Source organism: Microbulbifer sp. Q7 (genome assembly GCF_001639145.1).
Classification (GTDB): domain Bacteria; phylum Pseudomonadota; class Gammaproteobacteria; order Pseudomonadales; family Cellvibrionaceae; genus Microbulbifer.
This window is the reverse complement of record NZ_LROY01000002.1, coordinates 230,687-288,357: the sequence shown is the minus strand read 5'-3', so window position 1 is coordinate 288,357 and position 57,671 is coordinate 230,687. Positions and strand designations below refer to the sequence as shown.

At 56.6% G+C, this 57,671-nt stretch carries 54 protein-coding genes (2 of these 54 running past the window's edge); 19 read left to right on the top strand and 35 right to left on the bottom strand.

Features of this window, described 5'->3' with window-relative positions; translation table 11 throughout:
* Positions 1 to 725: the 5' portion of a tRNA 2-thiocytidine(32) synthetase TtcA gene (gene ttcA / locus AU182_RS06940; RefSeq protein ID WP_066962861.1), read on the bottom strand. It extends 205 nt beyond the left edge of the window; 725 of the gene's 930 nt are visible here — the first part of the coding sequence; its start codon is at positions 723 to 725; the stop codon falls past the left edge of the window.
* A gap of 296 nt (positions 726 to 1,021) precedes the next feature.
* Positions 1,022 to 1,708: an arylesterase gene (locus AU182_RS06935; protein WP_066962859.1), complete on the bottom strand. Its 687-nt coding sequence runs from the start codon at positions 1,706 to 1,708 to the stop codon at positions 1,022 to 1,024.
* 57 nt (positions 1,709 to 1,765) lie between these two features.
* On the opposite strand from AU182_RS06935, the gene AU182_RS06930 reads away from it, so the two are divergent.
* The 3 genes from AU182_RS06930 to bioA all read left to right on the top strand — a co-directional run bounded on the left by AU182_RS06930 (position 1,766) and on the right by bioA (position 6,471).
* A complete protein-coding gene (locus AU182_RS06930) occupies positions 1,766 to 2,527 on the top strand; it encodes an ABC transporter ATP-binding protein (protein ID WP_066962856.1) in 762 nt (253 codons plus the stop codon).
* A complete protein-coding gene (locus tag AU182_RS06925; protein WP_066962853.1) occupies positions 2,527 to 4,980 on the top strand; it encodes an ABC transporter permease in 2,454 nt (817 codons plus the stop codon). The genes AU182_RS06930 and AU182_RS06925 overlap by 1 nt, the downstream gene beginning before the upstream one ends.
* A gap of 219 nt (positions 4,981 to 5,199) precedes the next feature.
* The gene (gene bioA / locus AU182_RS06920; RefSeq protein ID WP_066962849.1) at positions 5,200 to 6,471 is read left to right on the top strand and encodes an adenosylmethionine--8-amino-7-oxononanoate transaminase; all 1,272 of its coding nucleotides are present in this window, start codon (positions 5,200 to 5,202) and stop codon (positions 6,469 to 6,471) included.
* Positions 6,472 to 6,537: 66 nt separating this feature from the next.
* Here bioA and AU182_RS06915 read toward each other — a convergent pair whose 3' ends face one another.
* Together AU182_RS06915 and AU182_RS06910 are read right to left on the bottom strand one after the other, a co-directional pair.
* Positions 6,538 to 7,170, bottom strand: a complete 633-nt coding sequence (locus tag AU182_RS06915; RefSeq protein ID WP_227718157.1) for a thioredoxin family protein — start codon at positions 7,168 to 7,170, stop codon at positions 6,538 to 6,540.
* 44 nt (positions 7,171 to 7,214) lie between these two features.
* Positions 7,215 to 9,212 carry a protein-disulfide reductase DsbD gene (locus AU182_RS06910; protein ID WP_227718156.1) on the bottom strand — a complete coding sequence of 666 codons (1,998 nt, stop codon included), beginning with the start codon at positions 9,210 to 9,212 and terminating at the stop codon, positions 7,215 to 7,217.
* A 338-nt stretch (positions 9,213 to 9,550) separates the two neighbouring features.
* On the opposite strand from AU182_RS06910, the gene selD reads away from it, so the two are divergent.
* The 6 genes from selD (at position 9,551) to phnE (ending at position 15,171) form a co-directional block, all read left to right on the top strand.
* Positions 9,551 to 10,648 (top strand): selenide, water dikinase SelD, encoded by a 1,098-nt coding sequence (gene selD, locus AU182_RS06905; RefSeq protein WP_066962840.1) that lies wholly within the window; start codon positions 9,551 to 9,553, stop codon positions 10,646 to 10,648.
* Positions 10,645 to 11,754, top strand: coding sequence for a tRNA 2-selenouridine(34) synthase MnmH (mnmH, locus tag AU182_RS06900; protein WP_066962837.1), 1,110 nt, complete (start codon positions 10,645 to 10,647; stop codon positions 11,752 to 11,754). The genes selD and mnmH overlap by 4 nt, the downstream gene beginning before the upstream one ends.
* Positions 11,755 to 11,826: 72 nt before the next feature.
* Positions 11,827 to 12,726, top strand: a complete 900-nt coding sequence (locus tag AU182_RS06895; RefSeq protein WP_082859274.1) for a putative selenate ABC transporter substrate-binding protein — start codon at positions 11,827 to 11,829, stop codon at positions 12,724 to 12,726.
* Positions 12,723 to 13,550: a phosphonate ABC transporter ATP-binding protein gene (locus AU182_RS06890; RefSeq protein ID WP_082859273.1), complete on the top strand. Its 828-nt coding sequence runs from the start codon at positions 12,723 to 12,725 to the stop codon at positions 13,548 to 13,550. Before AU182_RS06895 ends, AU182_RS06890 begins: the two co-directional genes overlap by 4 nt.
* The gene (locus tag AU182_RS06885; RefSeq protein ID WP_066962834.1) at positions 13,544 to 14,389 is read left to right on the top strand and encodes an ABC transporter permease; all 846 of its coding nucleotides are present in this window, start codon (positions 13,544 to 13,546) and stop codon (positions 14,387 to 14,389) included. Before AU182_RS06890 ends, AU182_RS06885 begins: the two co-directional genes overlap by 7 nt.
* Positions 14,390 to 14,394: 5 nt before the next feature.
* A complete protein-coding gene (gene phnE, locus AU182_RS06880; RefSeq protein ID WP_227718155.1) occupies positions 14,395 to 15,171 on the top strand; it encodes a phosphonate ABC transporter, permease protein PhnE in 777 nt (258 codons plus the stop codon).
* Positions 15,172 to 15,272: 101 nt separating this feature from the next.
* Here the strand turns inward: phnE and AU182_RS06875 are convergent, their stop codons facing one another.
* On the bottom strand, positions 15,273 to 16,214 hold the full coding sequence (locus tag AU182_RS06875) for a ChaN family lipoprotein (protein ID WP_193754304.1): 942 nt from the start codon (positions 16,212 to 16,214) through the stop codon (positions 15,273 to 15,275).
* A 239-nt stretch (positions 16,215 to 16,453) separates the two neighbouring features.
* Complete coding sequence (locus AU182_RS06870) at positions 16,454 to 17,806, bottom strand: sodium:proton antiporter (RefSeq protein ID WP_082859271.1); 1,353 nt, start codon at positions 17,804 to 17,806, stop codon at positions 16,454 to 16,456.
* A 399-nt stretch (positions 17,807 to 18,205) separates the two neighbouring features.
* Between AU182_RS06870 and AU182_RS06865 the strand changes: the two genes are divergently transcribed.
* The 3 genes from AU182_RS06865 (at position 18,206) to AU182_RS06850 (ending at position 20,679) form a co-directional block, all read left to right on the top strand.
* Complete coding sequence (locus tag AU182_RS06865) at positions 18,206 to 18,592, top strand: thiol-disulfide oxidoreductase DCC family protein (RefSeq protein ID WP_066962828.1); 387 nt, start codon at positions 18,206 to 18,208, stop codon at positions 18,590 to 18,592.
* Positions 18,593 to 18,600: 8 nt separating this feature from the next.
* Positions 18,601 to 19,281 carry a flavin reductase family protein gene (locus AU182_RS06860; protein WP_066962825.1) on the top strand — a complete coding sequence of 227 codons (681 nt, stop codon included), beginning with the start codon at positions 18,601 to 18,603 and terminating at the stop codon, positions 19,279 to 19,281.
* Positions 19,282 to 19,501: 220 nt separating this feature from the next.
* Positions 19,502 to 20,679, top strand: a protein-coding gene (locus tag AU182_RS06850) for an IS3 family transposase (protein WP_369802062.1) whose coding sequence is annotated in 2 segments (ribosomal slippage) — positions 19,502 to 19,769 and positions 19,769 to 20,679 — 1,179 coding nt in all. Because the reading frame shifts where the segments join, the coding sequence is not laid out codon by codon here.
* A gap of 63 nt (positions 20,680 to 20,742) precedes the next feature.
* Here AU182_RS06850 and AU182_RS06845 read toward each other — a convergent pair.
* The 8 genes from AU182_RS06845 to AU182_RS06810 all read right to left on the bottom strand — a co-directional run bounded on the left by AU182_RS06845 (position 20,743) and on the right by AU182_RS06810 (position 24,287).
* Positions 20,743 to 20,991: a hypothetical protein gene (locus AU182_RS06845; protein WP_066962818.1), complete on the bottom strand. Its 249-nt coding sequence runs from the start codon at positions 20,989 to 20,991 to the stop codon at positions 20,743 to 20,745.
* Complete coding sequence (locus AU182_RS16435) at positions 20,988 to 21,353, bottom strand: hypothetical protein (RefSeq protein ID WP_153039156.1); 366 nt, start codon at positions 21,351 to 21,353, stop codon at positions 20,988 to 20,990. Before AU182_RS16435 ends, AU182_RS06845 begins: the two co-directional genes overlap by 4 nt.
* A gap of 140 nt (positions 21,354 to 21,493) precedes the next feature.
* A complete protein-coding gene (locus AU182_RS06835) occupies positions 21,494 to 21,928 on the bottom strand; it encodes a hypothetical protein (RefSeq protein ID WP_066962812.1) in 435 nt (144 codons plus the stop codon).
* A gap of 131 nt (positions 21,929 to 22,059) precedes the next feature.
* On the bottom strand, positions 22,060 to 22,464 hold the full coding sequence (locus AU182_RS06830) for a hypothetical protein (RefSeq protein ID WP_066962809.1): 405 nt from the start codon (positions 22,462 to 22,464) through the stop codon (positions 22,060 to 22,062).
* Positions 22,465 to 22,598: 134 nt separating this feature from the next.
* On the bottom strand, positions 22,599 to 23,030 hold the full coding sequence (locus AU182_RS06825; RefSeq protein ID WP_153039155.1) for a hypothetical protein: 432 nt from the start codon (positions 23,028 to 23,030) through the stop codon (positions 22,599 to 22,601).
* 73 nt (positions 23,031 to 23,103) lie between these two features.
* Positions 23,104 to 23,427, bottom strand: coding sequence for a hypothetical protein (locus AU182_RS06820; RefSeq protein ID WP_066962803.1), 324 nt, complete (start codon positions 23,425 to 23,427; stop codon positions 23,104 to 23,106).
* Positions 23,428 to 23,509: 82 nt separating this feature from the next.
* A complete protein-coding gene (locus AU182_RS06815) occupies positions 23,510 to 23,818 on the bottom strand; it encodes a hypothetical protein (protein ID WP_153039154.1) in 309 nt (102 codons plus the stop codon).
* A 49-nt stretch (positions 23,819 to 23,867) separates the two neighbouring features.
* On the bottom strand, positions 23,868 to 24,287 hold the full coding sequence (locus AU182_RS06810; protein ID WP_066962797.1) for a hypothetical protein: 420 nt from the start codon (positions 24,285 to 24,287) through the stop codon (positions 23,868 to 23,870).
* Positions 24,288 to 24,584: 297 nt separating this feature from the next.
* Between AU182_RS06810 and AU182_RS06805 the strand changes: the two genes are divergently transcribed.
* On the top strand, positions 24,585 to 25,535 hold the full coding sequence (locus tag AU182_RS06805) for an IS110 family transposase (RefSeq protein WP_066962794.1): 951 nt from the start codon (positions 24,585 to 24,587) through the stop codon (positions 25,533 to 25,535).
* 48 nt (positions 25,536 to 25,583) lie between these two features.
* Here the strand turns inward: AU182_RS06805 and AU182_RS16430 are convergent, their stop codons facing one another.
* The 15 genes from AU182_RS16430 to sdhC all read right to left on the bottom strand — a co-directional run bounded on the left by AU182_RS16430 (position 25,584) and on the right by sdhC (position 41,872).
* On the bottom strand, positions 25,584 to 25,958 hold the full coding sequence (locus tag AU182_RS16430) for a hypothetical protein (RefSeq protein ID WP_153039153.1): 375 nt from the start codon (positions 25,956 to 25,958) through the stop codon (positions 25,584 to 25,586).
* Between the two features lie 1,001 nt (positions 25,959 to 26,959).
* Entirely contained in the window at positions 26,960 to 27,334 is a 375-nt protein-coding gene (locus tag AU182_RS16425; RefSeq protein ID WP_153039152.1) for a hypothetical protein, read from the bottom strand.
* A 153-nt stretch (positions 27,335 to 27,487) separates the two neighbouring features.
* The gene (locus tag AU182_RS06800) at positions 27,488 to 28,072 is read right to left on the bottom strand and encodes a DUF6680 family protein (RefSeq protein ID WP_066962791.1); all 585 of its coding nucleotides are present in this window, start codon (positions 28,070 to 28,072) and stop codon (positions 27,488 to 27,490) included.
* Positions 28,073 to 28,204: 132 nt separating this feature from the next.
* Entirely contained in the window at positions 28,205 to 28,633 is a 429-nt protein-coding gene (locus AU182_RS16420) for a hypothetical protein (RefSeq protein ID WP_153039151.1), read from the bottom strand.
* Positions 28,634 to 28,760: 127 nt separating this feature from the next.
* Positions 28,761 to 29,189 carry a hypothetical protein gene (locus AU182_RS16415; RefSeq protein WP_153039150.1) on the bottom strand — a complete coding sequence of 143 codons (429 nt, stop codon included), beginning with the start codon at positions 29,187 to 29,189 and terminating at the stop codon, positions 28,761 to 28,763.
* A gap of 516 nt (positions 29,190 to 29,705) precedes the next feature.
* Complete coding sequence (locus AU182_RS16195) at positions 29,706 to 30,122, bottom strand: DUF4279 domain-containing protein (RefSeq protein ID WP_082859269.1); 417 nt, start codon at positions 30,120 to 30,122, stop codon at positions 29,706 to 29,708.
* 413 nt (positions 30,123 to 30,535) lie between these two features.
* The gene (sucD, locus tag AU182_RS06790) at positions 30,536 to 31,408 is read right to left on the bottom strand and encodes a succinate--CoA ligase subunit alpha (protein ID WP_010131883.1); all 873 of its coding nucleotides are present in this window, start codon (positions 31,406 to 31,408) and stop codon (positions 30,536 to 30,538) included.
* Between the two features lie 2 nt (positions 31,409 to 31,410).
* Positions 31,411 to 32,577 carry an ADP-forming succinate--CoA ligase subunit beta gene (gene sucC, locus AU182_RS06785; protein ID WP_066962785.1) on the bottom strand — a complete coding sequence of 389 codons (1,167 nt, stop codon included), beginning with the start codon at positions 32,575 to 32,577 and terminating at the stop codon, positions 31,411 to 31,413.
* 156 nt (positions 32,578 to 32,733) lie between these two features.
* Positions 32,734 to 34,176, bottom strand: a complete 1,443-nt coding sequence (lpdA, locus tag AU182_RS06780; protein ID WP_066967624.1) for a dihydrolipoyl dehydrogenase — start codon at positions 34,174 to 34,176, stop codon at positions 32,734 to 32,736.
* Between the two features lie 177 nt (positions 34,177 to 34,353).
* Positions 34,354 to 35,550, bottom strand: a complete 1,197-nt coding sequence (gene odhB / locus AU182_RS06775) for a 2-oxoglutarate dehydrogenase complex dihydrolipoyllysine-residue succinyltransferase (protein WP_066962782.1) — start codon at positions 35,548 to 35,550, stop codon at positions 34,354 to 34,356.
* Between the two features lie 70 nt (positions 35,551 to 35,620).
* Positions 35,621 to 38,446 (bottom strand): 2-oxoglutarate dehydrogenase E1 component, encoded by a 2,826-nt coding sequence (locus tag AU182_RS06770; RefSeq protein ID WP_066962779.1) that lies wholly within the window; start codon positions 38,444 to 38,446, stop codon positions 35,621 to 35,623.
* Between the two features lie 190 nt (positions 38,447 to 38,636).
* Positions 38,637 to 39,341 carry a succinate dehydrogenase iron-sulfur subunit gene (locus AU182_RS06765; RefSeq protein WP_066962776.1) on the bottom strand — a complete coding sequence of 235 codons (705 nt, stop codon included), beginning with the start codon at positions 39,339 to 39,341 and terminating at the stop codon, positions 38,637 to 38,639.
* An 18-nt stretch (positions 39,342 to 39,359) separates the two neighbouring features.
* A complete protein-coding gene (sdhA, locus tag AU182_RS06760) occupies positions 39,360 to 41,132 on the bottom strand; it encodes a succinate dehydrogenase flavoprotein subunit (RefSeq protein ID WP_066962773.1) in 1,773 nt (590 codons plus the stop codon).
* A 3-nt stretch (positions 41,133 to 41,135) separates the two neighbouring features.
* A complete protein-coding gene (gene sdhD, locus AU182_RS06755) occupies positions 41,136 to 41,504 on the bottom strand; it encodes a succinate dehydrogenase, hydrophobic membrane anchor protein (protein WP_066962770.1) in 369 nt (122 codons plus the stop codon).
* Positions 41,498 to 41,872 (bottom strand): succinate dehydrogenase, cytochrome b556 subunit, encoded by a 375-nt coding sequence (gene sdhC / locus AU182_RS06750; RefSeq protein ID WP_066962767.1) that lies wholly within the window; start codon positions 41,870 to 41,872, stop codon positions 41,498 to 41,500. The genes sdhD and sdhC overlap by 7 nt, the downstream gene beginning before the upstream one ends.
* Positions 41,873 to 42,529: 657 nt before the next feature.
* Between sdhC and gltA the strand changes: the two genes are divergently transcribed.
* On the top strand, positions 42,530 to 43,819 hold the full coding sequence (gltA, locus tag AU182_RS06745; RefSeq protein WP_066962764.1) for a citrate synthase: 1,290 nt from the start codon (positions 42,530 to 42,532) through the stop codon (positions 43,817 to 43,819).
* A gap of 89 nt (positions 43,820 to 43,908) precedes the next feature.
* On the opposite strand, the gene AU182_RS06740 is transcribed toward gltA, so the two are convergent.
* A complete protein-coding gene (locus tag AU182_RS06740; RefSeq protein ID WP_066962761.1) occupies positions 43,909 to 45,498 on the bottom strand; it encodes a glycosyl hydrolase family 18 protein in 1,590 nt (529 codons plus the stop codon).
* A gap of 90 nt (positions 45,499 to 45,588) precedes the next feature.
* Positions 45,589 to 48,459, bottom strand: a complete 2,871-nt coding sequence (locus AU182_RS06735; RefSeq protein ID WP_227718154.1) for a glycosyl hydrolase family 18 protein — start codon at positions 48,457 to 48,459, stop codon at positions 45,589 to 45,591.
* Between the two features lie 799 nt (positions 48,460 to 49,258).
* Here AU182_RS06735 and AU182_RS06730 point away from each other — a divergent pair.
* Positions 49,259 to 49,525, top strand: a complete 267-nt coding sequence (locus AU182_RS06730) for a YMGG-like glycine zipper-containing protein (protein WP_066962758.1) — start codon at positions 49,259 to 49,261, stop codon at positions 49,523 to 49,525.
* Between the two features lie 69 nt (positions 49,526 to 49,594).
* Here the strand turns inward: AU182_RS06730 and AU182_RS06725 are convergent, their stop codons facing one another.
* A complete protein-coding gene (locus AU182_RS06725; RefSeq protein WP_066962755.1) occupies positions 49,595 to 49,810 on the bottom strand; it encodes a putative quorum-sensing-regulated virulence factor in 216 nt (71 codons plus the stop codon).
* 228 nt (positions 49,811 to 50,038) lie between these two features.
* Between AU182_RS06725 and AU182_RS06720 the strand changes: the two genes are divergently transcribed.
* On the top strand, positions 50,039 to 52,336 hold the full coding sequence (locus AU182_RS06720) for a S46 family peptidase (RefSeq protein ID WP_369802060.1): 2,298 nt from the start codon (positions 50,039 to 50,041) through the stop codon (positions 52,334 to 52,336).
* A gap of 61 nt (positions 52,337 to 52,397) precedes the next feature.
* On the opposite strand, the gene AU182_RS06715 is transcribed toward AU182_RS06720, so the two are convergent.
* From AU182_RS06715 to dcd, 3 genes are read right to left on the bottom strand one after another with little or no spacing between them, the layout of a single operon-like run.
* Positions 52,398 to 52,583: a hypothetical protein gene (locus AU182_RS06715; RefSeq protein ID WP_066962752.1), complete on the bottom strand. Its 186-nt coding sequence runs from the start codon at positions 52,581 to 52,583 to the stop codon at positions 52,398 to 52,400.
* 3 nt (positions 52,584 to 52,586) lie between these two features.
* Positions 52,587 to 53,792: an NAD(P)/FAD-dependent oxidoreductase gene (locus AU182_RS06710; RefSeq protein ID WP_066962749.1), complete on the bottom strand. Its 1,206-nt coding sequence runs from the start codon at positions 53,790 to 53,792 to the stop codon at positions 52,587 to 52,589.
* 11 nt (positions 53,793 to 53,803) lie between these two features.
* On the bottom strand, positions 53,804 to 54,373 hold the full coding sequence (gene dcd, locus AU182_RS06705; RefSeq protein WP_066962746.1) for a dCTP deaminase: 570 nt from the start codon (positions 54,371 to 54,373) through the stop codon (positions 53,804 to 53,806).
* Positions 54,374 to 54,594: 221 nt separating this feature from the next.
* Between dcd and imuA the strand changes: the two genes are divergently transcribed.
* From imuA to AU182_RS06690, 3 genes are all read left to right on the top strand, one after another.
* The gene (imuA, locus tag AU182_RS06700) at positions 54,595 to 55,335 is read left to right on the top strand and encodes a translesion DNA synthesis-associated protein ImuA (protein ID WP_066962743.1); all 741 of its coding nucleotides are present in this window, start codon (positions 54,595 to 54,597) and stop codon (positions 55,333 to 55,335) included.
* Positions 55,336 to 55,464: 129 nt separating this feature from the next.
* Positions 55,465 to 56,970 (top strand): DNA polymerase Y family protein, encoded by a 1,506-nt coding sequence (locus AU182_RS06695; RefSeq protein WP_066962740.1) that lies wholly within the window; start codon positions 55,465 to 55,467, stop codon positions 56,968 to 56,970.
* A 38-nt stretch (positions 56,971 to 57,008) separates the two neighbouring features.
* Positions 57,009 to 57,671 carry the beginning of an error-prone DNA polymerase gene (locus tag AU182_RS06690; RefSeq protein ID WP_066962737.1) on the top strand. It continues 2,436 nt past the right edge of the window, so the window shows 663 of its 3,099 coding nt (coding positions 1–663); it begins with the start codon at positions 57,009 to 57,011; its stop codon lies off the right edge, out of view.

Here is a 57,671-nt window from a genome sequence, read left to right as displayed (position 1 = left end):
GCGAAAATATTATCGCTGCGCCCCGGGAACTTGCGCTCCCACTCCGCCAGCATTCCCTTGATCGCCTGCCGCTGCAAATTCTCCTGACTACCGCACAGGTTGCACGGAATAATCGGAAAATTTTTGTACTCGGCAAAATCAATCAGGTCGGACTCGCGGCAATAAGCCAGCGGACGAATCACAATATTGCGCCCGTCATCCGCACGCAGTTTCGGCGGCATGGCCTTCAGCCGGCCACCGTAAAACATATTCAAAAACAGCGTCTCGACGATGTCATCCTTGTGATGCCCCAGCGCCACCTTGGTTGCGCCAATCTCTTCGGCAAAACCGTACAGCGTACCCCGCCGCAGCCTCGAACAGAGGCCACAAGTTGTCTTGCCCTCCGGCACCACCTCTTTCACCACACTGTACGTGTCCTTGTTCACGATGTGGTAAGGCACCCCGATCGACTGCAGGTATTCCGGCAGGATGTGCTCGGGGAATCCCGGCTGTTTCTGATCCATATTCACCGCCACCAGCTCAAAGTGCACCGGCGCCGTCTTCTGCAGGTTCATCAGGATTTCCAGCATCGCGTAGGAATCCTTACCACCGGACAGGCACACCATCACCTTGTCGCCCTCTTCAATCATATTGAAGTCAGCGATGGCCTTGCCCACATTGCGACGCAGGCGCTTTTGCAGCTTGTTGAATTCCAGCCGCTCGCGGCGGTTTTCCAGATCAGACATGGGGTAAATCTCAAACTCTATCCCGCTCGCACACCTGAAGAGCGCGAGAATGGGCTACGAAGAAAATATTTCGATGCGAAGGCGCTGATGCCGGGCAAGCCTGTGCGGGACCGTCTGTGGCCATGGACGGCCACAGCCGAGCGTTCATGGATGAACTCGTAGCGTGTCCCGCACAGGCTTGCCCGGCAGCAGCGCCGCCACCGCCCTAACCCTGGCTAGCCTATCTACGCAGTCATACCCACTACGCCGTCGCACCGGGGCCAGCAAAAATCAGGGCGCGATTGTACGCTTTCCGATCAAGAAGTGCACAGGCTATCGGACCGCACGTCCTCATTGCCTTTCAATATGATTTCCAGGCAAGGCCACACATGCTCCAGCAGCGCCGGCTGTGCCTTCGCCGTCGGGTGAATACCATCGGTCTGCATCGCACCCTCCTCCAGCGCCACCGTCTCCAGGAAGAACGGCACCAGCGGCACCTGCTCCGCCTCCGCCACCTTCGGAAACACCGCCGCAAACGCCCGGGTGTACGCCTTGCCATAATTGGGCGGCATCTGCATCCCCAGCAACAGCACCTCCGTACCCTGCGCCCGCGCCAGCTGCACCATCTGCACCAGATTCTGCTGCAGCGCCCGCGGCGGGTAACCCCGCAGCCCATCATTGCCGCCCAGCTCCACCACCAGCCACGCCGGCGAATGCTCGCTCAGCAGCCGCGGCAAACGCGCCAGCCCACCGGCCGTGGTCTCTCCACTGATACTCGCATTCACCACCTTTACCGGCATCCCCTGCTCCGCCAGGCGGTCGCGCAACAACTGCACCCACCCCTCGCGCTCATCGATCCCGTAGGCCGCGCTAATACTGTCTCCCAGCACCAGCAGCGTGTCCCGTTCATCCGCTTTGGCCCCCGCGACGTAAAACAACGCGATCAACAGCAGGCCACGCGAGATAAAACCGGAGCCAAGATACCGGAAAAAAATCGCCGCCATGTCATACTCTCCACAACTAATCTAAAGCGCATTTTGCAGAAATTTCAGGGACTTGCCATGTCAGTGATGCTCAAAGCCGAAAATCTCCACCACCGCGTCAGCACCAGCGAAGGCCCGCTGACCCTGCTGAACGACATCTCCCTGCAGCTCCCCGCCGGCCAGAGTCTCGCCATCACCGGCGCGTCAGGCTCCGGTAAATCCACCCTGCTGGGCCTGCTGGCAGGGCTCGACCGCCCCACAGAAGGCAAAATCTGGCTCGCTGGCGAAGAAATCACCGCCATGGACGAAGAGCAGCGCGCCGCCCTGCGCGCACGCTGCGTGGGCTTCGTATTCCAGACCTTCCAGTTACTGCCGGGCCTCACCGCGCGGGAAAACGTCATGCTGCCCAGTGAGTTGCGCGGTGAGCGCAACGCCGGCAAACGCGCCGAGGAGTTCCTCGAGCGGGTGGGCCTGGGCCACCGCCTGCACCACTATCCGCGACAGTTGTCGGGCGGCGAGCAGCAGCGGGTGGCCATTGCCCGCGCCTTCTGCAGCATTGCCGCCGGCGAACGCGACACCGCGGGTACCACTTCGACCGCGAACAACGGCATTCTGTTCGCCGACGAACCCACCGGCAGCCTCGACGCCCACAACGGCGAAAAAGTCATCGATCTGCTATTCGACCTCAATGCCGAAAACGGCACCACCCTGGTGCTGGTCACCCACGAGCAGCGCCTCGCCGAACGCTGTGGCGCCCACCTGCGGATGACCGCCGGTGAAATCACCACCGCCGACATTCCCGACTCGTACCTGGGCGACCAGGCGGAGGTGTCTGCCTGATGCTGCCACTTCGACTACTCAGCCGTGACTGGCGCGGGGGTGAACTGGCACTGATCGCCAGCGCGCTGATCCTCGCCGTCAGCTGCGTCACCGCCATCGCACACTTCTCCGACCGCCTGACCCGCGCCATGCACATCCAGTCGCAGAGCTTCCTCGCCGCGGAGCGGGTGCTGAGAAGCAGCAAGGAAGTCCCCCAGGCATGGCTCGACAAGGCCGATGAACTCGGGCTGGAAAGAGCCAAAACCGTCACCTTTGCCTCCATGCTGTCTGCGGGCGATGAATTCCAGTTCGCCTCGGTAAAGGCAGTGAGTGACGGCTACCCACTGGTAGGCCATCTGGAAATGCGCGCACAGGCTGAGGGCCAATCAAACGTCGTGCAGCAGGGGCCGCGCCCCGGCAACGTGTGGTTGGAAGCGCGCCTGCTCCCCCTGATGCAATTAGAAATCGGCGACCAGCTACAGCTCGGCGATGGCAGTTTCACCATCGATGGCATCATCGACCACGAACCGGATCGCGGCGCCAACCTGTTCTCGATGGGGGCGCGGGTGATGATGCACACCAGTGACCTCGCCGCCACTAACATCCTGCAGCCCGGCAGCCGCGTGAATTACCGCTACCTGCTGGCCGGCGACGACGCCGCGCTGGAAAACTACCTGAAATGGCTGCGGCCAAAACTGACCCTGCACGAACACATCACCGACCTCAAGGAAGGTCAGCCGCGGGTTGCCAAGACGCTTGATCGCGCCGAGAGCTTCCTCTACCTGGCTGCCAGCCTCGCGGTGCTGCTCGCCAGTGTCGCCGTCGGCCTCGCCGCGCGCCGCTATAGCCTGCGCCACGCCAACTACGTGGCGGTCATGAAAAGCCTCGGTGCCGGCAAGCACAAAATTCTCGGTATCTATCTCGGCCAGATGAGCGCGCTCGCCGTCATCGCCACCGCACTCGGCCTCGCCATTGGCTCCTTCGTGCAATCCCAGGCGGTCAACCTGCTCGCCGGCTTCTTCCCCGTCACCCCGCCACCCAGCAGCTGGCAACCGCTGCTGGTGGGCATCGCCACCGGCCTCGCCTGCGTCATCGGCTTCGCCCTGCCGCCGCTGTTCCGCCTGGCGCAGACCGATCCCATGCAGACCCTGCGCCAGGACTGGAGCAACCCGGACAAACGCGAGTGGTTCGGCCTGATTCCCGGCCCACTGTCCATGCTGCTACTGATCTGGTGGCTCTCCGGCAGCCTCGCCACCACCCTCGCCCTGCTCGCCGGTCTCGGCCTGCTGGTGGGTGGCAGCGCCGTGGTCAACCGTTTGCTGGTACGCGGCAGACTCGCCGCCCTCGGCGGCAGCTGGCGTATTGCGCTGGGCAGCCTGCAACGCCGCGCCGGCTTCAACACCCTGCTGATTGCCGCCTTCGGCACCGGCCTGCTCGCCATGCTCGCCATGTTCTACGCGCGCACCGCGCTAATCGACGAGTGGAAAATGCAGCTGCCGGAAAACGCGCCCAACCACTTCCTGGTCAACATTGCGCCCTACGAGCTGGACGGTGTGAAGCAGCGCGTCGCTGACAAAAACCTGGAGGGCACCGAGTTCTACCCCATGGTGCGCGGCCGCCTCATCGCCGTAAACGGCACCCCGGTGACCGAGCGTGACAACAAAGACGGCGCTATCCGCCGCGAACTCAACCTCAGCTGGACCAACACCCTCCCCGCCGACAACGAGATCGTCGCCGGCGAATGGTGGAGCGACGACCTCACCGAGGGTGTCTCGGTAGAAGTCGAAGTCGCCGCACGCCTCGGCCTCAGCCTCGGCGACGTGCTGCGATTCTCCATTGGCGGGCTGGAAACCGAATCCACCATCACCAGCCTGCGCACCCTCGACTGGAACAGCATGCGCCCCAACTTCTTCATGCTGTTCGCCCCCGGCAGCCTGGAAAACTTCCCGGCCACCTACATCCAGAGTTTCTACCTGCCGCCGGAAGACAAACTGTTCGTCAACGAGCTGGTGAAAAACTTCCCCAGTGTCAGCATCATCGAACTGGACAAAATCCTCGACAACATCCGTGAAACCATCGGCCAGGTTGCCATCGCCATCGAGTCCGTACTCGCCCTCATGCTCATTGCCGGGGTTCTGGTACTGATCGCCGGCGTCCGCGCCAGTATCGCCGAACGCTTGCAGGAGGCCGCCGTCATCCGCACACTGGGCGGCCGCCGGCAACTGCTGGTGCGCAGCCTGATGATCGAATTCGGATTACTTGGCATTGCCGCCGGCTTACTTGCGGCATTTGGCACCGAGGCAACGCTGGCGGTGCTTTCGCAGCGGGTGTTTGAGCTGCCGTTTAACTTCCACCCGGGGCTGTGGATTCTTGGCCCTGCGGTTGGTGCGCTACTGGTTGGTACCGCTGGCACTCTCGCCTGCCGCAGTGCAGTGAGCCAGCCGCCGCTGAAAGTGTTAAGAGAGTTGGCTTAATTCCAGAGCACATATTGCAGAAATGACCAAAGGCTGACGCAGTACAAATCTCAAATGCGAAGGCCGGGTGCCGGGGGTTCATTTTCAGAAGCGTCAGCGACAGGGACGTCGCTGACGCAGCGTACATGGACGTATTCGCAGGGGGGCGCCTAGCCCGGTTCTGAAAATGAACACCCGGTGCCTGGCCGCCATTACACGAAGACCGAAGTACCTACCCAAATGATCGATTTAGAGTTCGACAAAAACCACATCTGGCATCCCTACTCTTCCCTGATTAATCCTCCACCGGTTTATCCCATCACCAGAGCGGAAGGGGTCAGGATTTATCTGGAGGACGGCCGCGGGCTGATCGACGGCATGAGTTCCTGGTGGAGCACCCTGCACGGCTACAACGTCCCCGAGCTGAACGCCGCCATGCGGGCACAGATGGAAAAAATGAGCCACGTCATGTTCGGCGGCCTCACCCACGAGCCCGCCATCGAACTTTGTAAAAAGCTCGTCGCCCTCACGCCGGAACCGCTGCAGAAAGTCTTCCTCGCCGACTCCGGCTCCGTCTCCGTCGAAGTCGCCATCAAAATGGCCCTGCAGTACTGGCACTCCCAGGGCAAACCCGAGAAAAACAAACTGCTGGCCCTGCGCAACGGCTACCACGGCGACACCTTCGGCGCCATGGCCACCTGTGACCCGGTCACCGGCATGCACCACCTGTTCTCCAGCCAGCTCACCCAGCACCTGTTCGCCCCGGCGCCCGAACCCAAATTCGGTGAGCCCTGCGACGAACAGCACACCGCTGAGCTTGCACGACTGATCGAACAAAACCACGCACATCTCGCCGCAGTCATCCTCGAGCCGATCGTGCAGGGTGCCGGCGGCATGCGTTTTTATTCTGCCGAGTATCTCAAGCGTGTGCGGGCCCTCTGCGACCAGTACGACCTGCTGCTGATCGCCGACGAAATCGCCACCGGATTTGGCCGCAGCGGAAAAATGTTTGCCTGCGAACACGCCGGAATATCGCCAGACATTCTCACCCTCGGCAAGGCACTGACCGGCGGCACCATGACCCTGGCCGCCACCCTGTGTACCGATAAAGTCGCCGATGGAATCTGCAGCGGAGAAGCGGGCGTCTTCATGCACGGGCCCACATTTATGGGGAACCCCATGGCCTGCGCGGTCGCCAATGCCAGTATCGAACTGCTGCTGCAGCAAAACTGGCACAAGCAGGTCAGCGCAATCGAAACACAATTGCAGGAAGAGTTGGCACCACTGAACGACGCCCCCGGTGTGGCCGATGTGCGCGTACTCGGCGCCATCGGTGTAGTGGAAATGAAGCAGCCAGTGGACAACCGCACCCTGCAGGAAAGCCTAATTGAACAGGGCGTTTGGTTACGCCCCTTCGGCAAACTGGTGTACACCATGCCGCCCTACATCATTCAGCCCGAGGAGCTGACGCAGCTGACCCGTGCCATGCACGAAACCCTGCGTGAGCTATAATCCGTAGCTTCTGCAAAACGAAAAAGGGCTCCGCAAGTGGAGCCCTTTTTACATCCAGCAGGACGATCAGTATTTCACGCTGCACCCATAAGCGCGTGAAGAAGCCGTTTTAATCGCCTCCCCAGCTAGCGACGCGTCCAGTGCAGCCGCCACATAGTTGGCAGATTTCGGAATCACCGCGGGGTTGGCGGAATCGTTGTCATCAATCGCACCGGCATAAACCACTTCACCCTGTGGGTTGATAATAAACATGTGCGGCGTTGTCTTGGCGCCGTAGGCACGGCCCATACTGCCATCGGCATCCAGCAGGAATGGAGCGCTGGCACTCAGGTTGTGGCTTTTTGCCACCTCCAGCGCCTGCGATGGTTCCAGATAACCCTGCTTGCCCTTTGCAGAAGATATGACCGTCAGCCAGTTGATATCCTGCTCGGCATACTTCTTCTGCAGCGCCTGCATATTTCCGCTGCCATAGTGTTTTTTCACATAGGGGCAGTCCTTGTTAAACCACTCCAGCACCAGCCACTGCCCCGCATAATCCTTCAGGCTGCGAGTTTCGCCCGCCGCATCCACTTCACTGAAATCCGGTGCTTTTTCACCCGGCACCGCGGCCGACATTGCCAGTGCCGGCAATGCGAACATGGCAATACCGCCCAGGAAACTACGGAAAGAACGTTTACCACTCATACCCTGTGTAGTCACGATTACGTATCCTCTTTGGTTGGACAAATTGATGGAACAAACGATTATTCGTCGTCGAACAGTGCTTCGATCATATCCACTTGCAAAATCTGTGGTAACAATATCGGCTCGCTTTCGCCCGCTGCGTACCAGACATAGACCGGTACCGAGTTGCGTCCCAGCTCCCCAAGTGCACGGGTGATATCCGGGTTCTGGTCGGTCCAGTCTGCGCGCACTAGATACACGTCGTTCGCCCGGAACAGCGCCTCGACTTCCTCGGTATCCAGCACCAATTTTTTGTTCACCTGACAGGTGATACACCAGGCGGCAGTGTAGTCGATAAACACCGGTTGCTTGCGTGCCAGTGCCTGGTTGATGGCGTTGCGGTTGTAGGGCTGCCAGCTCTGCTCCGACGCCACTGGGACAGAACCCGATTCACGACCGCTCTGCTGCAGCGAGTTGGCCGCGCCAAAACTCATCAACAGTGCAGCCGCAACCAGCCCCCAGGCAATCCAGCGACTGCCGCGGAACTGGTGGCGCCCGAGCCAGAAGGCAAATACCACCACCAGCATCAGCAGGGTGCCGATCAGCCAGCCGCTGTCGCCCAGGAGGCGGCCCAACACCCATAGCAACCAGATAACGGTTGCGTACAGCGGGAACGCGAGAAACTGTCGCAGCGTTTCCATCCAAGGGCCCGGTGCGGGCAGCCGGTTGAGCAATGCAGGGAAGGCACACAGCAACACAAACGGCAGTGCCAAGCCGATCCCCAACCCGAGGAAAATAGCCATGGCTCCATAGGCCGGCAATAGCGTTGCTGCTCCCAGTGCCGCGCCCATAAACGGACCGGTACAGGGCGCGGCGACAAATACCGCAAGGACACCGGTGACGAAAGAGCCACCACGACTGTTGCCGGCGAGATTCATCAAATGATGGCCGAACTCATACAGGCCGCTGAACGACAGCGCCATCACCCAGAACAACAGGATCAGCCCCAGCACCACCGGCGCCGACTGCAGCTGGAAGCCCCAGCCAATGGCCGCACCTCCGGCACGCAATACCAACAACAGTGCACCGAGCGCGGCGAAAGTCACCAACACACCGGCAGCGTAGCGCAACCCTTCCTTGAGACGTCCTGCAGCCTCGCCTTCTGGGCCCACTAGCCCGAATAGCTTGATCGACAGCACCGGGAACACACAGGGCATCAGATTCAGAATGGCACCACCAGCAATGGCGGCTAGCACCAGCAGCCACAGAGGCTGGCCACTGTCTGCGGGTGTGGGGTTGGCGGTGGGCGCGCTGGTCGCCGCAGCCTGGATCTCAATATCATCCAGTTGCCAGGCGCCCTCGCCGTCACTGACAACAAACCCGGTTGTCGGTGTCAGGACTGCGCCCGGCACCCGCTGGAAGGTATACCGAAGGGTATCGCCAGACTCTTCTACTTGCGGTGCTTTGGCGGTTAGTAGCCCCCCATCCAGCGGGAACACTGCCGGCGCTGCGGCGCCCTCTGCCGCGCCCGCCTCCAGTACCAGCTGCAGTGAGTCGCCGTCCGTGGCGGCGGCAACATTACTCACAATCCAGGGGAAGTTGTCGCGGGTCGCGGGTACGGGGACCTGGGCCGCAAAGCGGTCCCGCAGCGCCTTTTCCACCGGCTGCCATTGCGCGGCATCCGCCACTGGCCGCGACAGCGTCATGTTGCCGTAGCCGGGAATACAGTCCACCTTGCACACCAGCCACTCCAGATTCACCACAATTTCCATGCGTGACGCCTTGGGCGTGGCGGAAAACAGATAAGCGACGTCGCCCTCATAGCCCAGATTGGTCAGGTGCTCGATGGGCAAGCGCACCGGAGATGGCCACTGGATATCGCCCAGCTCGCCACTGGCACCGGCAAAATCGAAACGCGGCGCCGCACCGGAATCCCCCGCATTGCGCCAGTACACGTGCCAGCCAGGGTCTACCTCAAAATAGAAACCGATCGTTTCCTCGCCGGGACCAAAGGTATCCGGTGCCAGCCAGCGCACCTTGACGTGATCGCCACTGGCGGTGTCCTGGGCAACGGCCACTCCACTCCAGACCGCCGCAGCGAGTAACACCAGGCGCACCAAAAACGGCAAAACAGCGCGATTTAAAAACGAGAACAACAAATGGCACCCCACCCTGAAGCAATGAATCGCTGGATTAAGACGTATCAACATACGTAACGGCAAATTTAGCAGCACACTTGGCAACTCACCCGGGAGCCGACCGACGGCCAAGTAGCTCAGCTGGTATTGGTTTTATACTCGCCAACCATTCAAATGGATTGCTCCAGTGGTTGCAAGCAGGCGCACAATTGTCAGCGGTGCATAGTTCCACGCGCCAACGGCTGATAAAATCACCGCAACTAACCCCCGGAGCATTCATGACCGAATCCACGCCAGAAACCAGAGCCGGCTCCCCTGCTGACACCTTGGCACCGTCGCCGGTGCGCCTCACCCAGTACAGCCATGGCGCGGGCTGTGGCTGCAAGATTTCACCAGCGGTGCTCGACCGGATCCTCGCCGACAGCGGCAACCCGCTAGCGGACCCCAAGCTGTGGGTAGGCAATGCTTCGCGCGATGATGCCGCGGTGTATGCGCTGGATGAAGAACGCGGCGTGGTGTCCACCACCGACTTCTTTATGCCGATCGTCGACGATCCCTACGATTTCGGCCGTATCGCCGCCACCAACGCCATTAGTGATATCTATGCCATGGGTGCCGACCCGCTGATGGCGATCGCCATTCTGGGCTGGCCAGTAAACCTGTTGGCGCCTGAAGTGGCTCGGGAAGTGATCCGCGGTGGCCGCGCCGTTTGCGCGGACGCGGGCATTCCTCTGGCGGGAGGGCATTCCATCGACGCGCCCGAGCCGATTTTCGGTCTCGCGGTAACCGGCGTGGTGCAGAAACAGCATCTGAAGCGCAATGATACCGCGACCGCAGGCTGCAAACTGTATCTGACCAAGCCACTGGGCATCGGCGTACTTACCACCGCAGAAAAGCAGGGCGAACTGCGCGAACAAGACGTGGGCGTAGCGAGGGACCTGATGTGCACCCTCAATCGCCCCGGCAGCCAGTTTGCTCGCCTGCCCGGCGTGAGGGCGATGACAGACGTCACCGGCTTTGGCCTGCTGGGCCATCTGGTAGAGATGGCAGACGGCAGTGACCTCTGTGCAAAACTGAATTTCAACGCCGTGCCGCGCATCGACGGTGTTGAATACTATCTCGAAAAGGGCTGTATTCCCGGCGGTACCGGGCGCAACTTCGAAAGCTATGGTGAGCGGGTCCGCCTGAGTGCGGAAAGCCAGCACCAGCTGCTGTGCGACCCCCAGACCAGTGGCGGGCTGCTAATTGCGGTCACCCCGGAGGGCGAGGCAGAGTTCCTAGCTACTGCGCAGAAGCTGGATCTAGCGCTTGCGCCCATCGGTGAACTGGTCGCCCAGGAAGATGCCGACCACGGATTAGCGGTACTCGTGCAATGAGTAGTGAAAAAACTCCACGTCCCGATTGCGCGGAGTTCCGCGAAATTTTCCTGCACGATACACCGATGATCGACACCCGGGCTCCGGCGGAGTTCAACAAGGGTTCTTTTCCCAATGCGGTCAACTTGCCGCTGATGACCGACATCGAGCGGCAGAAAGTGGGCACCTGCTACAAGCAGCATGGCCAGCAGGCGGCCATTGCCCTCGGGCATCAGCTGGTCAGCGGTAAAACCAAGGCAGCCAGGATCAATGCCTGGGCGGAGTTCGCCCGCGCCCATCCGAACGGCTACCTGTTCTGTTTTCGCGGCGGCCTGCGCTCGCAGATCAGTCAGCAGTGGCTGGCAGAAGCCGGTATTGCCTATCCGCGGATTACCGGCGGCTACAAGGCCATGCGCAGCTTTTTGATCGAGGAAATTGAAAGCGCGGTGCGCGAATGCCGTTTTACCCTGGTCGGCGGCATGACCGGCACCGGTAAAACCGAAGTATTGATGCAGCTGGACAACGCGGTGGATCTCGAGGAGCACGCCAACCATCGCGGCTCCAGCTTTGGCAAACGCGCAACCGCACAGCCTCCGCAGATCGGGTTTGAAAATGCATTGGCGGTGGACTTCCTCAAGCGTCGCGCCAGCGGCCAAACCCGGTTCGTGCTGGAAGATGAGAGCCGCCTGATCGGGCGCTGCTCCGTGCCGCTGTCGCTGCACCAGGGTATGTGCGACTATCCCCTGGTGTGGCTGGAAGACAGCCTCGAGGGGCGCGTCGAGCGCATCCTGAAAGATTACGTGGTCGACCTGTGTGAGGAATTTGTCGCCCTGCACGGCACCGAGGAAGGTCCGGCGGCTTTCGCCCAGGCGCTGCGGCAGAACCTGGCCAACATCATCAAGCGCCTCGGTGGCCAGCGCTACCAGGAGCTGGATGACATCATGCAGCAAGCCCTGCAGCGACAGCTTGCGGATGGCACTGTGGATCGCCACCGCGACTGGATAACCGCACTGTTGCGAGATTACTATGACCCCATGTACGTGTATCAGGCAGAAAAGAAGGCCGCACGTATTGTGTTCCGCGGTAATCAGCGGGAGGTAGTCGAATATCTCCGTGCTCACGCGTGAACGTGTAAGCCAAAAACGTTAACAACAAAGTTCCATAAATCGTTTTTTCCACTATTGAACTGGAGAACTCGCATGTCAAAACGTGCCCCACTGCAACGGGCAAAGGCGCTGTGTGCGCTTTTGCTGCTACCCGCCACCTTGCTGCTTGGCAACCCTGCCGCCGGTGAAACAGGCCAGAGCAATCTCACTCCGACTGTGCTGCGGGTCTCCGCAATTCCCGATGAGGCCCCCACCGAGTTGCTGCGCAAGTTCAAGCCCCTCGGCAATTACCTGGAACAGCAACTGGGAATGCCAGTGAAATTTATCCCGGTGACGGACTATGCCGCCGTGGTGGAAAGCCTGGCGGCGGAGCGCGTGGATCTCGCCTGGCTGGGTGGCTTCACTTTTGTGCAGGCCCGTATCAAAACTGGCAATGCCATCCCACTGGTGCAGCGTGAACAGGATCGACACTTCACCAGCAAGTTCATCACCGCCGACCCTGCGGTAAAAACTTTGCAGGATCTGAAAGGCAAAAGCTTCGTATTCGGCTCTATTTCCTCCACCTCCGGTAGCCTGATGCCGCGCTACTTCATGGCCAAAGACGCGATAAAGCCGGAAGACTTTTTCAGTCGGGTCGCCTACTCCGGCGCCCACGATGCCACCGCGGCCTGGGTACAGGCGGGCAAGGCCGATGCCGGCGTGCTGAACGCATCGGTGTGGGACAAGCTGGTGGCCAACGGCAAAGTGGATACAGACAAGGTCCGCGTGCTGGCCACCACCCCGCCCTACTTTGATTACAACTGGACGGTGCGCGGCAATCTGCCCTCCGCGCTCACAGCGCAAATTAAGGCGGCGTTTCTCGCTCTCGACCCCGCCATTCCTGAGCATAAAGCCATTCTCGAGTTACAGGCTGCCGAGCGCTTTGTGGAAACAGCCCCGGAAAACTATCAGTCCATTGAAGCTGCCGCGCGCTCCGTGGGGCTGCTGAGGTGAGCATTGCGTTGCGCGGTGTGGGCGTGTCATTCGGGCACGTCAACACAGCGCTGCCGACGGAGGTCTTGCGGAATATCACCGTCTCCGTTGGTGCGGGCGAGCAATTGGCGATTATCGGTCCCTCTGGCGCTGGCAAAACCACCCTGTTGCGCCTGCTGGCAACCGCGCAACGCCCCAACAGTGGCGAGCTCAGGATTCTGAACACCTCCCCCTGGTCAGTTGGCAGTGGTGCACGACAAAAGTTGCGCGCCCGCATCGGTCTGATCCAGCAGTCGCCCCCATTACCGCCGAGACAGCGTGTGGTGACCGCCGTCGCCGCAGGCCGTGCCGGCCAGTGGTCGCGATGGAAGAGCCTGGTGAACCTCGTCTACCCGCTGGATATTCCTAATATCCGGATCGCCCTCGCCAAACTCGACCTGGCCGACAAGATATTCGAGCGCTGCGATCAACTGTCCGGCGGCCAGCTGCAGCGCGTGGCCATCACCCGCGCCCTGTATCAGCGACCGGAAATCCTCCTCGCCGACGAACCCGTGTCCGCGATGGACCCGGTACTGGCCGACCACACGCTTTTCCTGCTCAGGCGGGAAGCGCAACAACGCAATGCCACCCTGGTGGTCAGCCTGCACAACCTGGAACTGGCATTGCGGCATTTCCCGCGGGTAATCGGACTGCGCGAAGGCGAGGTGCTTTTCGACAAACCTGCGGCAAAGGTCCAACAGAGTGAACTGGATCGGCTCTACGCCAACCAGCAGCTCCCCACCGCGTCCAGCGACCGCGACATCCACCGGCCGCAACCCCGGCCGCTGGCGCCGCCGCGATGCTAACAGTGTCCGGTATCGCGGGTTGGGAACAGCGGGACCCCGCGCTCGCATCGCGTCTGCTGCTGAGCACGGCCGTCTTGTTACTAGCCTGGCCTGGCCTGCATTTCAGCGAGTTCAATCCGGCGGTTCTGTTTGACCGCAACAGTACCCAGGCCATGGCCGCCTTGATGGGCGACGCCTGGCCACCGGCAACCAATCAAGATTTCCTCCTGCTCCTGTGGCAATCGACGCTGGAGACCCTTGCCATTGCCGTGGCCGGCATCGCTCTGGCACTCCCACCATCGATCGCCGCCGCCCTGCTGGCCACCCGAGCCCTGTCGCGCTCGGCCGTCTATCGCCAGGGCCGCCCCTCATTGCTGGGCCGGTACTTTCGCCTTCCCCTAAGCGCGCTGTTGGTTCTGCTACGCAGCGTGCCTGAAATCGTCTGGGCACTGTTGTTTGTGCGCGCCCTGGGCCTCGGGCCCAGCGCCGGCGTGCTCGCAATCGCGATTACCTATACAGGTATGCTCGGCAAGGTCTTTAGCGAAATTTTTGAATCCGTGGACCGGCGGCCGGCGGAGGCACTGATTAGTGCCGGCGCTTCGCGACTGACCGCATTCCTGTACGGAATTCTGCCCAACGCTGCTGGTGAAATGCTTTCCTATACGATCTACCGCTGGGAGTGCGCTTTGCGGGCCTCGGTGGTCATGGGCTTTGTCGGTGCCGGCGGGCTGGGGCAACAGCTGGAGCTTTCACTGAGAATGTTTGCCGGCAACGAAGTGGTCGCCATACTCCTGGTCTTTTTACTACTGGTATTGCTGGCGGACCAGATCAGTCACCTGCTGCGGGCCCGTCTGCTATGAGGCGTGTGAAATACCCTTTCCGTCCAGGCAATTTTCTACTGCTGCTGCTCATCCTCGGCGCTGTTGTCGCGGCGTTTCGCTTCCTCGCCATCGATTTTTCCGGACTGCTAGAGCCTGCAAGCCTGCATGGCATGCGCGAATATTTTGCAGAGTTCCTGCGGCCGGACATCTCGCCGCCACATGTACAAGCGGTGGGCAATGCCGCGCTGGAAACCATCGCCATGTCCGCCATAGGCACGCTGCTGGCCGCCCTCGCGGGCGCTTGCCTCGCCCTGCCGGCAGCCGGGCAATTTGGCCGGCCGTTGAAAATGTTTACCCGTGGCATCCTGAACGCACTGCGCGCGATCCCGGAACTGGTGTGGGCAGCACTGATGGTGCTTGCTGCAGGGCTCGGGCCCAACGCCGGCACACTGGCCATCGCCCTGCACACCACCGGGGTACTGGGACGGCTGTTTAGCGAAGCGCAGGAGAACACACCGAAGACCGCGGCCAACGCCGTACGCTACGCGGGTGCTTCGCCGACCATCGCGTTTTTTTACGGCACACTCCCCCTGCTCTGGCCGCAGTGGCAGGCATATGCGCTGTACCGCTGGGAACACAACATTCGGATATCGGCGGTACTCGGGTTTGTCGGCGCCGGGGGGCTGGGGCAAATGTTGTATGTCCACCTGAGCCTGTTTCAACAGGCACAGGCAGCAACGGTCATTCTGGCGATGCTGCTACTGGTGTTTGCGGTAGACGGGCTCAGTCGCCGGTTGCGGCAAAAGTACCTGAGCACCTAACCGGAACTCACCCGCCGACAGGAGCAGCAAGCCCACCGGGCCGGTTTCGGTGTATTTGAAACTCACACCGGCGCGCGCCAGAATGCGGCGTACCGGAGCTCTCAGGGCTCCACTGCTCTGCACCGTTTTGCCTTCGCGCCAGCCTCTGCAAACCGTTCCGCAAGGACTTGCTTCCTATACTCACGATCTACAAACTCTTCTGGCTGCGGATTAACCAGATAAACGAAATCGTCTGCCTGCTCACTCGCGGACTTGCTTTTTTCGCCGTTGAAAACGTCGATACGTACAGGGGTAAAGACCTTGATCGCAAGCTCAGGTCGCAAACGCTTTAGCGCAGCGACCGTGCCCAGATGGCCGTCACTGTGAAAGCTGCCATTGATATGCACGACTTGACCGCCGGGAGTACTACCCAATGCCCTGGCAATTGATTCTGCCATGGTGTTGTCGCGAGTAATCTGGGCCAAGTACGTGTTGTGCATCCTCTCGGCTGGCTTGCCATTGGCACCGCTCATCGCGGCAAAAAATTTCTCTTCATAGCCGATGATCTCAGCGAATGGCTGTGCGGCAATCAGACGCTTCTCTTGTATATCCAGCACTGCAATGTAAGCTTCCCCTTGCCTGCCGATACAACGCACGATATCAGCAGATGCATTGGCCGCTAATACGGGAATCGAATGTTGCCGGGCATACTCCACCAATGGTCGGTAACTACCCTGATAATTTTTCCAAGCCGGAGCCTTGTTGATCAGATAGCGCTCACCGATGTTCCCCGCCAGATAGTCATCCAGGATAGCCTGCTGCGCCCGATCGAACATCTCCATACTCAGGATGGTGGCCCTGCCATCGCGCTGGTTGTTGCGGTGTAGTGCCGCAAGCAATCGCGTCTGCAGTAGATGCGATGCATGGTTACCATGGTACTCACCGATGAACACGACATCTGCCGAGCTCAGAGAGGACACGAGTGCCGACTCAGAGATAGGGTTGTAGGAAGTATCGAGCAATTGATAATCGTAGAGCGTCGGTAGGCTTGCCAGATCGGGCACTATCGATGCACTTCTAGTCTTACTATCCGTACAGCCGGCGATAGTCAATAACGTGCATAAAACAGTGAGAGGTATAGAGTACCTGGACATCGATATCACGGCCTACGCAACCTTTTGAATGCGATTCTACTTTAACGCCGCAGTCCCACTACAAATACTAATTACATTGGACCGGCTCCTGTAGAATCGCGCAAAATTAATAAGCGAATTACGGAGAAACGAAAAGAATAGGTATGTCACTATTCTGCAGTCAAATCTTTACTCTCCAGTCGCTTTTTCCGGTCACGGAGCCGAATTACTGGAGAGGCCGTCACTCCATGGACGAATATCGACAGCACCACCGCGAAGGCACATGTAGCCCACAAGAGGTCCTCCTCACCAAAGTTCCCTTTTTGCAAACCGTACGCCAGGTAGAAAAGACAGCCAATTCCACGAATACCATAAAAACTGGCAATCACTCGACCCAAAACAGAGAGACTCTGCGCTCCCATCAGCCCTATAAACCCTGCTGCGGGGCGCACGACGAATATGAGTAGCATACTCAGAACCGCCGCCGGCCATGTCAGGGCATCAAGCAAACCACCCGCGATTGCACCGCCCAGTGCGATGAGAATACATGTCATCAGCAGTTGCTCTGCCTGCTCCGCGAAGGTGTGCATTGACTGATGGCTTTGCTGTGTGTGCTCCCTGTTGCGGATGGTCAAACCGCCAATGAACACCGCGAGAAAACCGTAGCCACCGACGCACTCTGTGACGCCGTATAGCAGCAACGTGGCAGCCAGCGCGCCGACGCCCGTTCTCATCTTTTCCTGCTCTGAGTCGACAGACAGCCGCAGGAGAACGTGAGACAAACCCCAACCCACCACAGCACCGGCTATAACACCGACGGCGATGCGATAGAGAACGTCAATCAAAAACCACTGGGCGAACCAGTTCTCCGGATTGAGACCCTCAGTCAACATGAGCAGGGCGAGAAAGGTAAACGGAAATGCCAGGGAATCGTTCAATCCTGCCTCTGACGTGAGAGTAAACCGAAGCTCGTCGTCTCTCTCTACCGAAGGCTTCTCCGGCGATGTTCTATCGTCAGCAACCACCGAAACAGCCTCATCAGGGACTTCCGGTTCAGGTTCGCCGAGTTGGACGTCTGCGGCCAACACCGGGTCAGTCGGAGCAAGCGCTGCGGCCAACAAGACGGCCGCCGCCGGCGCCAGGCCGACAACCCACCATCCCAACCAGGCCACCCCGGCAATCGTCAGGGGCATGCAAATGCCCAGCAACCTCCAGGTCGTACTCCAGGTGCGCAGGTTGGGCAATCGGTCGATTTTAAGCCCCACACCCATCAATGAGATGATCACACCGATCTCGGTTAAGTGAACAGTGAGAGAACCGTGTTGTCGAGGGTCAGGCGGCGTGAGTCCCAACGGTAGCGCAAAGGCTACATAACCCAGTGCGAGGGAAAGAATAGGAAAAGAAAATGGAAGGCTTTTGAACCGGTGGAGCAGCGCCGCCAGCGCCAGTATCCCCAGACCGAGGACAACGAGCGTGAGATCGTAAGCTTCCATCAGTTTGACGGTTTTGAACAGCTCGGACAAATGTAAAAACTCCCGCCAGTTAGTTCACACCCTCAAGGGTGCCTTTCTGGATAATTTCCGAGAACACCTCCTACTGCCGTTCCAGCACGGAGTTGAAGCGCTCGCAAGCGGACTTGCCCAAGGGATCTTCCAGCAGTGCCGTATGTTCCTCGGCACATGCGCTGCGCTTGCCAGCGCTAGCGCCAGCAGGAAGAATAGGGATAGTTTCATGGTTGCCTGTTGCCCGGGTGGATATCATAGAAACTGCGGCCTGGTTTCAGTTACGGGCTGGCCACGCCTGCAAAGTCTAGTCGGCTAGGGTGCAGTGCTGGGTGCGGGCGGACGGCATCCGCGACAAGTACTAGTCCAGCCAGCGCTGACCAGCCAACACCGGTAAAGCCACCACAAGAGTGCCTGCTTATGTTTACCATGTTCTACGACGGGCGCTGCCCGCTGTGCATGAAAGAAATCGCACACCTGCGGCGCTGGAACACCGAGGGACGAGTACGCTTTGTGGATATTAACAGTGATTCCTTCCGCGAGGACTACCCCGAAGTCGACCCGGACGCAGCCATGGCAGTACTGCACGGGCAGCTGCCGGACGGGCGCGTCGTCAGCGGCTACAAAGTCACGGTGGAGGCGTGGGAGCAGGTCGGCAAGGGCCACTGGGTACGCTGGCTGAACTGGCCCGGCATACGCCGGCTCAGCCCACTGATGTATGGCCTATTCGCGCGCCACCGGCACAGCCTGGCGCGACTGCTGACCGGCAAGGCGCGCTGTGACAACGACGACTGCCGAATGAACTAAGGACACCGATGAAAACGAGCAACCCGGAACCGATCGAACTGGGGCCCATCAGGCAATGGCGCAGCGACCAACTGGAACAGCTGGATCAGCACTACCGGGTCAACCTGATCAATAGCCTGTCGGGCTTCAAGAGCGCCAATCTGATTGGCACTGCAGATGCCGGGGGCCACACCAACCTCGCTATTGTCAGCTCGGTGGTACATCTGGGCGCGAACCCGCCGCTGGTGGCCTTTATCAACCGTCCTGACTCGGTGGAACGACATACCCTCGACAACCTGGCAGACACCGGCTGGTTTACCGTCAACCAGGTCAACGCCGATATCTGGGAGCGCGCCCACCAGACCTCTGCGCGCTACCCGCGCGGTATTTCGGAATTTCACGAAGTACAGCTCACCGCCATGCCAAGCGAGATTTGCCCGGCGCCCTACGTGGCGGAAAGCCGGCTGCGCTTTGCCTGTGAGGTGGTGGAACGCACACGTCTTGAGATCAACGGCACTGTAATGGTCATCGGCCGCATTGCCGAACTGCAGGTGTGCGATGCTGCAATAGCAGAAGATGGCTATATCGACATAGAGGCGCTGGGCACACTCGCGGTCAGTGGCCTCGACAGCTACCACCGCACCGAGCGCCTCGGCCGCCTCAGCTACGCCAAGCCGGGCCTGGCGCCGCGCCGTATCGACAAGCCCTGAGCGAGCCGGCACAAGGCAAGCGCCGCCAGTTTGCCGGTATGGCATAACCGGCCGTCGAGTCATCGAAATGGCACAGCGAGCATGTTGAATAAAGATCTACAGTGCGATTCCTTGTAGGCCCCATGTTGGGTATTCCGCGATATGAGGGTGTAGTGGCACACTGAATTTGGCCACCTGACTTTGAGTGATATTATCACGCTCAACGAGATCAGGTGAATTAATGACCAAGTCAACAAAGAAGCGATTTGACCCCGAGTTCAGGCTCGAGGCAGCCCAATTGGTAGTCGACCAGAACTACACCGTGAAAGAGGCTTGCGAAGCGATGGGAGTCAGTAAATCCACGATGGAGTCGTGGATTCGGAAGCTCCGGGCAGAGCGAGACGGCAAAGTGCCGGAGGGCGTAGCTATTACTCCAGATCAGATTCGCATCCAAGAGCTAGAACGGAAGCTCAAGCGAGTCGAAGAGGAGAAAGAAATCCTAAAAAAGGCTACAGCTCTCTTGATGTCGGACTCGCTGAACAGTTCAAAATAATCGAGCGATTGCAGGGGAGCTATGCCGTTCAGCGGTTGTGCGACGTATTTGACGTACACCGGAGCAGCTATCGGAGCTGGCGTGACAGGCCGTCTGAGCCAAAGCCCGAAGAGGTGCGACTACAGGCGTTGGTAAAGGCTGCTCATAAGGTTAGCAACGGTTCTGCCGGGGCAAGAACCATCTCAAAGATCGTAACGCAGGGCGGCACACCGCTTAGCCGGTATCGCGCTGCAAAGCGAATGAAGCTACTTGGCTTGGAGAGCACCCAGTTACCGAATCATAGGTACAAGAAGGCGGAGCAGCCGCACATCGATGTGCCGAATCATCTCGATCGAGAGTTCGACGTCGCTGCACCCAATGCCGCTTGGGCTGGGGACATAACCTATATCTGGACGGGAGCCCGTTGGGCGTACCTTGCGGTAGTTATCGACCTGTTTGCGCGGAAGCCAGTTGGCTGGGCGCTTTCGTTATCACCCGACACCGCTCTGGTTAAAAAGGCGCTAACGATGGCCTACGAATCACGAGGGCAACCGGAAGGCATCATGTTCCACTCGGACCAGGGATGCCAGTACACAAGCCTCGCATTCCGACAGCTGCTGTGGCGCTACAGAATGACGCAAAGCCTGAGCCGCCGCGGAAACTGCTGGGACAACGCACCGACTGAGCGTTTCTTCCGGAGTCTCAAAACAGAGTGGGTGCCGGAAACCGGCTACAAATCCTTCCCTGCAGCTAAACAGGGAATCACGAGTCACATCATTGGCTACTACAGCCAAATACGACCCCATCAGAAAAACGATGGAATGCCGCCGAATGTGGCGGAAGAAAAATATTGGAATGCTCAGAGTTCGGTGGCCAAAAAGAGTTGACCACTACAGGCGCAGCGACCGTGCAAAACACGCACAAAGTAAGACGTCGGCTGCATTGCTTTGTTAGCCATTTTCTATGCTAAGAAGTACGATATCACCATCTTTTTTGGTGAAAAATATCCTCGCACGACCAGCATTCATGACATAAATACTTTCTTTTGCGCCGCGCACTCTATGAACCCTAGGGTTCTCATCTATATTAATGGTGCTGAGCAACTCTAGGCTTGCCATCAATTTAGCTAACGACACGTCCGAACCTAGCTTACTTTCTTGTAGTTTATCCTGAACTGGTTTTGCCAATAGAATACTCATTTAACCCCCAAATTTTTCAGAAATACTTTTGCATCAACAAGCTCGGCTTTTTCTGGATTTTTACGTATAGACTCTGCGAGACCTTCGAGCTTTGCTTTTCTTATATACGCAACGCAGTGCTCGTCATCCGCAAACCTCAATGTATTTTGATCAAAGTTTAAGAGGTGAATGTGGAGATATATCCAAATCATGGAAAATATAAATAACAACCAGAATGAGGAAGTTAAGGGCATTAGAGACCAAGAAATTGAACCTTCCTGCATTAATTGTGCAGACAGTGTGCTGGAGAGCACTCCAATCATGATAGTCAGCACTAAGTTTGCTGAAAGTCTTAGTCGGGGTGACTTTGCAATAAAATCCAACTTTTTTCCTCTTATTTTGTTATTCGTAGGCTAACGCCGTGCTCAGCCGCGGACAATTTTGGGCGCTTTATGTGCGAAAATGGGAGCGCAGCGACCGCGCATAAAGTGCACAAAGTTGGCCGTCGGCCTGCAGCGTATTGTTATGCATTTTCGAAGAGCCGGAGTACCTTTTCTCCCGCCCAAACCATAAAAGCTAAAATTAGAGAACTGAAGCCCCCACCGAATACTGCGGTCACTAGTGCTTTCATTCCGTGTACTTGCTCACCATTTGCTGTGACTGTACCGAGACCGAATATTCCCAAAAGGCCAATAAGCACCCAAAATGCGCCGATGCTGCAAAGACAGGCAAGAAAGCAGCGTTTAAATGTAAACTGGTTCACGCTATCACCACCCAAGCTGCTTTCGGAACTCGAGCCATACAACTCTGAAATTTGGCTATTTAGCTCATTAACCCGGGCTCTTTTTCGCGAAATTTCTGCTTGTAGCTCAGCATATTTTTCAGGATTCTTTGCCTGATCTATACCCACTATTGCTTCTTGCAATTCACGAATTGTGTATTCTTCAATTTTTCTCATTACTAGCTACTTTTGATGCATAACGCCCAGCGCAGGCGCAGCCAGCGCGGAGCGCGTTTTGTGTTAATGTTTGAGCGACAGCGAGTAACACAAAAGGTGCGTAGCGTTGGCTGTCGCTTTGCCGCTGATTGTTATGCATTTTCCCCAGTGCTGAGGACCTGGATCTCGTGCTGCCCCTCAAAAAACTCTTTAAAGAACTGAAAACACTGATCGGAAGCCGTCATTTTTTCTTGTAAAAGAAGTATTTCTTTCCAAGTTCTTTCTTTCTCTACCTGAAAAGCCCATTCAATATCTTGCTTAGGATCCTCACCGTCCTCGAAGAATGCTGTAGCACCCAGCATGTACTTTCGCCCAGAAAACGAAACGAAACAATACCAACCCCAATCCTCTGAATCTACTTCTGAGAATTCGAATTTTTCTTTCAGCGATTGACTTAGCCAAACCAACAATGACTGACCGTAGATTTGATTATTTGGATTTTCACCTTCTTTGCTGACGTCAAATTTCGATGTTTTTATTGTTATTAGTTGATTCATGCTCTCAATTGCTCACCGATGCATAACGCCCAGCGCAGGCGCAGCCAGCGCGGAGCGCCTTTTGTGTTAATGTTTGAGCGACAGCGAGTAACACAAAAGGTGCGTAGCGTTGGCTGTCGCTCTGCCGCTGTTTGTTAGGCATGAGACCACCTGGATCGGATTTCTCCGACTCTGTTGTGAAAATTGCCATAAATGGTGGCATCGGAATCATACCAACTTTGATTATGGGCTACATGGATAAGACAGCGATCTACTTTGTCTTTGACAGCATTTAGAAAGTCAGCTTTTTCATCCAACATATACTCGATCAAGCTTAAGAAGCATGAAGGCGCATCACTATCTTCTTTGCTCTTCTCAGTCATTAAATATTCTATGTATGCCCCTATATAGAACTGAAAAGGCCTTTTGGGCATATAGTAAAAATCTTCTTGGTAGAAAAGAGCATTATCTTCAAGAAGTACGATGGCCTGCTCCAACGACTTACCCATAAAATGCTCAATAGCAGATTCTTCATCCCATCCAACAGGAACTGAATATTTCCAACATTTTTCCGAAGGTATCGTCATTCCAGATGCCTAACGCCCGTAGCACGAGCAAAGTTGAAGCGCAGCGGAAACTTTGTCGCTGTGCCTACGTTTGTTAAGAGGCTGGTCCTTGAATCTTAAGCCAATGCATTTTTTCGCAGTAGCTTGCGAATTCCTGATAGTTCTCACTTATCCACATTTCCATCGGATTATCGTGAAACCCCACTACACTAACTTCTCCGTCTAGCACCTCTAGGCTATGGCACTCCATAATGAACTTGCGAGTTAGCCTCCCATTTTCTGAAAAATCTATGATGGCTTCATTATCCATACGTACAACCGGCTCATTCGAAATTTCTATTGCATGCATCAAAATATTACGATGGCTAGTCGGAAGAACGGGAATAAGCTTGAAGGGATCCTTTTTCTTCCAGAACATGTTACCTCTTAACGCCGGTAGCAAAGGCGAGCGCTAGCGAGTCCAGCCCGCGCTTTTATGCGGGCGATTTTGCCTACCCTTGTTAAATGTATGACCACACCGCACCTATGATAAGTAGAACAATTATTGCTGCCTGAATCTTGTTGGCCTTACTTTGCTCAGCTCTAGCTTCAGGCGTATCAGTTACTCCCTCTTGATGATCAAAGCCACCTTCATCAAGATCCTCATTGAATATGATGAGACCATTAACTAAAACAGAAATCACTACCAGCAACGTTGCCGTTAGCCAGTAAAACCCCGTGAAGTACTGTATGCCCCAACCAATTAGGAGGCATATAGAGATCATTATTGCTGCGGGCTTTAGGTCAATGCAATTCATCTGCCAGTACATTTAACGCCCGTAACAGCCGAGAGCGTAGCGAGTCGGATGCTTGCGCTTGTTAGCTCTGACTGCAATTAATTTTAAACAATTCATGATCAATGGTTTCACATTTAATCTCAGCACCCACATCAAGTAGGGTCTCACATTGAAATGACTTAGCCATTTGACAGCGCTTTTTCTCCAACGCACATGAGTATATAACTTTCGTGTCATCTTGAAAGAGATCATCTCGCTCTTGAATCCAAACATTGCCATTTAGATTCATACCTTCAGTTCTGAATCTTCTGAGCATCTCCCAAAACATTTCTTCGCTAGGATACCTTCCGTATTTTAGCTCGAATGCAATGATCTCATTTTTAACGACCATCATATCTTTCTTCACTTCATCAGTGGAAGTCACTTCGCAGGGCAGATCTTCCGTAGCCCAGACTGGACAAGAAACGCCAAAACACATAAGTAAGATGGTCAATATTTTCATAAGAGCTAACGCCGCGTTCAGCAGCGGCCAAAGCTATGTGACTTTTGGGGTATAAGCGCAGCGACCACAAAAGGCGCACAGCTTTGGACGTCGCGCTGCAACGCCTTGTATGGTCTAATTCCCCCGAATTCGGTAAGTTGAAGCCCGTAACATCTCTCACCATGTTACCGGCTACCTAGCTCGATGCACGCCAGATCTCTAAAGATCGTTAACAAGCCTGAGCGGGTGGCCGACCCGATTTACAAACTCGAACAGTCGAATGGGCTTCAAGCCCGAATTTAGCAAGGACGAGTCATTATGACAAACCGTAAAAGTGCTGAGGCGGGAGTTAACGTGGGCGTGGATATCGGAAAGGAGTATCTCGATTTCCATATTCATGAGAGAGACGTTTACTGGAGATCAGACAACACTCCTGACGGTATTAGATACTCGCTCAACCGAATATCTCGCTACCAAGTCGCAAGGCTGGTCATGGAGGCCACAGGCCGCTATGAGTTGCTCTTAGCAGATGCCGCATTCGAGCGGAAGATGCCGGTGGTCATCGCGAACCCCCGCGCGATCCGACGCTACGCCGGTGCTGTAGAACAACTGGCTAAAACGGACAAGCTCGATGCCGCTCTGATTGCTGAATTTGCAGCGAGGATTCAGCCGAAACCGAGTAGATCACAGAGTAAAAACCTTCGTGAAATCAGAGACTTGCTAGCTCGTCGTCGCCAACTCATGAACATGAGGACACGCGAACTTAACAGGCAGTCGATCATGGGTGATGGCGTATTGGCCAGCACCTATCGAAGGCTAATCAAGCAGCTGGATAAAGAGGTTGAGTGGGTTGATCAGAAGCTAAATGCAGCTATCGAGAAGGAGTCTGCATGGGATGAAAAGAAAGCTCTTTTGAAAAGCGTTCCTGGTGTTGGCGACGTCCTGGTACATACTCTTCTGGGTGACCTTCCCGAGCTCGGCACACTGAATAACAAACAGATTGCAGCGCTCACCGGTGTAGCACCAATGAATCGAGATAGTGGAAAGCTGCGCGGAAAAAGAAGGATCAGAGGCGGTAGATCAACTGTCCGCGTGGTTCTCTACATGGCGACGGTTAGCGCCACCTTATGCAACCCAGCGATCAAAGCCCACTATCAAAATTTAGTAGCCCAGGGGAAGCACAAGAAAGTGGCGATCACTGCCTGCATGAGAAAAATGATCACAATTTTGAACGCGATGGTTCGCGATGGAGAACCCTGGGCTGCCTAGTTATTTTCTTGGGGTTGCAACCACAGTCGCTTGTTATGTGATTTCACTCTATAATTTGCCTTTTAGAACTACGTCGAACCTGAGATCATCCGACAAATTCTTAACACTTCTATACTCAGATCTATAGATGACGGATTGTGGCTCACCAATCCATATGTCATATGTACCGTTTAATTGTGTCATATATGTAAAAACACCAGATTCATCAGTTATACCCTTGCTGACAGGAACCATTGACCCCATTGACCAAAATGATTTACCAACAAAAAAACGTTTAATTTCGACCGGCAGATTTTTAGCAGGTTCGCCATTTTCATAATGAACTGACACCGAAATACTAACTATGCTAGAAAGCCTGTCACCCGAAGTGGTACCGCTCACACAGCCCATTAAAGCAAAACACATTAATATTATTATTCTCATAGGGTTCCAGTTCACATAACGCCGCGCTCAGCCGCAGCTTACTTTGGGCGCATTTTGCGCGAAAATGGGAGCGCAGCGACCGCGCAAAAGGTGCACAAAGTAAGATGTCGGCTGCAGCATATTGTTAGTGTTGTGGCCCTCTACGAGCTCCCCGTCCTGGTTTGTTGCCTGCCGCAACCACTAAGTGGAGCGAACGGCACAAACCTATGCGAAATTGAAATATACCACGGTGCGGCGCCACGCTCACTGGCACAAACTTTAAGCCTGGGATCGTGGGCGAAGCCGACGATGGACTAAATTCGTGGCGCGGCACAAGAAGATCTGCTGATAAGAAATCTAATGCCCGACAGCAAAGGCCAAATAGTGGAACCACGTTGTTCCCATTGCCCGGGAAAAACCCGCCCTGTAAGTCGCCAATTTTATCCATCGTTGCTTTCTACGAAGCACGATAATTTTTTATTCAAGTTGCAGCAAAACACTAACGCCGCCAGCAAGGGCGGCCTACTTTGTGCGCTTTGTTGCGCAATAATGGGAGCGAAGCGACCCGCGCAACAAAGTGCACAAAGTAGGACGTCCAGCCCAGCCCCGCAGGGGATGGGCGAGCTTGCCTGGCCTGGTTATGGCTGACGCGCTCCGGACTAACTACTAGCACTTTGCCAGCCACGGATTGGCTGGCCACTGCCCGAATTATACAAGGGAAGAATACCGCACTTTCCCCACCAAATTTTAATCTTACTGGCACTCCGCGAAACTGCAGCGGGTTGACCTATTCTTCCGCACCCGAGCGAACACTCTAGGAACGAACATGCTTGAATAGAAACCGACCACAACGGCTCAATATTGGATGCTATTTAGTGGCGCTGAGTTTTCAGAAACCACGAAAAATTAAAAATACTGACCGGCACCATAACGCCTGGCACAGCCGCCGGCAAAATTGGCACGTAATTGCGCAAGCAATTTAAGTGACAGTTTTGGCGGTCGGTTGCTGCCACTTGTTATGCTCACCACTTAGGATACCCCGACTGATGGTATACGTGAGCCATGCCTTTATGTTTGGTAATACCAAGCTTAATATCACCTTTAATATTAAAACCAGAATACCCTGTTTGAGCATCTTGATCTAATAAACGTAAAGCCACTTCAAATACCTTACGGTTTTCGTTGAATGTATGCCAAAGACAAACCTTACATTTAGCGTTTATGTTTTCTGGTTGAATTATTACCTTTTCTTCATCTTTCGCGAAAGAAATATATTCAATAGATAACGAAATATTAAGCTCTTTTTCAATACTCTTGATATAAGGAGAAATTACAGACTCAATAATTAGTGACAATTCTTCTTCTGTCGAAAAGTGTTGATCATCTCTTACTGGCATAAATCTTCCATGGGAGCATAACGCCCGCAACAGGGGCGACCAATGCTATGCACGTTTTGTGCGAAACTCGGAGCGCAGCGACCCGCACAAAACGTGCATAGCGTTGGGCGTCCCGCGGAGGCCCGAAGGGCCGGAGCAAACTGCTTGCGTTTGTTATGCGTTGCTTGCCACAGATTCTTGGTCTAGTACCGATTCCTGACTTTGGTTGGATACATGGCTGGCAGATGCTTCGGAAGCACCAGTATCTGAAATTTTAACTGGCAAGGATATTTTTCCCTCTAACAAGGCAAGAACTCCCTTTCTTAAAAGGAATTGATCTCCTGCTAACTCGCCATGACCGCCAGGATAGTAAGATGTATTTTTGATTTGGCTTTTATCAAAATCGTAACCAAGCGAACTAGCCATATCATGCATCAGGTCAACAAATAGCTCTTTCCTTCTTGGCTCCCAATTTTCTTTCGGGTAATTTAGATCATTTAAATGATCTAGATATATTCTCCAGGAAGAAACAACATTTCTGTCTTTCGACTTCTTACTATAGAAAGCAACATCAATCATATTGAGAGCTTCTACATGCGAAGACTCTAAATTTGTTGCTCTTGTAGACATGAGCGTCTTGAAAATCTTGAGTCTTTCATTTCGAATCGACTGTCTATGTTGCAAGTACTGTGAAACTTGGACTGCTATCAAAGGCGCCAAGATTACGGCACCGATCATCAAATAGTCAGATAAGGTCATTCTATTATCCTTGATTTCGCATAACGCCCAGCGCAGGCGCAGCCAGCGCGGAGCACATTTTGTGTTAATGTTTGAGCGCCAGCGAGTAACACAAAAGGTGCGTAGCGTTGGCTGTCGCTCTGCCGCTGATTGTTATATTTTTTTCTTGAGCTCCGAAAACTCGACAGGGTTCATTGGCCGCGTCGCGCATCCATTAAGAGAGAAAATACTATCGTAGTGATTGTTAAATTTTGCAAACACTACGTAGCTTTCGCCCACCTCAAGGTATGGACTTACACAGTAGCAACCATCACCAGCCATGACTTTTACTGAATCAGTGGGTGCCCCTTTTAAAATCTCAGAAATTTTGAAAGTCGCTATTTTCGAGCCGCACTTAGGACCACTGCTCTGTGTCCAGCAAATCGATTCATCATCATCTTCTACAACTGCAACCCTATCTATAACTTGGCCGTAAAAAACAATATCTGACTTTGCGTAGTATTCTGAATCTGACTCACATGAGATTTCCATTGCCCGCAAGCTAAATGAAAGAAATAGAAAAAGTATCGGGAATATTTTCATGGACTCTCTCGAAATATAACGCCCAGCGCAGGCGCAGCCAGCGCGGAGCACATTTTGTGTTAATGTTTGAGCGCCAGCGAGTAACACAAAATGTGCGTAGCGTCGGATGTCGCTCTGCCGCTGTTTGTTAAGCGGGCCCTCTGGAGTTCAGCGCTTTAACTGCGATGAGAGCCAATGGAAGTGAAGCCAACATCACAATGATGTTCCAGTACATTGCGAACATCGGTGAATCAATAAGCAGCCCAAAACTCCCTCTACTCATAATTAAACTTACAATCACAACCGAGGTAAATACAGCAAATATTGACCGAACTCCGAAAAACCTAAACAAAACGTACGCAAGTGGAATCGAGAGCAAGAAATTTACAAATGCATCATGCGCATACAAAATTATGTTGGTGAGCACTGGATTACTTGACGCGAAGCTTGATGTTGCTAGTTCAAGAGCAGGATTGATGGAGTTGTAATACGCCCAAAACAACGCCAATCCAAAATAGCCATAAGTTAACCAGCACACCAACGAGATCGAAAAATCTTTAAACCAGGCTGCTCTCACGGGATCTCCTTGTACGCTTAACGCCGCCAGCAGGGGCGACTTACTTTGTGCGCTTTTTGCGCGAAAATGGGAGCGTAGCGACCGCGCAAAAAGTGCATAAGGTAAGGCGTCCCGCGGAGGGCCGAAGGCCCGGAGCGTACTGCCTGGCCTGGTTATGGCTGACGCGCTCCGGACTAACTACTAGCACTTTGCCAGCCACGGATTGGCTGGCCACTGCCCGAATTATACAAGGGAAGAATACCGCACTTTCCCCACCAAATTTTAATCTTACTGGCACTCCGCGAAACTGCAGCGGGTTGACCTATTCTTCCGCACCCGAACGAACACTCTAGGAACGAACATGCTTGAATAGCAACCGGCCAAAACGGCTCAATATTGGATGCTATCTAGTGGCACTGAATTTTCAGAAACCACGAAAAATAAAAAATACAGACCGGCACCATAACGCCTCAATAACCGGCAGCTGAAGCGTAGCGCAGGCTGTCCGGCGCCGAAGGCGCGTAGTTCATTGACTTGTTAGGTATCTTCATCTTCATCTGGTTCGAAGTGATAGATATCCCACCAAATTTCTAATTCATAGCGAGCCAAATTCATTATGCTCGCAGAATCTAAATATGGCCCATCTTGACCATCTGTCTCGTAATACACACTTATTTTTGTCTCGCACCCAGAGCTTTTTAAGCGGGACAGAATTTCTTCTTTTCCTTGGAGGAAAGTGAAAACCTTTTTCAAGTGATCTTTTTGATCAGTACTTTCCAGCAGTTCTTTTGTCGAAATCGACCAGAAATTATGCTGCCTCTGAGGGTAATATTTATGCTGAGGATCCCTGCAAAATGATGTTGTTGGCTCAAGACTTAAGGCATTACTGATCTGATCTGGCAAAAGGTCAGGAGAGTAAACACATAGACTGACATAAGTTCTAATGCATGCCATTGCGCCACTCTCCTATTCGATACCTAACAGTTTTATTCATACGCCTAAGGCTTCTTATCACCAGGCTGCTGTTCTCTGGCGGCGCATTCATAAAAATTTAAAAAATCTTTAGTAATCAATTAGTTGCCAAGCAGAGCTTGACTTGACCATAGAAAAAAGAAGCCTATGGCTCTTGTTCTAGAATTCCCAATGGCTCTTTTCGACCACACCATTTCTTTATAAATCAGTTAGTTAGACTATCTCATTCTGTGCACACGAGCCATAGGCTGCTGAATACGGTACAGATGGCTCAGGGGCGCTCAAAAAATGGACTCCTGACCGGTTTACATCTAATTCCTCAGTGCCAGATTCCCGATCTTCAGGCAAAAAAAAGCCGCCCGAAGGCGGCTTTTTTAACTCAGAAGTAATGCTGATTACCAGCCGGTTACTTCCTTCAGTGCGTCGCCGATCTGCGCCAGGGAGCGCACGGTTTTAACACCGGCATCTTCCAGGGCCGCAAACTTCTCGTCCGCGGTGCCTTTGCCACCGGAGATGATCGCACCGGCGTGGCCCATGCGCTTTCCGGGAGGAGCGGTTACACCAGCGATGTAGGAAACCACCGGCTTGGTGACGTTTTCCTTGATGTACGCAGCCGCCTCTTCTTCTGCGGAGCCGCCGATCTCACCGATCATAACGATCGCTTCGGTCTGCGGGTCGTTCTGGAACATTTCCAGAATATCGATGAAGTTGGAGCCCGGGATGGGGTCACCACCGATGCCCACACAGGTGGACTGGCCGAAGCCGTGGTCGGTAGTCTGCTTTACGGCTTCGTAAGTCAGAGTACCGGAGCGGGAAACGATGCCCACTTTGCCCGGCTTGTGGATGTGGCCCGGCATGATGCCGATTTTGCACTCACCCGGAGTGATCACGCCCGGGCAGTTCGGGCCGATCAGGCGTACGCCCAGCTCGTCGCACTTAACCTTGGCCTGCAGCATGTCCATGGTAGGAATGCCTTCGGTAATGCACACGATCAGCTTGATGCCGCCGTTGGCCGCTTCCAGGATGGAATCCTTACAGAAAGGCGCCGGTACGTAGATTACGGAGGCTTCTGCACCGGTGGCTTCTACGGCTTCTTTCACGGTATTGAAAACCGGCAGGCCCAGGTGAGTCTGGCCGCCTTTGCCCGGGGTTACACCGCCGACCATTTTTGTACCGTACTCAATGGCTTGCTCGGAGTGGAAAGTACCCTGGGAGCCGGTGAAGCCCTGGCAGATTACTTTGGTGTCTTTATTAATCAGTACTGACATGATTATTTACCCTCCGCAGCTTTAACCACTTGCTCTGCCGCGTCGGTCAGGCTGGTGGCAGCGATAATGTTCAGACCGCTGTCGCTCAGTACTTTGGCGCCCAGGTCTGCGTTGTTACCTTCGAGGCGAACAACAACCGGAATCGTAACGCCAACTTCTTTCACTGCGCCGATAACGCCTTCTGCAATCATGTCGCAACGAACGATGCCGCCGAAGATGTTGATCAGTACTGCCTTCACGTTTTCGTCAGACAGAATGATCTTGAACGCTTCAACCACGCGCTCTTTGGTCGCGCCGCCACCAACGTCCAGGAAGTTGGCCGGCTTGCCGCCGTGCAGGTTGACGATGTCCATGGTACCCATGGCCAGGCCAGCACCGTTTACCATGCAGCCGATGTTGCCATCCAGCGCCACATAGTTCAGGTCCCACTTGGCTGCGTGTGCTTCGCGCTCGTCTTCCTGAGACGGGTCGTGCATTTCACGCAGGTCCGGGTGACGGTACAGCGCGTTGCTGTCGATCACGATCTTGGCGTCCAGGCAGTGCAGGTTCTTCTCTGGGGTGATTACCAGCGGGTTGATTTCCAGCAGCGCCAGATCTTTTTCTTCAAACATTTTCGCCAGACCCAGGAAGATCTTGGTGAACTGCTTGATCTGGTCGCCTTCCAGGCCCAGTTTGAACGCCAGTTCACGGCCCTGGTAAGGCTGTGCGCCTACCAGCGGGTCGATGATGGCTTTGAGGATTTTTTCCGGAGTTTCTTCCGCAACTTTCTCAATCTCAACACCGCCTTCGGTGGAGGCCATGAAAACGATGCGACGGGTAGCGCGGTCCATCACCGCACCCAGGTACAGTTCCTGGTCAATGTCGGTGCAGCTCTCAACCAGAATACGAGATACCGGCTGGCCGTTTTCGTCTGTCTGGTAAGTAACAAGGTTGTTACCCAGCCACTTTTTCGCAAATTCTTCAATTTCCGCTTTGGAATCTACCAGCTTAACGCCGCCTGCTTTACCGCGGCCACCGGCGTGTACCTGGGCCTTAACAACCCACTTGTTGCCACCGATTTCGTCTGCTGCCGCTGCTGCTGCTGCCGGGGTTTCCGCTGCGATGCCTTTGGAAACCGGCAATCCGTATGCTGCAAACAGTTGTTTGCCCTGATACTCATGCAAGTTCATAGTCAATACCAATTCACATTTGAAATGTGTTTACCAATTGCAGATTGCTCTGCACCTTAAAACAAACCCCTGAAACTGACTTGTTACAAGTCCAGGACTTTGAAACGAATCGGCGGGCCTGATGACCCGCCACTAACGGAGACTTGCGCCTCCGCCTTACTTACGCTTCTTGCGGTTCGCGATGTGGATCGCGTGACCGTTCACTGCCAGCGCGGCTTCTTTCACCGCCTCAGACAGGGTCGGATGGCCGAATACGGTCATGCCGATGTCTTCCGCGCTGGAACCGAATTCCATGGCGATAGCTACCTGCTGAACCAGATCCGCGGCAGACGGGCCAACAATGTGGGCGCCGAGTACGCGGTCGGTTTCTGCATGGGCAATGATCTTCACCATGCCGTGGGTATCGTTGGCTGCCATGGCGCGGCCAGAGGCGGCAAACGGGAAAACGCCTACATTGTAGGGTTCGCCATCGGCCTTGACCTGTTCTTCCGTGCGGCCAACCGCAGCAATCTCCGGGTGGGTGTAGATCACGTTCGGAATCACGTCGTAGTTCATCATCGGCTTCTGGCCGGCAATGCGCTCGGCAACCACGACACCTTCTTCCGAGGCCTTGTGTGCCAGCATCGGGCCGCGCACCACATCACCAACCGCCCACACGCCCGGTGCAGAAGTCATGCACAGATCGTTGACGTAGATGAAACCGCGCTCGTCCAGTTTCACGCCGGCGTCTTCCGACAGCAGACCTTCGGTGTACGGGCGACGGCCCACGCACACGATCAGCTTGTCGAAGGTTTCCTGGTGCTCTTTACCTTCTTTGTCCTGGTAGGTAACGACAACTTCCTTGCCTTTTACCTCGGTACCGGTAACACGGCAGGACAGGCGAATATCCAGGCCCTGCTTCTTGAAGATCTTCTGGGATTCTTTGGCGATCTGCTGATCCATGATGGCGAGGAAGTTATCCAGCGCTTCCAGGACCACAACATCGGAACCGAGGCGGTTCCACACGGAGCCAAGTTCCAGGCCGATAACACCAGCACCGATCACGCCCAGGCGCTTGGGTACTTCGGTGAATTCCAGTGCACCGGTAGAGTCGACAATGATTTTGTCGTCAACCGGCGCCGGCGGGATGTTCACCGGTACGGAACCGGAAGCGAGAATGACATTCTCGGCTTCGTAAGTGGTGGTCTTGCCGTCGTGATCGGTGACTTCAACTTTCTTACCGGAAACCAGCTTGCCGGTACCTTCGATCGAGGTCACCTTGTTGGCCATAAACAGGCCAGCGACGCCACCGGTCAGCTTTTTGACGATATCGTCCTTACGGCTGATCATTTTCTTAACGTCAATTTTGACCTTGCCGGCATCAATACCGTGTACTTCAAAATCGTCTTTGGCTTCGTGGTATTTCCAGGAGCTGTCCAGCAGCGCCTTGGAAGGGATGCAGCCCACGTTCAGGCAGGTGCCGCCATTCACGACCTTGCCTTGCTTGTTGGTCCACTTTTCAACACAGGCAGTTTTCAGGCCCAGCTGTGCCGCACGGATTGCAGCGACGTAACCACCGGGGCCGGAGCCAATTACTATTACGTCAAATTTTTCTGACATGGTCTGTTCCAAATTTGAAAGGATTCAACGAATGCGGTGTTTCCGCATGGCCGGGAGTCTGCCCGGCTCTCCTGAGGCGGTCTTGCTGCCGCTGATGCCTGACGCGATTCACAGGCTCATATGCGTCGGGCGGCTACCGATTACCCCGGTAAACCGCCCTTTCTCCAAAACTTGAACTTAAACTTCGAGCAGAATACGTGCCGGATCTTCGATCATTTCCTTGATCGCTACGAGGAAGCCCACCGCTTCCTTGCCATCGATCAGGCGGTGGTCGTAAGACAGCGCCAGATACATCATCGGCAGAATCTCTACCTTGCCGTTGACCGCCATCGGGCGCTCCTGGATCTTGTGCATACCGAGAATCGCGGTTTGCGGTGGATTCAGGATCGGCGTCGACAGCAGGGAGCCAAACACACCACCGTTGGTGATGGTGAAGGTACCGCCGGTCATTTCCTCGATGGACAGCTTGCCGTCACGAGCGCGCAGGCCCAGATCACGGATATTGTTCTCCATGTCGGCCAGGCCCATGTTTTCCGCGTTACGCAGAATCGGAACCACCAGGCCTTTCGGAGAGGAAACCGCAACACCGATGTCCTGATAACCGTGGTAAACAATATCGTTACCATCGATGGACGCATTCACTGCAGAGTAACGCTTGAGCGCTTCAACCGCGGCTTTCACAAAGAAGCCCATGAAGCCCAGGCGGGTGCCGTTGTGGGTCTTCTCGAACAGGTCTTTGTAGTTCTTGCGCAGGTCCATGACCGGCTTCATGTTCACTTCGTTGAACGTGGTGAGCATGGCGGTAGACTGGGAGGCATCCAGCAGGCGCTCGGCGATGCGCTTGCGCATACGAGTCATAGGAACGCGCTTCTCAACACGCTCGCCCGGAGCCACGTCAACCTGAGCGGCAGCAGCCGGTGCAGCGGCCGCGGCCGCTGCAGTGCCCGCTTTCATCACGTCTTCTTTCAGCACGCGACCACCTTTGCCGGTGCCTTCAACACCGGCCAGGTCTACGCCTTTTTCCGCTGCCATTTTCTTGGCGGAAGGCATGGCAATTTTTTCGCCGCCAGCAGCCGGGGCTTCGGCGGCGGGCTCCGCAGCCGGGGCCTCGGAAGAAGCACCGGCACTCGCACCCGCGCCTTCTTCAAACTTGGCGATCACTTCGTTGGACAGGACGGTGTCGCCCTCGCCCTTGATAATTTCGCTGATGGCGCCGTCTGCGGGTGCAACAACTTCCAGCACCACTTTGTCGGTTTCAATATCCACGATCAGTTCATCGCGGGACACGGCTTCACCCGGTTGTTTGTGCCAGGTGGCAACGGTGCCGTCCTGAACAGATTCCGGGAAAGTTGGCGCTTTAATCTCGATGGTCATTTTTCCTGTTTCCTGAGATTGTCTTGGGCACCAGATTTACCGGCGCCTTGCTCTTCGTTGTACTGCTGCCTTATTCGACAGTCAGCGCCTCATTGATGAACGTATTCTGTTCTTCCAAGTGGGTAGACATATAGCCCGCTGCCGGTGCAGCAGACGCTGCGCGGCCGACATATTCCAGCTCCAACTTGGGATGTGCCTCTTTCAACAGACGACGTAGATGGTGCTGACTGGAGTACCAAGCGCCCTGGTTCATGGGCTCTTCCTGACACCAGGCCACACTCTCAACATTCTTGAATGCGGAGACCGCAGACAGGAATTCGTCGTCCGGGAAGGGATACAGCTGTTCCAGTCGTACCAGCGCAACATCTTCCTGTTCACGCTCCATACGCGCTTCCAGCAGATGGTAGTAAACCTTGCCGGAGCAGATGATCAGGCGCTTCACCTTGGCGGGATCAACACCATCGTCCTGGATCACATTGTGGAACTGGCCACTGGCCAGTTCGTCCAGGCTGGAGGTAGCCAGCTTGTGACGCAGGATCCATTTCGGGCTCATGATCACCAGCGGGCGGCGCATCGGGCGGATCGCCTGACGACGCAACAGGTGGAAAATCTGAGCCGGCGTGGTGGCGTTACACACCTGGATGTTGTGCTCGGCACACAGCTGCATGAAACGCTCCAGGCGCGCGGAGGAATGCTCCGGTCCCTGGCCTTCATAGCCGTGCGGCAGCAGCATTACCAGGCCGCACATACGGCCCCACTTGTGCTCACCAGAGGTGATGAACTGGTCAATAACCACCTGGGCGCCGTTGGCGAAGTCACCAAACTGCGCTTCCCACACCACCAGGGATTTCGGGGTGGTGGTGGCGTAACCGTATTCAAACGCCAGGACCGCTTCTTCCGACAGCAGTGAGTCGTAAATGTCGAAACGCGGCTGACCCTCGTACATGTGCTGCAGGGGCACGTAACTCTGGCCGTCTTTCTGGCTGTGAATGACCGCGTGGCGGTGCGAGAAGGTACCGCGTCCCACGTCTTCGCCGGTGAAGCGGACCATATAACCCTGCTCCAGCAGGGTGCCGTAGGCCAGGGTCTCGGCCATACCCCAGTTCAGGGGCAGTGCGCCGCCCGCCATTTTGCGGCGGTCGTCATAAATTTTGGAGACCTGGCGCTGCATGACAATGCCGTCGGGCACGGTGGTCATGCGCGTGGCAACGTCTTTCAGCTTGGTCAACGGGAAGCTGGTGTCGCCTTCGGCAGTCCACTCGTGGTTCAGATACGGGCGCCAATCCACAAACATGGAGGAATCCGGCTCTTTGACGAGGCCCGTCGCCACATCTTCACCGCGGTCCAGCTTATCGCGGTAGTCATTGGCAAGCTTGTCGGCCGCCGCCTTGTCCAGAACCCCTTCGGCAATCAGCTTTTCCGCGTACAGGGTACGCGCGGTCTTGTGCTTGCGAATGGTCTGATACATCAGCGGCTGGGTGCCGGAGGGATCGTCAGTCTCGTTGTGGCCGCGACGGCGGTAACACACCAGATCGATGACGATATCTTTCTTGAATTCGTAGCGGTAATCCACCGCCAGCAGGCCTGCCAGAACGACCGCTTCCGGGTCGTCACCATTCACGTGCAGCACCGGGGCGTCGATCATCTTCGCTACATCGGTACAGTACTCGGTGGAGCGGGCGTCTTCACGCTTGCTGGTGGTGAAGCCCACCTGGTTGTTCAGCACCAGATGAATGCTGCCGCCGGTGTAATAACCGCGGGTCTGGGACATCTGCAGGGTTTCCTGCACCACGCCCTGGCCGGCAAACGCGGCATCGCCGTGGATATTGATCGGCATCACCTTCTCGCCGGCGCTGTCGCCGCGGCGATCCTGGCGGGCACGCACGGAACCCACCACCACCGGCGCACAGATTTCCAGGTGCGACGGGTTAAAGGCCAGTGCCAGGTGCACTTCACCACCGGGGGTCATCACATTGGAAGAGAAGCCCTGGTGGTACTTCACGTCGCCGGAAGTATCGAGGGTTTTCTTGCCCTCGAATTCTTCGAACAGATCCGCCGGGTTCTTGCCGAGAATATTCACCAAGGTGTTCAGACGACCGCGGTGGGCCATGCCGATCACAATCTCTTTGACCGAATAGGTACCGGAGCGACGAATCAGTGCATCCATGAGCGGGATCAGGCTTTCACCGCCCTCAACACCGAAACGCTTGGTGCCCGGGTATTTGGAATCCAGGTGACGCTCGAGGCCTTCCGCGGCGGACAGACGCTGCAGTATCTCGGTGCGGATGTCATTGCCGAAGTTTGGCTTGCACTGGCTGCGCTCCAGACGCTGCTGGAACCACTGCTGCTCGTCCAGGTTGGACAGGTGCATGATCTCTGCACCCAGGTTGCCGCAGTAGGTATTTTCCAGGCCCTGCACGATTTCCCGCAGAGTGGCTTCGCCATTCGCAAAGAACAGGTCACCGGTCTGGAAGGTGGTATCGAAGTCGCCTTCGGTCAGGCCGTGGTAGTTCAGCTGCAGATCCGGCACTTGTTCGCGGGCCATGATCCCGAGGGGATCCAGGGTCGCTTTCTTGTGGCCGCGGTGACGGTAGGAGTTGATCAGTTGCAGAACTTTAATCTGCTTGCGCTCGTGCTCCACATTGACGGAGCCGGCGCCGGGCGCGGCGAGAGGGCGGGTGCGGTTCTTCGCCAGCAGTTCAAAATGCTGACGAATCGCCGCATGCGAGACATCACCACCATTAACCCGCGGCAGGCTGTCAAAGTAACTGCGCCACTCTTCCGGAACACCACTGGGATCGTGCAGATAGGTCTCGTACAGCTCCTCCACGTACCCGGCGTTGCCACCGGAGATATGCGAAGTACGCCAGAGCTCCTCCATTGTGCTTTCGTGCATTAATGCCTACCTCAATTGACGGCGCGCACCCTTGAATTTCACGCCGCTCTTTCCTGTCGTTCACTCACAAAAGGGGAGGCGCTGAAAAGACACCTCCCCTTTTTCGTATAAGCCTGACACCGGCATTGGTGTCGACTTAATTGTGATTATTGTCGATGGGAACCCGCGTTCCCGTGTGGGGCAAGCCCCACTACACTGCGCGGGTTATCAGCATATTGCGGATGTGGCCGATCGCCCGGGTGGGGTTCAACCCCTTGGGACAAACATTCACACAGTTCTGGATACCATGGCAGCGGAAAACGCTGAACGGGTCATCCAGTTTACCGAGGCGCTCATCGGTGGCTTCATCGCGCGTATCCGCGAGGAATCGGTATGCCTGCAGCAGACCAGCCGGGCCGATGAACTTGTCGGGGTTCCACCAGAAGGACGGGCAAGAGGTGGAGCAGCAGGCACAGAGAATACACTCGTACAGGCCGTCCAGTTTTGCGCGGTCTTCCGGGGACTGCAGACGCTCAATCGCCGGCGCCGGGGTATCGTTCTGCAGGTAAGGTTCGATTTTCTTGTACTGGGTGTAGAACTGCTCCATGTCCACCACCAGGTCGCGAATGACCGGCAGGCCGGGCAGCGGGCGCAATACCAGCTTGCCTTTCGGCGCCGCCTCGGAGATCGGCATGATGCACGCCAGGCCATTCTTGCCCGAAATATTCATACCGTCAGAGCCACACACGCCCTCACGGCAGGAGCGGCGATAGGCCAGGGTAGGATCCTGCGCTTTGAGCAGCTCCAGCACGTCCAGCACCATCAGGTCTTTGCCCTGGGTATCCAGTTCATAATCCTGCATGTATGGCGCGGAATCAGATTCCGGGTTGTAACGGTAAATACTTACTTTCAACATATTCTTTCCGCTCCCGAATTAGTAGGTACGCGCTTTCGGTTCGAAAGCATCTACGGTGTTGGGCGCAAAGTTCACGGCACGCTTGCCTACCCGCTTCTCCCCCGGGAAGAACATGGAGTGGCACAGCCAGTTCTCGTCGTCGCGCTCCTGGAAGTCTTCGCGGGCATGCGCGCCGCGGCTCTCGGTGCGGACTTCCGCAGCGATCGCGGTGGCCTCGGCCACTTCCAGCAGGTTCTGCAATTCCAGCGCCTCGATACGCGCGGTATTGAAGGCACGGGACTTGTCGTCCAGGCGAACATTGGCAATGCGCTCGCGCAGGTCTTCCAGCTTCTTCACACCGTCGGCCATGTAGTCGCCGCGGCGGAATACGCCGAAATGGTTCTGCATGACATTCTGCAGCTCGCTGCGCAGCCCTGCCGCACGCTCACCGTCATTGGTGGTCTCGAGGCGGTTCAGACGCGCCATGGCGGCTTCGATATCGGACTCGGAGGCTTCGCGGTTCTCGATGCCTTCGCGCAGGGCCTTCTCGATGAACAGGCCAGAGGCGCGACCGAATACCACCAGGTCGAGCAGTGAGTTACCGCCCAGGCGGTTGGCACCGTGTACAGAAACACACGCAACCTCACCACAGGCGTACAAGCCTTCGATGACCTGATCGTTGCCGGAGGCATCCTGCGTCAGGGCCTGGCCATGCACGTTGGTCGGAATACCACCCATCATGTAGTGACAAGTCGGCACAACCGGGATCGGGGTGTGCACCGGGTCCACGTGCGCGAAGGTCTTGGCCAGTTCACAGATACCCGGCAGGCGGCTGTGCAGCAGCTCCTCACCCAGGTGGTCGAGCTTCAGGAATACGTGATCCCCATTGGGGCCGGCACCGCGACCATCGAGGATCTCCAACACCATGGAGCGGGCGACCACGTCGCGTCCGGCCAGGTCTTTGGCATTCGGTGCATAACGCTCCATGAAGCGCTCACCGTCCTTATTGATCAGGTAGCCGCCTTCACCGCGGCACCCTTCGGTGACCAGGGTCCCGGCACCGTAGATACCGGTGGGGTGGAACTGCCACATCTCCATATCCTGCACCGGCACACCCGCGCGCAGGGCCATACCCACGCCGTCGCCGGTATTGATATGCGCGTTGGTGGTGGAGGCGAAGATACGGCCGGCACCGCCGGTGGCAAATACCGTGGCCTTGGATTTGATGAAGACCACTTCGCCATCTTCGATACAGATGGCAATAACGCCGACTACTGCACCGTCCTGGTTTTTCACCAGGTCTACCGCGAACCACTCGTTCAGGAATACGGTGTTGTGCTTGACGTTGTTCTGATAAAGGGTGTGCAGCAGCGCGTGGCCGGTACGGTCCGCCGCCGCACAGGTACGTGCCGCCTGACCGCCGCGACCGAAGTCCTTGGACTGGCCACCGAACGGACGCTGGTAGATACGGCCTTCATCGGTACGGGAGAACGGCAAGCCCATGTGCTCCAGCTCAAACACCGCTTCCGGACCCACCGAGCACATATACTCGATAGCGTCCTGGTCACCGATATAGTCGGAGCCCTTGACGGTGTCATACATGTGCCAGCGCCAATCGTCGTTGGGGTCATCGCTGGCAATTGCACAGGTAATGCCGCCCTGGGCAGATACCGTGTGCGAGCGAGTCGGGAATACCTTGGTGATAACCGCCGTCTTGAAGCCGGACTGGGCCATCTGCAACGCCGCGCGCATACCCGCGCCGCCGCCACCAATTACGATACCGTCAAAGGTTATTGTTCGCATATTCGACATTACTTACACACCCCACAAAATTTCAATGCCCCACACCGCGTAGAACACGGCAACCGCGCCCAGCAGCACTTCAACCAGAATACGCAGAACGGTCGCTTTGCCGCCCATCATCCGGTTGGTGAGGTAGTCAGTAACCACGGACCAGAGGCCGATCCAGGCGTGGGCAATTGTGGAGAGCAGCGCCACCAGGCTGAATACACGCACCCAGCGCTGCTCGAACAGCGCGGACCAGCTGGCGTAGCTGAAATCGTTGGAGAGAAAAATGAAACCCACTATAAAGAGGGTGTAAGCCACCAGCACCACGGCGCTGATACGCTGAATAAACCAGTCATACAGACCGCTGCGGCCGAAACCAGTAACCGCCTTTACCATACCAGAACCCCCGCCAAGAGAATGAGTACAACAGAAAGCACCAGCACGATGACGGCGCCGCGGCGGCCACCTTCGAGACTCTCACCCACACCTGCATCCATCAACAGGTGACGCACACCCGCAATCAGATGGTAAATAAGCGCAGCCAGTGCGGCCCACAACACCAGTTTGGTCGGCACACTGGAAAAGAAGTCGGCGACTTTTTGGAAACCCTGCTCAGATTCCAGACTGGAGTCCAGCATGCACAAAAGAAGTGCCACCACGGCGAAGAGCACCACACCGGAAATACGGTGCAGAATAGAAACCAACGCGGGTGCAGGGAGCTTGATAGTAGAAATGTCTAAATTGACAGGTCTGTTTTTGTTCACAGGAAAAACACCTTGTTGCCCTGAAAGACGGGGCGCCCGTTAAAATTTGAGAGTGCGGGCGAGCTTGCTGATTACTATACATACAACCTGTAGAGGTCTTGTACAAAGTGGTCTTACCACGTCGCAAGCCGCGCGGATTATAGGCATTCAAACTTCAAAACACAACGAACGTCCTGCCCGTTGTGGCGGCTTTGTACCAGTTGCAATCCGTGCCACACACTCGACCATGGTATGAAACAAGCATTTGAGTAGAACCGGATTTCCACGCCAGATTCCGCTCTCTGTCACCTTTCAGGTAGGCAAAATCCCTGCCACTACCGCCCAGCACCGAAGATCCTGCGGGTACAGAACCGGTCAGCCATTTCAATTTGGTTTGACAATTTGGGGCGTGGCACTTAAGTTTGGCCGCGCTCAAAAGCCCGCTAGCCCCATATCCGCGCCGGATGCCGCCAACGAAGGCCCTCCGAGCCCGCAGAATCCGGCACTTTCCGGGTGATGCATGCGTAAAGAAACCACCTGAAACCGCCTTCCTAATAAAAGGTGATCACAGGTGAGCGCGGAGCGCGCCCCGATCCGGGCCGTCGAATCACCGATTTCATCCAGTGATTTGTGTGGAAATAAAAAAGCTGGCAAAAGAATAGTTTTTAGGAGTCCACAATGTCCGACAAGAAAGCTCAACTCACGGTAGACGGTATTGATGCCCCCTTTGATCTGCCGGTTTACTCTGGCACTGCCGGTCCCGACGTTGTTGACGTCAGCAGCCTGGCGAGCAAGGGCCTGTTTACCTACGACCCGGGCTTCATGTCCACAGCCTCCTGTGAATCCAAGATCACCTATATCGATGGCGCCAAGGGCGTACTGCTGCACCGCGGCTACCCCATCGAGCAGCTGGCGGAAAAGTCTGACTATCTGGAAACCTGCTACCTGCTGATGAATGGCGAACTGCCCAGCCCTGAGCAGAAGAAGGAATACGTCAACAGCATCATGAACCACACCATGGTCCATGAATCTCTGGTCAACTTCTTCAAGGGCTTCCGCTACGATGCCCACCCGATGGCCATGATGTGCGGCGTTGTCGGCGCCCTCGCCTCCTTCTACCACGACTCCCTCGACATCACCGATCCCGAACACCGCAAGATCTCTGCGGATCGCCTGATTGCCAAGATGCCGACCCTGGCCGCCATGTGCTACAAGCACAGCAAGGGCCAGCCGTTCATGTACCCGGACAACAGCCTCAGCTACTCCGAGAACTTCCTGCACATGATGTTCGGCAACCCCTGTGAGCCGAGCAAGATCGACCCGGTTGTGGCCAAGGCCATGGACGTGATCTTCCTGCTGCACGCGGACCACGAGCAGAACGCCTCTACCTCTACCGTGCGTCTGGCCGGCTCCTCCGGCGCCAACCCCTTCGCCTGCATCTCCTCCGGTATTGCCACCCTGTGGGGCCCGGCACACGGCGGCGCCAACGAAGCGGTACTGAACATGCTGCAGGAGATCGGCGACGAGAGCCGTATCGACGAGTACGTGGCCAAGGCCAAGGACAAGAACGACCCGTTCCGCCTGATGGGCTTCGGTCACCGCGTGTACAAGAACTTCGACCCGCGTTCCCGCGTCATGCAGGGTATCTGCGACGAAGTACTGGGTGCCATGGGTGCAGAGAACGATCCGCTGCTGCGCATCGCCAAGAAGCTGGAAAAGATTGCGCTGGAAGACGAGTACTTCGTCGAGAAGAAACTCTACCCGAACGTGGACTTCTACTCCGGCATCATCATGAAGGCGATCGGCATCCCCACCGACATGTTCACCGTGATCTTCGCCACCGGCCGCACCGCTGGCTGGATTGCGCACTGGAACGAGATGATCTCCAACCCGTACAAAATCGGCCGTCCGCGTCAGCTGTACACCGGCTACACCGCGCGCGACTACGTTTCTGTGGAAGATCGCTAAGCGCATCTCCCCGGATACAAAAAAACCCGGCAAATGCCGGGTTTTTTTGTGCTCGCCATCTCCCTCGCAAGGAACAATGACGTCTTCAGCTATGGCAGGTTGTGCACATGGCTGCCCACCGGGCCCGAGAAAATCCCCCCGTCGTGCATATCCCAGTTGATGGACCAGGTCATCACACCATTGAAGGTCGGGTACGCCTGGGAGGGGGTCAGCGTGTCGCAGTTCAGCTGCTGGGTCAGGCAGTCCAGGGCGCGGTTGATATCCCCAGTGGTGGCAAAACCACTGCCTGCGGCACTGGGGCCAGACGGGAGCGCCAGACCTACCTGCTCCGGGCGCAGCCCTTCAAAGAAGCCGGCGTTACCGTAGCCCAGCGGGAAGCCCTCGATCAGCATCAGTGCCGAAGACACCATCATATCCACCGAGCCGGCCGCGTAGGCCTGCCCGCGATAAGGCGTGGCGAGACTGCCGTTGTTGTACAGCTGCACATGCAACAGGTCCAGCTCATCGCGCAGTTGGTCGATCATCGGCAGGTACGCGCCCCAGATACCGGTATACGACACATAGCCACCCTGCACATAGGGGTGCTCTGGGGCCATGGACAGATACATGCCGGGGTAGCGCTGCTTTAACTGCTTGACCGCATTGACCATGTTCTGGATCACCGGTGCACCATGCATCACACCAGCGCCGGATTCCAGGTCGATGTCGATACCGTCAAAGCCGTACTCGTCGATCATCGCTGCCGTGCTGTTGACGAAGTTGGTGACGTTCTCCTCGGTGTTCAGCGTTACCGTGCCCTTCTCACCGCCGTAGGAGGCAATCACGATTTTGCCCGCCGCGCGCTTGGCGGCCACATCGGCAATAAACTGCTGCTTGTCGAGCCCCGGGTCCAGGTTGAACGCAATACTACCGTTGCCCGCATCGTCCACAAACGCCACCACGATGACATCCCATACATCGGAGACTTCGCTGATCCGATACAGGCCGGACCCGTTATCAAAGTTGTGCCAGTAGCCCACCAGCGCGTGCTTCGGCAGCAGGCCACTGTTGCCACCAGAGGAAGATCCACCAGATGAGCTGGAGGAACCGGAGCTGCTGGAGGACGAGCTGGAACCGCCACCGGAAGAACTACTGGAAGAGGAACTGCCACAGTCGCCGACCTGACTCCAGGCATCTTCCCAGTGGGCGCCCTCCCCGGGCGCATAGGCCCAGGCTGCACTGGAGGAACACCAGCCGGCGATATTGCACTGAAATTCCTGCCCGACGTTTTGCACCTGTTGCCCCGCGACATAACTGGTTCCCGCCACGTATTGCAGCGATGTGCAGGAACCGCCACCGGAGCCACCACTGGAGCTTGAGGAGCTGGACGACGAACTGGAGGAAGAGCTGGAGGAGGAACTGGAAGACGAACTCGAGGAAGAGCTGGAAGATGAGCTCGAGGACGAACCGCCATCGCAGGCGCCGTCGTATTTCCAGTGTGCCCAGGTGCCGGAGTGGGTTACCGGATTATTGTTCTGGGTCCAGTAATTCGCGGTATACGCGTTGCCCAGGTGCTGCACCGAATTACCGCCCACATAGATAGCGCTCGCTTCCCAGTCAGGGCGTGCGCTGCAGTCCACCGCTGCCGCCTCGAACGCGAGCAGCCCGAGTACGAGCAAGCTCAGTAATTGCCTTTTCATAGTGTTTTCTCAGGTTATTTTTAAGGTCTGTCGAAAGAACATCGAAAAGAACAGAGGGCGCCGTGGCGCCCTCTGGTTGCTGCTTACTGCTTAGTTACAGGTTGCGTCACCGATCTCTTCCCAGTCGGAAGAAACGCCCGGCTCGCTCTGGGTCCACCACTTGGCACGGTAGCGCTTGCCGTTGTGGTTGACTTCATCCCCACCGTTGTAGGCGGTACCGGAATTCCACGGCACTTCCACATCGCTGATGAGTTTCCAGTCTGCGGCGCTCAAGCCCGGCTGCTGCTGTGTCCAGTACTTGGCTTCCCAGACCAGCTGATCAAAGCTCACCCGATCGCCACCGAGGTAGGTGCTACCGGACTGCCATGCAGGGAAGTTACCCGCATTCGGGTCGGTCATGTCGCAGCCACCACCACCGGTGCTGTTGGTTACGGTCACAGTGACGCTGGCACTGGCGCTGTCGATACCGTCGCTCACGGTCACCGTGAGGGTGAAATCAGTATCGGCTTCCACCTGCGGTGCGGTGATGGTGATGGTATCGCCGCTTCCGCTGGCCATACCGCTCCAGGTGTAGGTCAGCACATCACCGTCGGCATCGCTACCAGTTGCGGTGATAGAGGTGCTGGCACCTTCCTGAACAGTGACCTGTGCCGGTACGGAAACTTCCGGCGGTGTGTTCGCATCCGGCGGCAGCAGGAAGATGCTGACCTGATCTGGGGTGGCGTCACTCAGGGAGCCATCATTGACGTTCAGCTCGAATACCAGCTCCTGCTCGGCAGCGACTTCTGCCGCGGAGAAGCTCGGGCTGACCGCGGAGGTGTCGCTCAGGCTGACACTGGCACCAGAGATCTGGGTCCAGCTGTAGGTCAGAGCGTCGCCTTCGGGATCGCTGGAAGCGGCACCGTTCAGGGTGACGGTGGCCGGCGTGATCACGATCTGGTCGGCACCCGCATCGGCACTGGGTGCCTGGTTCGGCTGGTCCGCGGCAACCGTAACGGAGACCTGATCGGAGTCAGACGCTTCACCATCGGACACGGTCAGCGCAAACACCAGTTCTTCGTCCGCGGTCACCGCCGGGGCAGTGAAACTGGCGGAAGCGCTGTTGGCATTCTGCAGGGTCACACTGGTACCGGAAACCTGTGTCCAGCTGTAGCTCAGCGGATCATTGTCCAGGTCACTGGAGGTACTGCCATCAAGGGTAACACTCGCACCACTGTCGACACTCTGGTCGCCACCAGCGCGCGCCACCGGTGCACGATTGCCGAAGCCATCGCCGTGGCCAAGACTCTCGTGCATGGCGTTCATGATGTCGCCGTTGTCCGCGTCGATTTCCCAGGAGAAGAGACCGGCCAGGTTGTTGGACTGCACATAGGCGCCCTTGGCCATCACCGAACGACGGTTGTCGTAGGTGATCAGATCACCGGTGCTCGGCTTGAAGATATACGGCGCTTCCGCGGCCGCGTCGTAATACTCTTCCCACTCGCCTGTGGCGATGCGGCCGACGATATCGCGGTAGTCCACAACCCCATCTTCCCAGGTGCCATTGACCATCCCAGTTGCTGTGCCGGTCATGTGGTCGTTGCCGGTCCAGCCGGAAACGCCTTTCCAGCCACGGCCGTACATGGCAGCACCCACCACCAGCTTACCGGGATCAACGCCCAGGCCGAGCAGGTTCTGGATGCCGTTGTGGGTGGTGTAGTCGGTGTCGGGACGCCAGGTAGGCGCGTACAGTGCAGCCTGGTGACCCAGCACTTCGTTGCTCCAACCGCCGTAGAAGTCGTAGGTCATTACGAAGAAGTAATCCATGTACTGCTGTACATCGGTGTAGTCCACATCTTCGATCTTGTCGGCACCGGCACCGATGGCAGAAGTGAGCTCGTACTCACGACCAGTTTCCTGCTCCAGGCCGTCGAGCATGGCACGCAGGTCGCGCATCAGCAGGCGATAGGTTTCACCATCGATCGCCGGGTCGCCGAGGCTCGGGTTGGCACCCTGGCCACCCGGGTATTCCCAGTCGATATCCACACCGTCGAAGAATTTCCAGGTGCGCATAAATTCTTCGACGGAATCGACGAAGGTTTTACGCTTGGCCGCATCGCTGAAGAAATAGAAGGGGTCGGACAGGGTCCAGCCGCCAATGGAAGGCAGAATTTTCAGGTCCGGGTAGGCCTGCTTCAAGGCCATCAGCTGGCCGAAGTTACCCTTGTAGGGATCCGAGAATGTCTGGTCGGCCTGGGCTTTCTGCAGCGCGGCAAACGGATCGTGCAGGGAAACCTTGAAGTCCTCACGACCGGAGCAGGAGCGCTGCAGGGCCTGGAAGGAACCTTCGATTTCTTTGAGGCTGTCGTTGATGCCGTCGCCACCACAAATGGGAATAAATCCGTAGATCAGGTGGGTCAGGTTGTAGGAGGGCATCATGTCGACAGAGAACTTGCGCCCGTATACGCCCCACTCCACAAAGTATGTGCCCACGACCGAATTACTGGTGTTCTGGTATGGCTGGTTGTTTTCACCGGCAGTTACGGTAATCGGGTCCAGGTGGCTGCCATCGGTATCGGCAACCACAATATCGGTGGCCGCAGAAGTTGCACAGCCATCGTCGTTACACAGTGCCACCTGCAGGGAGTATTGTCCGCCCTCGGCAACCTGCAGGGTCGCGGAGCCGGTCTGGGTGGCACCACCGCTGACAGATTGTTCCAGTACCACTTCGCCGTTAAGCAGGTATTGTGCGGTGGTCGCCGGATCGCCGGACCATTTGGACCAGGCGACCGGAACTTCCGCATAGTCGTTGATGGTCACCAGCTGCTCGTAGGCAGTGGCTGCCTCATCGACTTCGATGATGGCGAAGCTGGTTTCCATCCAGTCGATGGTGGGAGCGCCGGGTGCGGCGATGGCGGAGGAGCTGGCGAGACCGAGCGCCAGGAGTGCGCGGCGCCAGTGGCTTGGAGTGAGCCCTTTCATTGATTGTCACCTTGTCGTTATCTTTTATGGGTAAGGATCTATCAACGAAGGCAGCGGTGTGCGATATCCGTCAAACCTCGACGGGCTTCACTGCCCTCGATGGAACGGCATGTAACTGCGTATGCCGGTACTGCTTGTTACTGTGTTATTCAATAACTTCTTGAACAGGTACCTCTGGACGCGCGGTCTGCAGCCCGCACAATGACATCGCTGTCATTTTTTCTCAAAAATATGACAGCGATGTCATCAGGTTTTCACCTTACCGTGGTACCGGCCGACCTGACCAGCCCCCTCAGGCAGTCTTGAGAGGTAAGTCACACGCAGGAATCAGTTAATGGCGCGAAAATCGCCGCGAAGGGAGCTGCCGGAGGTAGGAGAGATTGCGATTTGCTTTCGAAACGAAATATCCCGGGTAGGTCGGCACGACAGATCCACAACAGAAAAGCGGCCGACCTGCGTCGACCGCTTCGCCCCATTTTCCCAATCAAGCTGACTGAAACTTCCCGCTCTTTCACTCGCTGAAATCAATCAATTCCAGATCAGTGGTCACCCGCTGTGGGTCTATTTACGGTCATGTTCAGTCTCGGTTACGGACCGCTTGTTGTTGGCACTCCACCTCGTCTCGCGATGGGGGAGTCTTCCCGGGACTGTTACCAGTGTAAGATCGGGCAGGCGCACCCCACACTTTTTTCTCATTTTGATCCCGCGACCACCATTGCCCCGCGGTTCCCGTTGGGAGGGCCGGGTCACGACCATACACTCCCCCTGCGATATCGGAGCAAACGTAGACGGAGTATTTATGCAGTTTCAGACTCTCAAACACGCCGGCCTGGCTTCCGCGCTGGCGCTCTCTCTGACCACCGCCGGTTGTGCCAACATGAGCGACACTGATCGCCGCGTCGGCACCGGCATTGGCATCGGTGCCGTGACCGGCGCCCTGGTTACCGGCAGACCCGGCGGCGCCGCAGTCGGTGCAGCTCTGGGCGGTGCCGGTGGTTACCTGTACGACCGTGAGAAAAAACGTCGTTATTACTACGATCGTTATGGTCGTCGCGTCTATCGTTAAACGCTGCGCACCCTGATTGAGCAACAATGCTTGATCAACAATGATTGAACAACGAGCCCCTCGCGGGGCTCATTGTTTTTTCAGGGGTTTGACCAGGCCCTCCAGACCCTCAATTTTTATTTCCAGGGTCAGCGCCATCAGGTGCCCGAGCCGCCCCTGGGGGAATTCTTTCTTCGCAAACCACAGCAAATATTCTTCCGGTAAATCGATCAACACCCGGCCCGCGTATTTACCAAACGGCATTTTGGTGCGCGCGATATCCACCAAATCCTGCTTGTCCAACATCGTGTTCTCCCACCCCTTCAATCACCTTCCCGGTAGATTCTACACTGAGGGAGGCTTGTCTCAGCGCGTCTTCTCCCTGACGCGCAGATAATTTCAGTAACCGAACTTCTGTGGCAGTATCCGTGCTTACGGTCGCCACAGTGGCCGTTTATTTTTTGTGCTCCCGGGACGATCCCCCGGCGCAACTAAACCCTGCAGACCACCAATAAACTGCTTGAAGGAATGACAGTGAATAACAACAAACTCACGCAAAAATTTGGGCTGGCGCTCTCCATCGCCCTACTCGCCGCGTGCGGCAAGCCCGCCGACCCAGCCAAATCGCAGGCCAGTACTGCCGGCAACAGCATGCCCGCCAGTGAAGCAGCACAGACCGACAACGTCTCCACCGAAGGCATGTGGATGCCCCGCCAGCTGCCGGAGCTGGGTGACAAGCTGAAAGATCTCGGCCTCACGCTCGATCCCAAAACCATGACGGATCTGACCAAATTCCCGATGAATGCCGTAGTCAGCCTGGGGGGCTGCTCCGCCTCATTCGTATCCCCCAAAGGCCTGGTGGCCACCAACCACCACTGCGCCTATGGCTCCATCTCCTACAACTCCACCGAAGACAACGACCTGTTGGCCAACGGCTTCCTCGCCAAAACCCTGGAAGAAGAAGTTCCCGCAGCACCGGGCTCGCGTATTTATGTCACCGTGGACATGAATGAAGTCACGGACAAGATCAACAGCAAGCTCAGCGATGGCATGGACGGAGCCACCCGCTTCAAGGCCATTGAAGACGCAGAAAAGGCGTTGGTGGCCGAATGTGAATCCGACCCGGGCCACCGCTGCGAGGTGTACAGCTACTACGGCGGTGCCAGCTATTACCTGATCAAGCAACTGGCGATCCGCGATGTACGTCTGGTACATGCGCCCGCCTCCTCCATCGGCAAGTTCGGTGGCGATATCGACAACTGGATGTGGCCACGCCATACCGGTGACTACGCTTTCCTGCGCGCCTACGTGGGCACAGATGGCAAACCGGCGGATTTCGCCAAAGACAACGTGCCCTACCAGCCCAAGCATCACCTGACCGTGTCTACCAAAGGCCCGCAGGAAGGTGACTTCGTGATGGTGGCCGGCTACCCCGGGCGCACCAACCGCTACCGCACCGCAGAGGAAGTTAGCAACAACTTCACCTGGTACTACCCCACCATGCAGAAAGTACTGGCAGAGTGGTCCGAGGTGATCGGCCAGGCCACCGAAGACAACAAGGATGCCGCACTGAAATACGCGAGCCTTGTAGCGGGCCTGAATAACTACGCCAAAAACTTCACCGGCATGATGGAGGGTTACAACCGCAGCGACCTGCTGAACCGTAAACAGCAGCTGGAAAAAGACCTGCAGGCATGGATCGATGCCAACCCGGAAGCCAGCAAGCAATACGCATCCGTCATCGCCGATCTGCAGAAGTTGATCAGCGAACAGCAGTCCACCCAGGAGCGCGATTTGCTGCTGGGCTACATGAACCGCTCCTCCATGCTCAGTGCAGCGCAGCGCCTGTATCGCCTGAGCCTGGAAAAACAGAAGCCCAACATGGAGCGTGAGCCTGGCTATCAGGAGCGGGACATCACACGCTTCACTGAAAGCATGAAGCGCATCGAGCGCAACTTCGCGCCGGGTGTGGACCAGGCCATCTGGACCTACTTCATCGAGCGCTACAACGCCCTGCCGAAGGACCAGCGCTTGGGCAGTTTCGATAGCTTCTTCAAAAGTGGGCTGAGTGGTGATGCACTGCAGCAGCAGCTCTCGGCCATGTATGAGAAAACCGGCCTCACGAAAACCGAGAATCGCCTCGCGTGGATGGAAAAATCACCGGAAGAATTCCGCAACAGTGACGATCCGTTTATCCAGCTGGCGGTGGCCACCTATGACGACCGCTTGGCGATCGAACAGCACGATAAGGAAATGGAAGGCCGCTTCGCCGAAGTGCGCCCGAAGTATATGGATCTGCTGATTGCCTATTACAATGAGCAAGGCAAGCCGGTTTACCCGGATGCCAACAGTTCCCTGCGCCTGACCTATGGCCTGGTGAAAGGCTACACCCCGCCTGCCGGCACCATCAAAGGTGCCGCCGATGGCAACGATGGCAAAGACGGCTTTGTCCCCTTCACCACCCTGCGTGGTATTAAGGCCAAATACACCGGTGAAGATCCCTTCGACGCACCGCAGGGGCTACTGGAGGCGATTGAGAACAAGGACTACGGTCGCTTCTACGATGAAAAACTGGATTCCGTGCCGGTGAACTTCCTTACCACCGTGGACATCACCGGCGGTAACTCCGGCTCTGCCACCATGAACGGCAAGGGTGAGTTCATTGGCCTGGTGTTCGACGGCACCTACGACAGCATCAATGCCGACTGGGACTTCAACGACAACACCCGTGCCATCCATGTGGATGTGGAATATATGCTGTGGGTAATGGAGAAAGTGGATCACGCCGATAATCTGCTGGAAGAGATGGGGGTAGCGGCGCCGAAGCAGTAATTCAGACCGCAATAATAAAAAGCCGGCATTCCTGCCGGCTTTTTATTTACAGTAATTTTAATTACAGCAACTCGGTCTTGGTTTTTCCACACCGTTGGCAGCGGTACTCCGTGACCAGCTTCCCCTGCTTCACATCAAACTTGCGCTCGGTGACGACCACCCACTTGTGAAACCCATCACGGCACAGACTGCTGCCCTTGTGTTTTTCCCAAGGGGTTTTGCGCTTGAATGGCAATACATCACCCATTGATCAAACCTCCCCACCGGCGGCATGGGCAGATGCCCAGGCCCATTGAAAATTAAATCCGCCAAGCCAGCCGGTGACATCCAGCACCTCACCGATAAAATACAGCCCCGGCTGCTTCATGCTTTGCATACTACGCGACGACACCTCGTTGGTATCCACGCCTCCCAGGGTAACTTCCGCGGTGCGGTAACCTTCGGTACCTTCCGGGGTCAGCGTCCAGGTCTGTAGTTTTTCACCCACTTCCCTCAGAGCCTGCTCTCTGTACTGCTTGAGCGGTTTGCTTTCCAGACCACTTCGCTGCAGGAAAAACTGCACCAGTTTTTTACTCCATAACTCCGTCAGCACCGTATGCAGAAAGCTCTCCTGCTTTTTGCCGCGCTGTTCGCTGATCCAGTCCGCGAGATCCAGCCCCGGCGCCAGATCGAAGGTCACCGGCATACCCTCTTTCCAGTGGCTGGAAATCTGCAGAACCGCCGGGCCACTCAGGCCCTTGTGAGTAAACAGCATCTGCTCGTGGAAGTGGCCCTCGGCGCAGCTGGTATTCACCGCCAGTGAGGTACCCGGCAATTCCTGCTGCCGCGCCAGCGCGCGCTTATTCAGGATAAACGGTACCAGCGCCGCGCGGGTGGGAATAATGTTGTGGCCGAACTGCTTGGCAATATCGTAGCCAAAACCGGTAGCACCCATGGTAGGGATCGACAGTCCGCCGGTGGCGATCACCAGGGATTCACACACCACCTTGCCGAGGGAGGTGTGCACCTCAAAGCCTTTCGCTTGCGCTTCATCGAGAGGCTCGATGCGCTGAATTTCACAGCGGGTGCGAATCTGGGCTTTCGCCTCACGACACTCCGTCAGCAGCAGGTCGACAATATCCCGGGACTTGTTGTCACAGAATAACTGACCAAGAGTTTTCTCGTGGTAGGGGATACCGTGCTTTTCTACCAGCGCAATAAAGTCCCACTGGGTATAGCGGGCCAGGGCGGATTTACAGAAATGGGGGTTTTCGCTGTAGAAGTTGTCCGGCGCCGTGTACAGGTTGGTGAAGTTGCAGCGGCCGCCGCCGGACATCAGGATTTTTTTACCGACCTTGTTGGCGTGGTCCAGCACCAGCACGCTGCGGCCACGCTTGCCCGCCACCGAGGCACACATCAGGCCGGCGGCGCCGGCGCCGATGATCAGTACATCGGTCTGGGTAGGAAGGTCTGTCATTCGTGGTCAGATCAGGTCTTCGGCAGGGTGACGCCGCGCTGCCCCTGGTATTTGCCACCGCGATCCTTGTAGGACACATCGCAGATTTCATCGGATTCGAAGAACAGCATCTGTGCCACACCTTCATTCGCGTAGATTTTCGCGGGCAGGTTGGTGGTGTTGGAGAATTCCAGGGTCACGTGGCCTTCCCACTCGGGCTCCAGCGGGGTCACGTTGACGATGATGCCGCAACGGGCGTAGGTAGACTTGCCCAGGCAGATGGTCAGTACCGAGCGCGGAATGCGAAAGTACTCCACGGTGCGCGCCAGCGCGAAGGAGTTGGGCGGTATGACACAGTAGTCGCCCTCCACATCCACAAAGCTGTCTTCATCAAACGCCTTGGGATCCACGGTGGCGGAGTGCACATTGGTGAAAATCTTGAACTCGCTGGCACATCGCACGTCGTAGCCGTAGCTCGACGTACCGTAGGAGATCAGGCGGTCACCCGATGTACCGTGACGTACCTGGCCCGGCTCGAAGGGCTCGATCATGCCCTCATTTTCAGCCATGCGACGAATCCACTTATCGGATTTGATGCTCACCCTTTCCCCTCACTTGTTCATTTCTGGCGGTCATTTAAAGAGGCCGAATCATAGCCGGTTTGCCCTGTGCAAAAAAGTATCACTGATTGCCGTCGAATTCAGCGCGTACAGGCCCGATGTGGGCTTGCCGACACTGGATGACTACTGTATAAATTGCCAGTAGATACTGTATGCACATACAGCCAACCCCTGTCAGACCACCCGTGTGGAGCGAGCCAATCGTGAACAGCGCCGAAAACTTTTTGCAAAACAAGCAGTTAGCTCAGCAGGCCAGCAACGAGCCATCTATCCCCCCAGGGCAAGAGCGGCCACGGCCATTGCAGCAGTTGCTTGCCCGCCCGGACATCTGGCAACTGGCCAGCGGCCAGCGTCGCCCGCGCACCGGTATCAGCACCGGCTACCGCGGCCTGGATGCACTGCTGGCCGGGCACGGCTGGCCCCGCGCCGCCACCACAGAGCTTTTGGTCGACAAGGCCGGTATTGGCGAGATGTCCCTGATACTCCCCACCCTGGCAGAGCTCACCCGCCAGGGGCGCATGGTGATACTGGTCAACCCACCACACATTCCCTATGCCCCGGCACTGGCGCAGGCCGGTGTGCAGCTGGAAAAACTGCTGATCCTGCACCCCAGGGGCCAGCGGGATCAGTTATGGGCGGCGGAACAGTCCCTGCAGTCCGGCGCCTGCGGCGCCCTGATCCAGTGGCAGGGCAAGGAAACCCACGCAGACAAAGACCTTCGCCGCCTGCAGCTGGCGGCGCGCGATGGCGATTGCCTGCACTTTCACTTCCGCCCCGGCTCCTGTGCACAAACCCCATCGCCCGCGGCCCTGCGCCTGCAACTGAAGAGCGACGGCGAGCAATTGGCACTGCATTTGTTCAAACAGCTGAGCGGTAAATCCGGCCAGCGCCTGCACCTGGCGCGCAACCCGGACCTGGTGCGGCAGGACCAACCGCTCCACTGAATCGACGGTACGCTCTCTGATGGATGCGCTGCGCTTATCCACCCTACGCACAACCACCAGTAACAATGCCGTAGGGTAGATAAGCGCAGCGCATCTACCAATTAACCAGGCTCCGACGGAGACTCCAACATGCTCTGGCTTTGCATTCAGCTCCCGAAGCTGCCCCTGGAAGCGCTGGTGCGCGCCCATCGCGCCGGCGACGACGCCCCCCTGGCAGTAACCCAGAACAGCCTGATTATTGAGGCCAATAACGCCGCCTATACGCACAATATCGAGCCCGGGCTCAGCATCGCCACCGCCTGCGCCTACTGCACGGAACTGCAGCTGCTGGACCGGGACCGGGAGCGCGAGGAACAACTGCTGCAGCACCTGGCCCAGTGGGCCTACAGCTTTACTCCCGTGGTATCACCACGCAGTGCCGAAAGTGAAAAGAATCAGCCCGATAGCAATTTCGCCTGCCTCTATCTGGAAATCAGCGGCAGTCTCAAGGCCCACCGCGGCCTCGCCCCCCTGTTACAGCAACTGGGCAAGGAACTGCACAAGATGCGCATCAGCCACAGGATGGGGTTGGGCCACAGTCCTTCTGCTGCACACCTGCTCAGCCAGCTACCGGAGCATCGTCAGTGGCTGGCAGAAACCCGAAGCGCGCCCACCCCCCAGCAGTGGCGGCAGTGGATCAGCTTCGCCCCCAGTAAATTCCTGGACTGCAGTCACAAGGCCATTACCAAGCTGTACGCCTGCGGGATCAAGCGCGTCAGCCAGCTACTGGCCATCCCCCTGTCTGAAGTAGGTGGCCGCTTCGGGCGCAGTTTTATCGACTACCTCGCCCGCCTGAATGGCACCCGCCCGGACCCGGTACCCAGTTTCGAGCCGCCGGCAGAATTTGATAGTGAATTATTTTTCCCAAGCCCACTGGATAACAGTGAGCAGCTGCTGTTTCCTGCCGGACGCCTGGTACGGGAGCTGTGTCGGCAGCTGCAACGCCGCCAGTTGTACAGCCAGCGACTGTGCTGGACGCTTGATTACGGCAGCCGCGGCAGCCAGCAAGTCACGGTAGACATATCCCAGCCCCTGCTGGATCCGCAAAGGCTGATCGCACTGACCAAGCTGCAGTTTGAGCGCGTGGAACTGAAAGAACCCGTGCAGGCACTAACACTCAAATGCCAGCAACTACAGGCTATAGAAAGCCACAGCCTGCGGGAGGATTTTTTCGATGAAGGCAGCAAGCAGCATGAAAGCTACCAGCTGATCGATAAACTCAAGGCCCGGCTGGGGCACCAGGCCCTGTCTGCGGTCATCCTCAAGGAAAGCTACCTGCCGGAACAGGCCTGGCAAAATGCCGACAGCCTCACCCTGCACAGCAAGGCGCGCGGTCATCAGCTCACCCCGGCACATGCCCCCCGCCCCAACTGGCTGCTGCCGAGACCTGACCGCATCCAGCAACGGGACCATAAACTGTTTTACGACGGGGAGCTGCAACTGCTCCAGGGCCCGGAGCGCATCGATGGTTACTGGTGGCAGCATCACCGGCACGCGCGTGACTACTACATCGCGCGCGGGGAACAGGGCAGCCTCTACTGGGTGTTTCAGGACCTGACATCAGAGCACTGGTTTCTGCACGGCGTCTATTCCTGAGCGCTGCCCGATCACTACCGAGTTTCAGATATCCCTGCATGCAGTACGCAGAACTTTTCTGTCAGAGTAATTTCTCTTTCCTACAGGGCGCCTCGCACCCACAAGAGCTGGTAACAACTGCCTGCAGGCTCGGCTACCGCGCACTCGCCATCACCGACGAGTGCTCCATGGCGGGCGTGGTACGCGCCTACGCCGAACTGGAAAAGCACCGCGCCAAGGGCCATCCGCTAAAGCTCATCTGTGGCAGTTTTTTCCGGCTCGCGGAAGATCAGCAGGAACTGGTGTTACTGGCACCGGATCGCATCGCCTACAGTGAGATCTGCGAGCTGATTTCCACCTCGCGCCTGCGCGCGGAAAAGGGTCACTATCAGACATCGCTGCAGGACGTCATCCAGCATTGCACGCATGCGCTCTGCCTGTGGCTACCCCGCGGGGAATCCCTGCAAGTACCCGACGCACTGCAACAGCACTTTGGCAAGCGCCTGTATATCGCCCTGAGCCTGCACCTGTTGCCGGGTGAAAACCTCAGGCTGCAGAAACTCCTCTGCGCGGCCGAATCCCAGCAGCTGCCGGTGGTCGCCACCAACGCGGTCCTGATGCACTGCCGCACCCGCAAGCCATTGCAGGATGTGCTCAATGCGAATTATCACAACTGCACCCTGGATCAACTCGGTTACCGTCTGCAACAGAATGCCGAGCGC

Bases quoted from the DNA above. Each gene is read 5' to 3' on its own strand.
- AU182_RS06935 (WP_066962859.1), bottom strand. From the start codon at position 1,708: ATGGCGGCGATTTTTTTCCGGTATCTTGGCTCCGGTTTTATCTCGCGT.
- AU182_RS06930 (WP_066962856.1), top strand. From the start codon at position 1,766: ATGTCAGTGATGCTCAAAGCCGAAAATCTCCACCACCGCGTCAGCACC.
- AU182_RS06925 (WP_066962853.1), top strand. From the start codon at position 2,527: ATGCTGCCACTTCGACTACTCAGCCGTGACTGGCGCGGGGGTGAACTG.
- bioA (WP_066962849.1), top strand. From the start codon at position 5,200: ATGATCGATTTAGAGTTCGACAAAAACCACATCTGGCATCCCTACTCT.
- selD (WP_066962840.1), top strand. From the start codon at position 9,551: ATGACCGAATCCACGCCAGAAACCAGAGCCGGCTCCCCTGCTGACACC.
- mnmH (WP_066962837.1), top strand. From the start codon at position 10,645: ATGAGTAGTGAAAAAACTCCACGTCCCGATTGCGCGGAGTTCCGCGAA.
- AU182_RS06895 (WP_082859274.1), top strand. From the start codon at position 11,827: ATGTCAAAACGTGCCCCACTGCAACGGGCAAAGGCGCTGTGTGCGCTT.
- AU182_RS06885 (WP_066962834.1), top strand. From the start codon at position 13,544: ATGCTAACAGTGTCCGGTATCGCGGGTTGGGAACAGCGGGACCCCGCG.
- AU182_RS06865 (WP_066962828.1), top strand. From the start codon at position 18,206: ATGTTTACCATGTTCTACGACGGGCGCTGCCCGCTGTGCATGAAAGAA.
- AU182_RS06860 (WP_066962825.1), top strand. From the start codon at position 18,601: ATGAAAACGAGCAACCCGGAACCGATCGAACTGGGGCCCATCAGGCAA.
- AU182_RS06845 (WP_066962818.1), bottom strand. From the start codon at position 20,991: ATGAGTATTCTATTGGCAAAACCAGTTCAGGATAAACTACAAGAAAGT.
- AU182_RS06835 (WP_066962812.1), bottom strand. From the start codon at position 21,928: ATGAGAAAAATTGAAGAATACACAATTCGTGAATTGCAAGAAGCAATA.
- AU182_RS06830 (WP_066962809.1), bottom strand. From the start codon at position 22,464: ATGAATCAACTAATAACAATAAAAACATCGAAATTTGACGTCAGCAAA.
- AU182_RS06825 (WP_153039155.1), bottom strand. From the start codon at position 23,030: ATGACGATACCTTCGGAAAAATGTTGGAAATATTCAGTTCCTGTTGGA.
- AU182_RS06820 (WP_066962803.1), bottom strand. From the start codon at position 23,427: ATGTTCTGGAAGAAAAAGGATCCCTTCAAGCTTATTCCCGTTCTTCCG.
- AU182_RS06815 (WP_153039154.1), bottom strand. From the start codon at position 23,818: ATGTACTGGCAGATGAATTGCATTGACCTAAAGCCCGCAGCAATAATG.
- AU182_RS06810 (WP_066962797.1), bottom strand. From the start codon at position 24,287: ATGAAAATATTGACCATCTTACTTATGTGTTTTGGCGTTTCTTGTCCA.
- AU182_RS06805 (WP_066962794.1), top strand. From the start codon at position 24,585: ATGACAAACCGTAAAAGTGCTGAGGCGGGAGTTAACGTGGGCGTGGAT.
- AU182_RS16430 (WP_153039153.1), bottom strand. From the start codon at position 25,958: ATGAGAATAATAATATTAATGTGTTTTGCTTTAATGGGCTGTGTGAGC.
- AU182_RS16425 (WP_153039152.1), bottom strand. From the start codon at position 27,334: ATGCCAGTAAGAGATGATCAACACTTTTCGACAGAAGAAGAATTGTCA.
- AU182_RS06800 (WP_066962791.1), bottom strand. From the start codon at position 28,072: ATGACCTTATCTGACTATTTGATGATCGGTGCCGTAATCTTGGCGCCT.
- AU182_RS16420 (WP_153039151.1), bottom strand. From the start codon at position 28,633: ATGAAAATATTCCCGATACTTTTTCTATTTCTTTCATTTAGCTTGCGG.
- AU182_RS16195 (WP_082859269.1), bottom strand. From the start codon at position 30,122: ATGGCATGCATTAGAACTTATGTCAGTCTATGTGTTTACTCTCCTGAC.
- sucD (WP_010131883.1), bottom strand. From the start codon at position 31,408: ATGTCAGTACTGATTAATAAAGACACCAAAGTAATCTGCCAGGGCTTC.
- sucC (WP_066962785.1), bottom strand. From the start codon at position 32,577: ATGAACTTGCATGAGTATCAGGGCAAACAACTGTTTGCAGCATACGGA.
- lpdA (WP_066967624.1), bottom strand. From the start codon at position 34,176: ATGTCAGAAAAATTTGACGTAATAGTAATTGGCTCCGGCCCCGGTGGT.
- odhB (WP_066962782.1), bottom strand. From the start codon at position 35,550: ATGACCATCGAGATTAAAGCGCCAACTTTCCCGGAATCTGTTCAGGAC.
- AU182_RS06770 (WP_066962779.1), bottom strand. From the start codon at position 38,446: ATGCACGAAAGCACAATGGAGGAGCTCTGGCGTACTTCGCATATCTCC.
- AU182_RS06765 (WP_066962776.1), bottom strand. From the start codon at position 39,341: ATGTTGAAAGTAAGTATTTACCGTTACAACCCGGAATCTGATTCCGCG.
- sdhA (WP_066962773.1), bottom strand. From the start codon at position 41,132: ATGTCGAATATGCGAACAATAACCTTTGACGGTATCGTAATTGGTGGC.
- sdhD (WP_066962770.1), bottom strand. From the start codon at position 41,504: ATGGTAAAGGCGGTTACTGGTTTCGGCCGCAGCGGTCTGTATGACTGG.
- gltA (WP_066962764.1), top strand. From the start codon at position 42,530: ATGTCCGACAAGAAAGCTCAACTCACGGTAGACGGTATTGATGCCCCC.
- AU182_RS06740 (WP_066962761.1), bottom strand. From the start codon at position 45,498: ATGAAAAGGCAATTACTGAGCTTGCTCGTACTCGGGCTGCTCGCGTTC.
- AU182_RS06735 (WP_227718154.1), bottom strand. From the start codon at position 48,459: ATGAAAGGGCTCACTCCAAGCCACTGGCGCCGCGCACTCCTGGCGCTC.
- AU182_RS06730 (WP_066962758.1), top strand. From the start codon at position 49,259: ATGCAGTTTCAGACTCTCAAACACGCCGGCCTGGCTTCCGCGCTGGCG.
- AU182_RS06725 (WP_066962755.1), bottom strand. From the start codon at position 49,810: ATGTTGGACAAGCAGGATTTGGTGGATATCGCGCGCACCAAAATGCCG.
- AU182_RS06715 (WP_066962752.1), bottom strand. From the start codon at position 52,583: ATGGGTGATGTATTGCCATTCAAGCGCAAAACCCCTTGGGAAAAACAC.
- AU182_RS06710 (WP_066962749.1), bottom strand. From the start codon at position 53,792: ATGACAGACCTTCCTACCCAGACCGATGTACTGATCATCGGCGCCGGC.
- AU182_RS06695 (WP_066962740.1), top strand. From the start codon at position 55,465: ATGCTCTGGCTTTGCATTCAGCTCCCGAAGCTGCCCCTGGAAGCGCTG.